Here is a 56,889-nt window from a genome sequence, read left to right on the forward strand (position 1 = left end):
GGCGCCCTCAAGTTCGCCCAATCACTCACGACCGTACCCGATCTATTGTGGGAGCCGGCCTGCCGGCGATGGTCGTTCAACGATAAAGCGTGTTAACTGGCTCACCCCGGCGCTCTTGCGTTTTTTGCTGGCAAGCCAGCACCTACACCTCCCAATCCGCCTTCGCAATCTGCAACCCATGCAACCCCTTGTACGCCGCACGCTCCGGCTGGCTCCACCCCTCGAGCAACGCATCATCCAGGCGATAGACCTCCACCCCCAGCGGCCGGCATACACTCAGCGGATCCTGCGCATCCGGCCCCCACATGGCCAGCGACAGATCGCCACCCGGACAGGTCGACAATGCACACAGCAAATCGATCTCGGCGAAAAACTCCAGGTAATCGCCCTTCTGCGCCGGGCAGGCCTTCATGAAGTACATGTCATCGTGGTTCAGCCCCGTGCACTGGAAGATGTTCAACACGTCATGCACGTCGAATTCAGTCAGGCCGTGGGGCAGTACCGCGCGGGTCAGGTTGGAATGACAGTGATGATGGAAGTCCTCGCCGGTGAGCATTTTGTTCACATAGGGATCACAGCGGGTACCCAGCAAGTCGTGCAGGCGGCCGCCATGTTCATCGATACCATAAGCGGCGAGGCTGTCATCGGTAATGGTCACCAGCGGCCGCAAAAAAGGCAGGTTCGACCAGAGCCTGTCGTGAGTGCTGACGTGCGCGCCCTGCAACTGCCGGGTCCGCGCCGCCCACAAGCGTTCGCGCGGATCGTTGGCGTTCCACACATTGAAGTCCCCCACTTGCGGCCCGACCGGCGTGGTGACACGAAACACATGCCCGGCCGGGACCGTCCAGGCACGACCGGTGCGAATCGGCACTTCGAACGACTCGATCAAGGTGCGCCCGTCCTTCGCGTCGCGAACCCGCTCGTAGAAGGCCTTGTCCACCTGCAAGGCCGAGCCTTTGCTGACTTGATAGGCCGCCGGATAGTCTTTGTACATGGCACAGATCCTCGATCAGTGATGGGAAGCAGGGGCAAGCATTTGCAACAGCAAGTGTTCGGAATCGTCGAGATACAGGTTCATGGCATCTGCGGCCCCTCGCTTGTCACCCTCGGCGAGCAGCTCATGGATCTGCCTATCGCGAGCCAGCCAGGGCGCCTGAAAACGTGATTCATCGGGGGCGGTGCAGAACACCAGGCGTAACTGCGCGACCACGTTGGTGAAAAACTCATCAAATAACGGACTGCGCAACAGCCCGACGATATGTTGGTGAAAGGCCAGGCCATGGGTCCCGACGGCGCGCCAGTCCTCGCGGTCCCGGGCCAGCTCGGTAGCCTCCAGGGCTTGGAGCATGCGATCGGACCGAGACTCGCACAGGGGCCGGATTGAACCGATTGCCTGCAATTCGAGCGTACGACGAACCTGGAACAGGTCCCGCACATCCTCGATCCCCAACCGGCGCACCATCACACCCTTGTTGCGCACATAGCGAGTCAGCCCCTCCTGCCCCAAGCGATGCAGGGCCTCGCGAATGGTATTGCGCGAAGCGTTGTAGGCTGCCACCAGATCGTTTTCCACCAAGGCCATGCCGGGCAGCAAGCGTCCACCAATGATGTCGGCGCGCAACTCCAGGGTGATGTGATCGGCCAATGACAGTCCGCTGCTCATACCCGTTACCTCGGATTGTTCAACAATCGATGAGGAAGAAATAATCACTATTCGTGCCATATTCCATTGGCGTTTCAATCAAGTTCGACGCATCTGCATGCTTTTTAGAAATAGAAGTACAGTCACCATCCAATTTTCATTGGTTAATATGGCGCATTGATGTGGAGATATCAGATGCGTTACTCGCAGGACCATAAAGCCCAGACCCACAAACGCATCATCAAGGAAGCTTCCGTACGCTTTCGCCGCGACGGCATCGGCGCCACCGGCCTGCAGCCCCTGATGAAAGCGCTGGGCTTAACCCACGGTGGCTTTTATTCACAATTCAAATCCAAGGACGAGCTGGTGGAAAAAGCCTTGCAGGCTGCCGGGGATGAAGTGGACGTCCGGTGCGCCGAGCTGTTCGCCCAGGACCGGCCCTTGGAGGCGTTCATCAACGCCTACCTCTCTGAATGGCACCAAACCTCGCCCCACGAAGGCTGCCCGCTGCCGACCATGTCTTCGGAACTCGGCATGCGCGGCCAGCCGAGCCCCACTTCAGACGTGGTGCTCCATGCACGACTACGCCAGATTGAAAGTACGCTGCAAGGCGAAAACACCGAGCACCGCAGCATCGTTATCATGTCCACGTTGATCGGCGCGCTGCTGCTTTCGCGCAGCGTCGAGAATCCCGAGCTGGCCGCCGAGATCCTCGAGGTGACTCGTAGCTATCTCAATCGATCCGGCACTAGCCAGCCCAGCGTTTGAACAGCACGCTGGCGTTGACCCCGCCAAAGCCGAAACCGTTGGACAGCGCGTACTCGATCGCCATCGGCCGAGCCTGGCCATGGACAATGTCCACGCCCTCGGAGGCCGGATCCGGGTTATCGAGATTGAGGGTCGCCGGCACGATCTGATCGCGGATCGCCAGCAGCGTGAAAATGGCTTCGATACCGCCGGCGGCACCGAGTAAATGCCCGGTGGCCGACTTAGTCGATGTCACCGCAATGCCGTGGTTCGAACCGAACAATGACTTGATGGCTGCCAACTCTCCCAAGTCGCCTACCGGCGTAGAGGTCGCGTGCGCATTCAGGTGCTGAACCTGCTCAGGCAAAATCCCCGCCTGTGCCAATGCCAGTGACATCGCCCGGCGTGCGCCACTGCCATCCTCAGGCCCCGCGGTCAGGTGATAGGCGTCAGCACTGGTGCCATAACCGACCACTTCTGCCAGGGGTTGAGCACCCCGGGCCAAGGCATGTTCCAGGGATTCGACTACCAGAAGGCCAGACCCCTCGCCCATGACAAAACCATCGCGATCGCTGTCGAACGGCCGCGAGGCGCGCTCCGGGGTGTCGTTGAACGCGCTGGACAAGGCACGCGCCGCCGCAAAACCTGCCAGGCTGACCCGATCGATCGCCGCCTCCGCGCCGCCACACACGGCAACATCCGCCTCACCGCAACGTATCAACCGCACCGCATCGCCAATCGCCTGGACTCCGGCTGCACAAGCCGTGACCGGCGCCCCCAACGGACCCTTGAACCCATGCTGGATCGACACATGACCCGCCGCCAGATTCACCAGGAACGAAGGAATGGTAAACGGCGACAAACGTCGCGGCCCACGGCTGTCCGTGGTGCGCACCGCATCGGCGATCGCCCCGAAACCACCAACACCGGAACCGATAATGGTTGCCGTGCGTTCCTGGGCCTCGCCTGTTTGCGCCTGCCAACCCGCCTGTTCGATGGCCTGGCGCGCCGCCTCCATGGCAAACAGAATGAACCGGTCCATCTTCTTCTGTTCCTTGGGCGGTGTTGCCCGATCCGGGTCAAAACCCGCCTCCGGATCCTCCGCCAGGGTCGGCACGGCCCCACCGACACTGGTCGGCAGATCGGCCACCACCTCGCCAGGCAAAGTGCGCAACCCCGAACGCCCGGCCAACAACCGCGCCCAGACCGCTTCGACACCGCTACCCAGCGGAGACACCAGCCCCATGCCTGTCACTACCACTCGACGATCACTCATACCACAACCACCTCATACCGGTTCGCCCGCGTCATTTGTAACGCGCGGCAGCCTTGCTTTTGGAAAGGTTAGGCGCCATGACGAGACGCGCCGCCACAAATGCATCCCAGTCGCCAGCATTCGGCAAGGACGGAATGGTCACCAACTCACCCTGATCCAGACCCGCCAGGGCTGCATCGACCATCTCGCCCGCCTCCATGACCATCTCCGCCGGAATCTGCGAAGCATCGATACCCGAACGCTCCCAGATCTCGGTACGCGTCACCCCTGGCAATACAGCCTGGACCTTGACGCCGGTGCCGTCGAGCTCTGCGTTCAACGACTGGGTCAGACTCAACACATAAGCCTTGCTCGCGCTGTATGTCGCATTGAAACGCTCAGGAAACAACGCCACCACCGATGCAATGTTGATGATCGTGCCCCGCCCCGCCTTGGCAAAACCCGCCGCCGCAGCCGACGCCAAACGCGTGACCGCCGTGATATTCAACTGAATCATGCGCTCCAGCTGGTCCAGATCAGCATTGGCCAACAACCCATCCGCCGCCACCCCCGCATTGTTCAACAACAAGCTGATACTCGAATCACTGCGCAGACGCTGCTCAAGCTTCAGCACGTCATCCTTCTGCGTCAAATCCGCCTTGAGCACCTCGACCTGCACACCATGGGCGTCGCGCAACGCATTCGCCGCCGCCTCAAGCCGCTCCTGATCACGGGCGACCAACAACAAATCAAAACCACGCGCCGCCAGGCGCTGCGCGTAGATAGCGCCGATACCGGAAGAGGCGCCGGTGACGAGGGCGGTGCCTTGGGACTGAAGGGAAGACATGAGGATGCTCCTGGGAGATGCCAGAGGAATGGACAGGCGTCAGATCTCAGCACGCCTGGGCGGAAAGCCTATTTATTATATGCATAATTTATTTGCAGTATGATAGTCGTAATTTTTTCAGCACTGACGAAAGGCAAAACCCTGCAGCTATCGCCAGAAAGCAAAAAGGCCGGTCAATGACCGGCCTCCAAGGCTGAGTGACAAGCTTAGTTCACCTGAAGCTTCTCGCGATTTTTATCCAGAAGGGCCTTGCCGATACCCTTGACTTCGAGCAACTCGTCGACGGATGCAAACGGACCATTACTTTCACGATACGCAACAATCGCCAGAGCCTTGGCCTCCCCCACACCGGACAACTCACGCTGCAAGGTCGGCGCATCGGCCTTGTTGAGGTCCACCTTTGCGGATTGCGCACCCGCCGAAGCCTCCATTGCCACCGGAGCCTTGGACGCCTCCGACTTGGCCGCAGGCGCAGCGTTAGCAGGGATAGATAGACTGGTGAGCAGGGCAAAAACCAGGGAATAGAAATAGCCTGTACGCATAAATGACGCTCCATGACATCGATTGAGGAAGCAGCTTTTCCGCAGCTGCTTCCTCAAGTTAGGCGATGTGGGGAGGGTGTCAAAAATGTGTCTGTTGCGGGATGTGAGACAATCAGGGTTCGAGGCGACGTTGCTGGTAGATCCAGTCGACGATTTCGCCGTCGGGGGTATAGCCACTGACTGTTTCTCTTAATAGTTGGCGAACTTGCGAATAATCATCACGTTCAACAGCCGCCAGTAATTCCCCCAGCTTGAGTTTAAGCACGTCCCAACTGAGATAGTCCTCAGTAGCAGTCATAATCATGGGGTGCGGTGTTGCGGCAACGTTATCGCCAATCAGCAACTCTTCGTAAAGCTTTTCACCTGGTCGCAACCCCGTGAACTCTATGGAAATATCGCCATGCTGGTTTTTTTCCGAACGCACACTGAAACCGGAAAGATGAATCATTTTCTCGGCAAGATCTACAATTTTGACCGGCTCCCCCATATCCAGAACAAATACATCCCCTCCCTGCCCCATCGAACCCGCTTGAATCACCAACTGCGCGGCTTCGGGAATCGTCATGAAGTAACGAGTGATTTTTGGATGGGTAACGGTCAACGGCCCACCCGATTTGATCTGTTTATGAAAAAGCGGAATGACTGATCCGGAAGAACCGAGCACGTTGCCAAAGCGGACCATGGTAAAGCGGGTTTTATTTACACGAGAAACATTGGTCTTGTCACCAAACATCACGGGGGCCACTTCCCGACTCAACGCCTGCAGCGTCAGTTCCGCCAGGCGCTTGGTACTACCCATGACATTTGTGGGTCGAACAGCTTTGTCGGTTGAGATCAGCACGAAGTTCGAAACGCCAGCCTGGAGCGCCGCCTGTGCGGTATTCAACGTACCGATCACATTGTTCCACACGCCTTCGGCGATATTGTGTTCGACCATCGGGACATGCTTGTAAGCAGCAGCATGATATACCGTGTCCACATGCCAAGTTTTCATTACGTCCAGCAACTTGTCCTGGTTACGCACCGAACCGAGGATCGGAATCAAGCGCACCGTTAGTGACTCACGTGCGACGCGGTGCTCCAGTTCTGACAGGATGCTGTACAGATTGAACTCGCTATGCTCATACAACAAAAGTGTAGTTGGTTTCAAAATCAGAATCTGGCGGCACAGTTCGGAGCCGATAGATCCCCCGGCCCCCGTCACAATAACCGACAGGTCTTTGATGCAATGCTCCAGCAGATCTCCCTGTGCCGGTACCGCATCCCGGCCAAGCAGATCTGCGATATCGACTTCCTGAATGTCATCAACCTTGACCCGACCACTGGCCAGATCCATGAAACCGGGAACGCTGCGGACATGCAGTGGAAATCTTTCCAGAAAGCCGAGAATCTCACGCCGACGCCCGCGATTCACGGATGGTACAGCGAGCAGTATCTCTTGCGCGCCCGTAACATCGATCATGCGTTGAATGTGCTTGGGCTTGTAAACCTGTAATCCGGAGATCACGCGGTCGGCGATACTTTTATCATCGTCGATAAAAGCGACAGGGCGCATGGCGCGGCCCATACGCAGAGCGGCGACCAGTTGGTTGCCGGCGGCACCTGCGCCATAAATAGCGACGCGCGGCAAGCCGTCGTCACGACTGGTGAAAGGAACGTGCTGCGCGGCTGTAAACCAGTCACCCAGAAAAAACTGGCGCATGGCAAGACGCAACCCGCCCACCATGATCAGACTGAGCCACCAGTAGTTGAAAATGACTGAGCGGGGCACTACAAACTGGTGATTGCTATACCAATACACAACCATCCCGAGAATCAACGCGGACAGACTGACGGCCTTGATTATCGCAATCAGGGCATCGTTACCAAAGTAACGCATCACAGCCCGATACATTCCAAAGCGAATGAAAAGTGGAATTGCGACTACGGGAGCGGCCGCGAACAACCAAAAATGCTGGGTAAACGGATTGATCATCTCGTCAATACCCAAGCGTACGATGAATGACATCCACAAGGCGGCCCAGACGAGCAAGCAGTCAGTGATGACTTGCAAGATACGCTTGCGTCTACGCGGAAGGCTTAACAAATATGCCCGAACATTATCCATAAAACCCCTTTCGCACTCCTGAAAAGCTTCAAGCGCTGGATACCTGAAAACAGAAATCCATTATTTAAACACCTGGACAGCTCTAATGACGTTGTCAATGAGGTGAAATACACCTCAAATCGCCTTTTCCAATTCGCCCGCGCGGTATCTGACAGCGAGTAGAACGAGCGGAACATAAGCGATCAGCAGGCCGAGCAGGCCATCCAAGCCCCATACTCCAACACACAGGGCTACCGGAAGCAGCCAAAACAGGTTGATCAGCAAAACACCCACTGTAACCGGCAAATGGCGGCCGACGCTTCTCGAAGCGAATTGGTAAGCATGGCTGCGATGCGCCTCATAAACCTTATCGCCACGCATTAAACGTCGCAACAAGGTGAATGTAGCATCGACAATAAATACGCCAAGCAGAATCAACCACACCCATAAAAATTGTGGTGCATTGGAGGATGCCTGGAGGGAGAAAATGCCCAGTATGATACCCAGGAAGCCACTGCCCGCGTCCCCCATGAAAATTCGGGCAGGCGGAAAATTCCAACAGAGGAACCCGAGCACCGCGGCGGCGAGCAGCAAGGGAGCCCAGACCAGAGCCTCGAAACCGGTAAGCCAGTAAATCAGGCAAGCACCAACGCTTGCGGTTACGGCCTCAACCCCCGCGATCCCGTCGATTCCGTCCATGAAGTTGTACAGGTTAAGCATCCAGACCAAATAGAAAGCGGCAATGACATGACCTATCCAACCGAAATCGATCGTCATTCCGAACATGCTGACCGGCGCTAGGCCTCCAAGCCAGAACAATGCCCAGATCGCGCCGATGAAATGAGCCAATAGCCGCCAGCGAGCTGCAATATGGCCATGATCGTCAAGAAAACCGATCACCGCAATCCAGGCGCCAGCGCCAATCAATCCCAACGCGTGTGACCAGCTCACCAGTCCGGCCAAGGCGAGAAACGGCATGACGAGCAAAAAACAAACGACGATTGCAACGCCGCCGCCACGAGGCGTAGGAATTGAATGTGAGCTGCGCCCATTTGGAACATCGATAAGACTGTTTTTCAATGCGTAAACACGCAAGGCTCCAGTCAAGCCGAGTGATAAAATAATCACTACAGGAAAAAAGAACCAGAAATATTCAGTTAGAAAATGTGCATTTATCATTATAAGAACACCGTACACAAAAAATTAGAGGGCCTTGAAATCCCGACCTGAATCTGTCAATGCCTGCTGAGGAGAGACGACAGGGACCCAACCCAATGTTGATTGTGCTTTCGAAGAGTCAATTACCAGCGAACAACAAAGCTGTGTATAGATCGCACGCCGCCCCAGTAGAGTAGCCCCGGCCAACAGCAAAAACTGGGGCACAGCTATGAGACGAGCTTTTTTATTCATACCCTTGGCTAGCAGCCTGACTATCTCGCCGGTGGAAAGATCAACACCATCGGAAACAAGAAACAGACCATTGGCGGCTTGTGGATGCGTCACGCAGACGCGGATGAAATCGACCAGGTTATCCAGGGCAATCATGCTACGTCGATTATTTATAGCCGCAAAAGGTAAAGGGAGCCCTGATGAGACTATCTTCAGTAATCGCCTGAAGTTACCAGGCGCTTGCCCCGCATACACCAGAGGAGGCCTTATTATCACCAGCTCCATTGAAGACCCCCGACACAACGCATCGAGTTTTTGCTCAGCCGTTAACTTTGATTCGGCATAATCTGCATGAGGTGCCGCCGGAGAAGATTCGTTGAATGCAGCCTCGGTCGTCGACGAACCATTGACACCAATTGAGCTGATAAAGATGAATCTTTTGACATTGCAGGCAAGTGCCTGCTCTGCCAGCCGCAGCGTCCCCTCCACATTCGTCCGCTTGAAACCCTCCAGGGCTACGTCCCTAGACTCCCCTAAATTGTGAGCTTTACCAGCCAAATGAATCACAACATCGACGTCGGTCAATAGTGGAACCCAGTCCGCGGTGGCACTTAAGGCAGGTGAGGTAACAAATTCAGCGCCAGACCCGGCGCTGCGCGAACAACAAATCAGCTGATCGTATTCAGAGCGAAGTACGCTCGCCAAGCGTCGCCCGACAAATCCATTGGCGCCAGTAATGAGAACTTTCATACCTTGTTCTTTCCAATGAGATTAGCGACATTTGCGTAGAACTTGTTCAACGCGATATCCTCAGCGTAACTCTCACGAAAGACAGCCAGCGAGCATCCGCTCAAGGCTGCAAGATCTGAGTTGCAGATTGTCGCTATCACGTCGGCCAAGGCACGCGGGTCTGCTGGCTTGCACTGCCACCCCACGCCGTTTTCACGAATCATTAGGGATATCTCGGCATCATCATCCATAACCGCCAAAAGAGGTTTGTCCGCGGCAAGAGAAAAATAGGCCTTGCTGGGTACACCCAAACCGAGCATTCCTTTCTCCAGGGTAATCAGAGCTACATCACCTGCGGCAAGCCCCTGATTTTTGTCCTTCAACGGAATAGAGCCCGCATAGGCAACATTTTTCTGAGGATTGCTTTTAACAAACTCTTTTACCTTCGCAACGAGCGCACCGTCCCCTATAAAGATGAACGCAGCGCGATCATCCTCGACGAGCGCAATGGAGTCGAGAATATTTTCAATGCCCTGCAGACGACCGATGTTTCCGAAGAACTGAAATACAACTTTTTCCTGCCATCCCAACTCTTTCAAAAAAGGGGCGCTGTGACGAGGTAGAGGATAGACCTCTTTTTCATCTGCCCAATTTGGCACAAATGCGACTTTTGCTGAATCCTTTACCTTAAGTCTGACCAATTCCTGCATATCGCGACCAATAACAATCAACAACTCTGCGGAGTTATAAATACTCGAAAACAGTCGATTGATGATGGGATAAATGGTACTGGTGGGTTTAATTATACCAGCAGGTACCAAATTTTCAGGAAACACATCATGAACCAGCACCCCCCATTTGAAGCCTTTGATGAACTTCAAAAGGGGGATAACCATCAAAAGCAGTGCCGGATTAGTCCCGGTCAGCACAACATCGTTTTTCCTGACATGCCGGAGAACATGCCAACAAAAACCTGCCACTTGGCAAAGTTGACCTACCAACCTGAACAAAAGTTTGTTTTTATTAAACTTCGGTGATGTGAATGCCACTTCTTTAATTTTGGGGCTCGAAAAAAATTCTGAGCACTTATCCGCGCGCGGATAAATGACTGTCACGCTCCCCAGTTCAGCCCCAATCTTATTTACGATTTTTGACCAAAAAAAACCGGTAGAATTTTGCTCAGCACCCACATATTCCGAAACAATAAAAACCTTTACCATTAATACGTCTCGCCCTGATCAGTATTTTTTCCAAACGACACGCATAACATAGTCACGATAACTATGAATGATCCGGACTACTTTTTCCGAAACGTTAGGCATGCTGTAGTCTTGCACAAGGCGGAAAGTTCGCTGATCGCCACGAGCCTGCGCCTGCAACAAGTGCAACCCCTGCATTACGCGATCAACCTCCAGCCCCACCATCATAACGGCCGCCTCCTCCATACCCTCAGGACGCTCATGGGCCTCCCTGATATTCAAGGCTGGGAAGTTCAGAATAGAGGATTCTTCGTTGATGGTGCCGCTATCGGAAAGAACAGCCTTTGATTCTAGTTGCAGCTTGTTGTAATCCTTGAAGCCCAACGGCTTGAGCAAGCGCACGTTTGCATGGAACTTCACGCCCATGGCATCTACACGTTTCTGTGTCCGGGGGTGAGTCGAAACAATAACCGGGAGCCCAAAAACCTCCGCCGTCTGATTAAGCACATCGACCAGCTTCAGGAAGTTCTTATCGGAATCAATATTCTCTTCGCGGTGAGCGCTCACCACGAAAAACTTTCCAGGCTCAAGATTCAAACGCTGCAAAACATCCGACGCATCTATGCCTTCCCGATAATGGTTAAGTACTTCAAACATCGGGCTGCCTGTTTTAATTACCATGTCCGGAGACAGGCCTTCACGCAACAAGTAATCGCGAGCAATCGTACTATACGTGAGGTTGATATCAGCCGTGTGATCGACAATACGACGGTTGATTTCTTCGGGGACACGCATATCGAAGCAGCGGTTGCCAGCTTCCATGTGGAACGTGGGGATTTTGCGGCGCTTGGCCGGAATGACCGCCATGCAGCTGTTGGTGTCCCCGAGCACCAGAAGCGCTTCAGGCTGGACCTCGCCAAGCACTCGATCGACACTGATAATCACGTTGCCGATGGTTTCCGCACCGGTAGAACCCGCAGCGTTAAGAAAGTGATCAGGCTTACGAATGCCGAGATCCTGAAAGAAAATTTCATTCAGTTCGTAATCGTAATTTTGCCCAGTGTGTACCAAAACATGATCGCAATCTCTGTCCAAGGCAGCCATGACACGGGATAGTCGAATGATTTCAGGACGGGTACCCACTACGGTTACGACTTTCAATTTCTTCATTTTTTAACGTCACATTTTAATTGGTGATGAAAACGACCGACAACTCTCGTTGGCGAAATCCTGCTTCTTATGCTTCAGAGACTATTGGTCGCGCATAAGTGTCTGGTGCTTCGCGGTCGAAAATCTCGTTGGCCCAAAGCATCACGATCATTTCCTCGGTCCCGACGTTGGTAATATCATGTGTCCATCCAGGAACCGTTTCCACGATCTCGGGTTGATCTCCAGTCGTAAACAGCTCGTAAAACTCATCGGAAATCACATTACGGAAACGAAAGCACGCAGATCCCTTGATCACCAAAAATTTTTCAGTTTTTGTGTGATGATAATGCCCACCACGAGTAATACCTGGGTGCGCAGTAAAGTAAGAAAACTGTCCGCTATCTCCCGTTTTCAGCATTTCTACAAACACGCCGCGGGCATCCCCGTACTTGGGCACCTGGTAGGTAAAGCGATCAGGGGTCAGATAACTGACATAGGTTGAGTAGAGCGCCCGAATCAGGCCAGTACCCACAGACTCAGTGATCAACGTATCGCGGCTGTCGCGAAACGCTTGCACCTGTCGCGCCAACTCTCCAACGGCAATACTGTATTGCGGCTGCACCTGCACAAATCGTTCGGAGGAGAACTTCCCGTCCATAACAGCAATGAAGGTGCGGATGACATCGTCGATGTAAACGAGATTAATGACAGCGCTCGGGTCATTAATCTGAATCGGCAAGCCGCGCGAAACATTGTGACAAAACGTGGCAACAGCAGAATTATAGTTTGGCTTCGCCCATTTACCAAACACGTTTGGCAACCTGAGTAAATACACGGACGAGCCGTGCTGCTTAGCCAACGCCTCCAACAACTCCTCAGCACCCCGCTTGCTATTACCGTAAGGGTTATCCAGTTCAGCCTGGCTGGAAGAGGTGTAGAGAACCGGAATACGCTTCCCGCTCGCAACGATCGCATCACATAGCGCGCGGGTCAGATCTGTATTGCCAGTCTTGAACTCCTCAGGGTCTTGCGGGCGATTCACACCTGCCAAGTGAAAAACAAAATCAATGTCCTTCACTAGTCCAGGGAGTTGCTCGATATCGTCCGCACGAGTAAAGCACCGGACTTCAATATCGTTACGCTCGCCAAGATGAACGATCAGATTCTTGCCTACAAAACCATTTGACCCTGTGATCAAGACTTTCATCACGTCACTCCTCTGGAGTCGCAAATTCACCACGCTGGATAGCGCGCATGAATTCAAGTTTCAGGAGGAGTTGCTTCATGCCTTCCACGTCCAGTCGCTGGGTATTGTGGGAGTTGTAATCTTCCATGCGAGAGATCTTCTCCTCACCCACCTCAACAAATTTTGCATAGTTCAAATCACGCAAGTCAGGCGGCACGCGGAAGTATTCACCGCGATCTTCTGCGCATGCCATTTCTTCTCGGCTAAGCAATGCCTCGTATAGCTTCTCACCATGGCGTGTGCCAATCACCTGAATCGGGTGTTCCGGCAGATTGAGCATTTGGGTCAATGCCTGGGCGAGCACTTCCACAGTCGCCGCCGGAGCCTTCTGCACGAACAAATCACCATTATTGCCATGCTCGAAGGCATACAACACCAGGTCAACCGCATCGGCCAGCGTCATCATGAAGCGGGTCATGTTCGGATCGGTAAGCGTCAGCGGCTTTCCGTCACGAATTTGCTGAATAAACAGGGGAATGACCGAACCTCGCGACGCCATCACGTTGCCATAACGCGTACCACAAATGACAGTTTTATCGTCATCTGCGCCGCGCGACTTGGCGACCATGACCTTTTCCATCATCGCCTTTGAAATACCCATGGCGTTGATTGGGTAAACAGCCTTGTCCGTGCTCAAACAAACAACGCGCTTAACGCCGTTCTGAATGGAGGCTTCGAGTACGTTTTCAGTACCCATGACATTGGTCTTGACTGCTTCCATTGGGTGGAATTCGCAAGAGGGAACTTGCTTTAGAGCGGCAGCGTGGAAAATATAATCAACACCGCGAGTGGCATTCAACACGCTTTGATAATCGCGTACATCGCCGATATAAAACTTGAGCTTGGAGTTTGCGTAATGCTTACGCATATCGTCCTGCTTTTTTTCATCTCGGCTGAAGATTCGAATCTCGGCAATATCGGTATCCAGGAAGCGTTTGAGTACAGCATTGCCGAAAGAGCCAGTACCGCCGGTGATTAACAGTTTTTTACCGCTGAAAATAGTCAATTATTTTTCTCCATAAAATCTACAATTTTTTGTCCGACGGCAACACTAGACTTGGTCTCTGAAACCCAAATTCTACCACAAGCAGCCTTCTCCAACAAAAATTGTTGATCAGCTGCAAAAAACCGCTTCAGTGCGGCGCCTACACCGCTAGAAGTGCTATCCTCGATAACATTGACGAATTTGAAATATTCATCAGGAATCCCCGCCAGACGCGTTGTTAGAATTGGAACGCCGCTGACAAGATACTCAAGTAACTTAGAGGGAAATGAGTACCGGGTATAAGCCTGTTCCGGACTTCGACTCAGAACCAGGCAGGAGGCTGAGGATTGAATACGCTCGACTTCTGCAGCACTCAAGAACCCAAGATATTTAACAGCCGGGTGCTTACTGGAAACTTCGGTAATATACCCCTCCAACTCCCCCCGCCCACAAAGCCAAAGCTCAGCATCAACCTCGGACGCAATAAACCCCTCAATCAATTGAACTATACCATATGCTTTATTCAGACCACCGGCATAAAAAATGACTTTTTTACGATCTGGTGAACTGTTTCCCTCCTCCGCAGTTAGCGCAGAGGAGTTCGATATACCCTCAATTACCAAATATTCTTTATCTGACCACACCAAATTATCTTTAACCATATGCTGGCTCGTCACAAAAACACCCGACGAAGCAGCTATCAATCGATCAATGATGTAGGCGTCTATCTTCTTCAAACCCCTAAGCACCGTCGACCTGTTCATTCCCATATCCATGTAAGACGGCAGATCAGGAATAAAGACAAAAAAAGGGATGCCGTACAACTTCCGAATTATGAATGCCGCCAGCAGGTTCGGCGTATGAGCCGCGTAGACACAAACAGCATCAAGCCCGTTTTTTTTGTGCTTGATCAAACCCACCAAAGAACCCAACAATCGAGTAAACACTTTAAGTATTGGCAGATTTACAATTGGTGTGACGATCCCGGTTCCCGACGCATCTGCAAAAGAACCACCAGGAAAATACCAGTTTTTATTACGCGGATAGGTTGATACCGCAATGCTCGCTATGGTTTGTACGCATGCACCAGCAAAACGCAGCGCTTCGAGAAATCGCTTTTCAAGCTTGTAAGCGGCTATCTGCGGGAAAGCGTCATCTTTTGAGTACTTATCAAAATATGAGTCGCCTACGTAGAACCCCAACAGCACAATTTTTTTGCCCATTCTCGCCTTCTCAACAACCAATTCGATGGATAGCACCTAACAGGATACTCACCATCTGAAAAGGCAACCCGCACACCTACTGTTTTAACCAGGGAGGTCGGGCTGCGCTCCTTTAGCAACTTCGTTTCCGGCTAACCGCAAGGAGAGACCGGCGATTTTCTATTTATTTTATGTCCAGCGTTTGGTTTCCGAACCCAAATCGCCGCCCTAGCGTGCGCCATCCCTTGAATACAACCAGACCCAGCACCACCCAAAAGACACCATGATCGTAAAAAATCGGACCTTCGCCCGGAATCTGGGAAAAATGGTAGCCCACAATTGCACCAGTTACTGCTAGCGAGCCAACGACTGCTCCAGCATTTAACGGAAGCGACGCAAACAAGCCGAGAACGACCGATGCACACAACAGTGCAAAAATAGCAATTGGCCATCCACCTAATGCGTAACCTGATATCTGTACCGCCGCAGGGGCAGTACCACGGCCATTGAAACTATCATTGAAAATGCGACTATAGATAAAGGTGCTTGGACGGCAGGCAGGGCCAATTCTAGCCTGAGCAATAATCCCGCCACAAACCTGGCCTTCCGTTGTGAAAACCTGATAATAATACGGATATATGATTGCCATTCGATTGACCACATTGAATAGCAGCATTGGCGCGTTGCTTGCCGCTGCCTGCCCAACGCTCAAAGTTTTATCGATAGCCCCAACTCCGGTTGCACCTTTAACCCCTTCAGAAACTTTTGGACTCTCCAGCTGCACTTGAGGTGTGGCAGAGGTAATGGGGCCCTGAGTAATCTCAGTGATCTGCGGAATATTTTCATCCGGTGCCTGCGCCGCAGGTATCAGACGAAAAACGAACGCTGAAATCATGAAGTACATTGTGATCAGTAAAACGCCGCCAACCACTGCCTTTAGATACGGGTAGCGCTTGGAGTAAACAAAAACGGCCAATACCAAACCTGCGTAGAATATGAGAATCGGCCATTTCATATTCAGAAGCACAAGAAACACCGACATCAGGATGGCATTAGCAATGGTCGCCACCACCCAAAATCGGCTGCTTGCCATTATCCATCTGACCAGTGAATATATGGAGAGATAATGTAGAAGTGACATCAGCACTACTAAAGGTATGAACCCGAGTTGATTCCTGATCTTGAATCTCGCCTCGACTGATGCAACCGGGTCAGTACCCGCCAAGAACAAGGAGAAGGCGTCGGCCTTGAACATTGCGTACAGCACGAACAAATAACTAGCAGTTATAATAAACAGATACTCGGACTTCGTGAACTCTGGAAATACCCTACTCCAACGCTCCAAGTACTGCCCGGCAAACTTTCGCACACATACAATTACAACTGGAGTTACTATAAATGGAAGCAACAACAACAACCAATAACCCGGACTAAACAACGTTTCAAACTGCAGAATATCAGCTGTATAGCGGTTCTTTTCGAGTTGCTCTCGCCCATAGGGTAGAGCATACAAGATATTCCCCAAAACCACTGTCACAAAATATGCTGATAAAAATATCAACGGTGCCAGGTTTTTTGAAATCCACACTCTTAGCTTGTCAAGGAGCATCATTACCGGAACACCTACCTATAAAATTATCAACGAACTCGATCCATCCAGATACAACAAGATAATCTAACTGCACATCAGCAATCCATTCCTGCACCAGACAGGCGGTCAAGCCCTCAACCTTACCCCTGATCAAATCAAGCAGACCCATTACACGGAGGCCTTCATAAATTCACTCCACCTCACCCCTTTCCATAGAGAGAATAGAGAAATTGCCGAAAATCCTACTAGCCAGTAAATGGATCTTTGCCACTCGATCATTGACCCGGCGATGACCTCCAAACCGACGCTTAGCGCATACCCTGCCAGCAAAGCCAGCGACGACACCATCGCGGGTGCGCCAAAGCTTCGATAGAAATCCAGACGCTTGAACAGACTCGCGGTGACGAGGCAAAAATACAGCATTTGCGCGAGTAACACACCTAGAGACGCACCGATCACACCCCAGTACCGGGCGCCGACCCATGCAAAAAGAACGGATATGAGCGAAGAAATAACCGAAAGATACGCTAGCAGTTTCATTTTACGATGCACTTCAAGTCTCTTTTGAAAATACACCGCAGCACTGTTCAAGAAGACGCCAATAAACGCAAAGAGAATAGCCAGCTTTGAAACAGTTATAAGTTTTCCGGTGACAACTTCAAAAAATCCAAACCCTACAAAATACAGCGCCCCCCAGAGAAGCGAGAATGTGACTATCAAAAACCCTGAGGAACTCTCTATCACATTAATCGCGAATACACCCTCTCTAAAGCGTTTAATAACGAAAGGATGGACCATCATCAACAAAGGCATACTCAACAACCCAGCTGCCCCCACAAACAGATCCTTCAATGACAAATACGCATCGCCAGACTCAACATTATAAAAACCAATTGCAAATCTATCAGCTCCAACCATCACCAGCATTCCTAATATCCATGGCGAAAGTGCAGCACCATACTGAAAAATAAGCCTTAGATTTTCTTTGAACAAACCGACATTAGAGAAAGGATTAAAAGCACTAAATATCTTGAGAAGTGTATACAACAAAAAAAATGCGCCAGCAAAATATCCTAAAGCCAGCGAAAACAAGGCATATCTGAAGTCAACTTCAAAGAACCTGAAGAAGATAACTATCAATGCAATTTGCGTGACAGCCTGCAAGATAACCGCTACCAATTGCTGCTTTACAAAAAAACCTGCCTGGCACGCAGAAGAGAGAAAGAAGAACAGAATTTGACCAAAGCACAACAACCAAACACACAAAAAAACGTAAGCCACCGATGAAAAATAAACCGCAACCGCCGCTGCCAGAACAGAGGCGACCGGAGCGATAAGAAATACAACCGAAATACAATTAGAAACAAATAGCCGCTTGTCTTCCAGACCTGAATAATAATAAATAAAAGAATTACCGACCCAACCCGCACATAACTGAGCAGTAATTAGCGAGCAAAACAAACTGACTGAGTAACTGACGTAGTGCCCTTCCGGGAACAACCTATACAGGTAAAATATCAAAAATATACCTGAAACGGCTGGCACCATCTTCACAGGCACATATAGCAGAAGCTTTCGAAGAAAAACATTCATTCTCATTATTATCGCCAAACTCTTTCTTCGCAAAAACAACTATTTAAATAATTCAAAAGCCAATATGAAAAATCTGATGAACAATTTCAATCCAGAAGCCGGACAGCGACAATCGAATCTATCACCCTAAAAAGACATGGAATAGCTCAGAAACAGCCAAGGATTGGGAACGGCAGCCCTATCTTTTCACCATACCTTCCACCAAAAATCACCCAAAAAACCAACGAGCAAAAATCAGGTAGCGTGACGCAAAGGCCTTCGCACCACACGCCGGCAAAGCCAGCCCACACATGGCCCAATTAGCATCCCAACCAACAACGCCGTTATGACCAGTAGTGAAATTGGCAATTGCGGCACTGACCAACCCAAAAACTGCAACGAAACGTTTTGTTGATTCTCCAAGACGAATGCCAGGATCAACAAAAGAAGCAACAAAAAAGACAATATGAAAGCTACGCGCCTGAGACTACGCATACATCACTCTCCAATCCAACTCATTCAAACTCACCCTCTTCCTCCTCATTCACCCGATCCCTAAGCTCTTTACCCGGCTTGAAATGCGGAACAAACTTGCCATCCAGGCTAACCGACTGACCGGTCTTCGGATTGCGCCCTACACGAGGTGCGCGGTAGTGCAGGGAGAAGCTGCCAAAACCACGGATCTCGATACGATCACCGGTGGCCAGGCATTGGGACATTTGCTCAAGCATGGTCTTGATGGCCAGCTCCACATCCTTGGATGAGAGCAGCCCTTGATGGGTGACAATTCGTTCGATCAACTCCGACTTCGTCATAATTTTCCCTTCTTTTTCAAGCAGCTAGATCAGCGCTTCAAAGGTTTTAGCATGCCCTGACAAATTTGAACAGCCCCCTCCTGTAGCCTGTTTTTTCTTCCGGGGCACTACACTCCCCTGCCCGCCCACTCACCTGCAGATAACCAGCATCGTCCGCGTAACTAAACCCGCGGGATTGAAGCCAAAGAGAAATTCTTCCTCTTCTTCCTTTGCATCATCGGACCTTGCCACGACTGTATAGCCTGCACCTTTGCATTCCTTGGCTGCGCGCTTCTGACACCTTTCCCAGTTCGATCCCAGCCCCGAGCAATCGATCTCGATACCACTGACCCCACGCACGGCATGCGTTTTCGCACTGGTGGCACACCCTGCCAATGCCAGCACCGCTATGACGACTACGAGCGTTTTCATTCACATCCTTATGCCAGGCACAGCGCCTGACCGTCGTTTACCCCAAGCTAAGACTAGCTGCAAATAAGCGATTGATCCTGCTAAAGAAACAGACAGTTTTGGTGAGGTAATGTTTCGGGTTTACCCGAAAAGATCGCAGCCTGCGGCAGCTCCTACAGGGCGTGAGCCAAATTGCAGGCACAAAAAAGGGCGACCGAAGTCGCCCTTTTTTACAGAAAGTCAGAACTTAGTTCTGTTTTTCCATTTGTGCACGCAGCAGGTCACCCAGAGTGGTGGCTACTGGAGCATCCGAACCAGCTTGCGGCTTGTCGCGCAGGCTCTGGATCGCTTCTTTCTCTTCTTCAACGTCTTTCGACTTGATCGAGAGCTGGATTACGCGGCTCTTGCGGTCAACGCTGATGATCTTGGCTTCTACTTCTTCGCCTTCTTTCAGAACGTTGCGCGCGTCTTCAACGCGGTCACGGCTGATTTCGGAGGCTTTCAGAGTCGCTTCGATATCGTCGGCCAGGGTGATGATGGCGCCTTTAGCGTCAACTTCTTTCACGATACCCTTAACGATTGCGCCTTTGTCGTTCTCTTGAACGTACTCGGAGAACGGATCGCTTTCCAGTTGCTTGATGCCCAGGGAGATGCGCTCGCGCTCTGGGTCAACCGACAGGATAACGGTGTCCAGCTCGTCGCCCTTCTTGAAACGACGAACAGCTTCTTCGCCAACTTCGTTCCAGGAGATGTCGGACAGGTGAACCAGGCCGTCGATGCCGCCGTCCAGACCAATGAAGATACCGAAATCGGTGATCGACTTGATGGTGCCGGAGATTTTATCGCCCTTGTTGAACTGGCCAGAGAAATCTTCCCATGGGTTAGATTTGCACTGCTTGATGCCCAGGGAGATACGACGACGCTCTTCGTCGATGTCCAGAACCATAACTTCCACTTCGTCGCCGACTTGTACGACTTTCGAAGGGTGGATGTTCTTGTTGGTCCAGTCCATTTCGGAAACGTGTACCAGACCTTCAACGCCTTCTTCCAGCTCAGCGAAGCAGCCGTAGTCGGTCAGGTTGGTTACACGAGCGGTAACGCGAGTGCTTTCTGGGTAACGGGCTTTGATAGCAACCCATGGATCTTCGCCCAGTTGCTTCAGGCCCAGGGAAACACGATTGCGCTCGCGATCGTACTTCAGAACCTTGACATCGATCTCGTCGCCAACGTTGACGATTTCGGAAGGATGCTTGATACGCTTCCAAGCCATGTCGGTAATGTGCAGCAGGCCATCGACGCCACCCAGATCGACGAATGCGCCGTAATCGGTGAGGTTCTTGACGATACCTTTGACTTGTTGGCCTTCCTGCAGGGATTCCAGCAGAGCTTCGCGCTCGGCGGAGTTCTCGGCTTCCAGGACGCTACGACGGGAAACGACAACGTTGTTGCGCTTCTGGTCCAGCTTGATGACCTTGAATTCCAGCTCTTTGCCTTCCAGGTGCGTGGTGTCGCGCACTGGACGGACGTCAACCAGAGAACCTGGCAGGAACGCACGGATGCCGTTAACGTCGACAGTGAAGCCGCCTTTAACCTTACCGTTGATAACGCCCTTGACCACTTCTTCGGCTGCGAAGGCAGCTTCCAGAACAATCCAGCATTCAGCGCGCTTGGCTTTTTCACGGGACAGCTTGGTTTCGCCAAAGCCGTCTTCTACCGAGTCCAGCGCAACGTGAACTTCGTCACCGACGTTGATAGTCAGGTCGCCAGCGTCGTTGTAGAACTGCTCAAGCGGGATGAGTGCTTCAGACTTCAGGCCAGCGTGAACGGTTACCCAGCGAGCTTGGTAATCGATATCAACGATAACACCGGTGATGATGGAGCCTGCCTGAAGGTTCAGGGTTTTTAGGCTTTCTTCAAAGAGTTCCGCAAAGCTTTCGCTCATTTTAATTCCTGTTGATGAGGGCGAAGAATACGCCCATCTCCACACCCCAGACGGTGTGGGTTAGTTTCATTTAGAAGAAGCGCCCCAGGACTATGACTGGTCCCCTGCGGCCTTCTTGGTCACCCGGCGATATCGCGAATGGCGATCTCGCTCATGATGCGTTCCAGCACCTGGTCGATGGACAATTCCGTGGAATCCAGCTGTATGGCGTCAGCCGCCGGCTTGAGCGGGGCTACCGCTCGCTGGGTGTCACGCTCATCGCGTGCACGTATCTCATCTAGCAGACTCGACAGACTAACACCCTCGACTTTGCCCTTCAACTGCAAATATCGACGGCGCGCCCTTTCCTCGGCGCTGGCGGTCAGGAAAATCTTCAGCGGCGCATCCGGAAATACCACGGTACCCATGTCGCGACCATCGGCCACCAGGCCCGGCGTTTCCTGGAAAGCGCGCTGGCGCTGCAGCAGCGCCTCGCGCACCGCGGGCAATGCAGCCACCTGGGAGGCACCCGAACCGACGCTTTCGGTACGGATCACATCACTGACTTCGTCACCTTCCAGGATGATGCGCTGCAGCTGACCTTCGGTCGCCGCGATGAATTGCACATCCAGATGAGCGGCGAGTTTTTTCAGCAACTCTTCATTGGTCAGGTCGACGCCGTGGTTATGCGCAGCGAATGCCAGCAGGCGGTACAGCGCACCGGAATCCAGCAGGTTCCAGCCCAGGCGCCTGGCCAGGATCCCGGCTATGGTGCCTTTGCCCGAGCCGCTTGGCCCATCGATGGTGATGACCGGTGCAATGCTCTTCACGACTGGGCCTCTTGCGCAACGCGGATACCGACCTGCGCGCACAGCGCCAGGAAGTTGGGGAACGAGGTCGCCACGTTGGCGCAGTCGTGGATGCGGATCGGCGCCGTGGCGCGCAGCGAGGCAACGCTGAAGGCCATGGCAATCCGGTGGTCGCCGTGACCATGGACTTCACCACCACCGATCGAACCGCCATCGATGATGATGCCATCCGGGGTCGGTTCACACTTGACGCCCAGCGCCAGCAAGCCATCGGCCATGACCTGGATCCGGTCCGACTCCTTGACCCGCAGCTCTTCGGCGCCGCGCAGCACGGTGCGCCCTTCGGCGCAGGCCGCAGCGACGAACAGCACCGGGAATTCGTCGATCGCCAACGGAACCAGCGCCTCGGGAATCTCGATACCCTTGAGTTTAGCTGCTCGCACGCGCAGGTCCGCCACTGGCTCGCCGCCGACTTCACGCTGGTTTTCCAGGGTAATGTCGGCGCCCATCAGGCGCAGGATGTCGATCACGCCGGTGCGGGTCGGGTTGATGCCGACGTGCTCCAGTACCAGCTCCGAACCCTCGGCGATCGACGCGGCCACCAGGAAGAACGCCGACGACGAGATGTCGCCCGGCACTTCGATGTGGGTCGCGGTCAGCTTGTGGCCGGACTCGACCGAAGCGGTGGCACCGTTGACGCTGACCGGGTAGCCGAAGCCGCGCAGCATGCGCTCGGTGTGGTCGCGAGTCGGTGCAGGCTCGGTGACGGTGGTCTTGCCTTCGGCGTACAGACCCGCCAGCAGCAGGCAGGATTTAACCTGGGCACTGGCCATTGGCATGGTGTAGGTCAGGCCCTTGAGCTTGTTCCCACCACGAATGGTCATCGGCGGACGGCCTTCAGCGGCGGTCTCGATTACGGCGCCCATTTCACGCAGCGGGTTGGCCACGCGATTCATCGGGCGCTTGGACAGCGAAGCGTCGCCGGTCAGGGTGCTGTCGAAGTCCTGTGCCGCCAGCAGGCCGGACAACAGGCGCATCGAGGTACCGGAGTTGCCCAGGTAGATCGGTCCCGGTGCTGGCTTGAGGCCATGCAGGCCGACACCGTGAATGGTCACACGACCATGGTGTGGGCCTTCGATGACCACGCCCATGTCGCGGAACGCCTGCAGGGTCGCCAGGGCGTCTTCGCCCTCGAGGAAGCCTTCGACTTCGGTCACGCCTTCGGCCAGGGAGCCCAGCATGATCGAACGGTGGGAAATCGACTTGTCACCTGGTACGCGAATCCGACCGGACAGGCGGCCACCAGGTTGAGCCAGGAAAATCAGATCGTTGGAATTCATAGCGTCCACATAGGCCCGACGGGCCAGGATTTTACTGAAATGCTCGCGGGCAACCCGGGCGCGAGTGAAAACGCCCAATAATTGGTGCCCATCCCCTGCATCGACCGCGTCGCGCAAGGCGTCGAGGTCGCTGCGAAATGTATCGAGTGTGCGCAGGACAGCTTCGCGGTTGGCGAGGAAGATGTCATGCCACATGACCGGGTCGCTTCCGGCGATTCTTGTGAAATCGCGGAAACCGCCCGCAGCGTAACGGAAGATCTCAAGGTTTTCATTGCGCTTGGCCAGCGAGTCGACCAGGCCGAATGCCAGCAAGTGCGGCAGATGACTGGTGGCCGCCAACACTTCGTCGTGGCGTTCGACCTGCATATGCTCGACATCGGCGCCCAACTCGCGCCACAGACGATCGACCACGGCCAGGGCCTGCGGATCGGTCTGCTCCAGCGGTGTCAGGATCACTTTATGGCGACGGAACAGTTCGGCATTCGAGGCTTCCACCCCGCTCTGCTCGGAACCGGCGATCGGGTGGCCCGGCACGAAACGCGCCGGCATGCCGCCGAAGGCCTCGCTCGCCGCGCGCACGACATTGCCCTTGGCGCTGCCGACGTCAGTCAGGATCGCTTGCCCCAGATCCATGCCCGCCAGACGGCCGAGCATTTTTTCCATGGCAAGGATCGGCACGGCCAACTGGATCACGTCGGCGCCCTGGCAAGCAACCGCCAGGTCATCTTCGCAGCGATCCACCACACCCAGCTCAACCGCGAGTTTGCGCGACTGCGGGTCGAGATCGACCCCGACCACTTCGCGGCACAGGCCACTTTCGCGCAAACCCTTGGCAAACGAACCGCCGATCAACCCCAGACCAACCACCACCAGGCGTCCGATCATGGGCTCAGCACATTGCAGTGCAGTGACATCAACCACGGGCCAGAACCTTGGCCAGCGCCTCGAGGAAGCGGCTGTTTTCCGCCGGCAGGCCAATGGTGATGCGCAAGTGGTTCGGCATGCCGTAGTTGGCCACCGGACGCACGATCACGCCTTCGCGCAGCAGCCCCTGGAACACCGGGGCCGCCACCTGACCGAGGTCAACGCAGATGAAGTTGCCTTTGGATGGAATCCAGCCCAGCCCCAGATCACGGAAACCCGCTTCCAGTTGCTGCATGCCCGACTCGTTCAGGCGACGGCTTTCAGCCAGGTATTCGGCGTCCTGAAGCGCAGCGCAGGCAGCGGCCAAGGCCAGGCTGTTGACGTTGAACGGCTGGCGCACGCGGTTCAGCACATCGGCGACCACGGCGGTAGACAAGCCATAACCTACGCGCAACGCCGCCAGGCCGTAGGCCTTGGAGAATGTGCGCGACACCAGCAGGTTCGGGTAAGCCGCGAGGAAGTCCAGGCCGTCCGGCAGGTCGCTGCCTTCGGCGTATTCGATGTAGGCCTCGTCCAGCACCACGAGCACGTGCTCTGGCACGTCCTGGAGGAATTCGTCCAGCGCCTCGGTATCGAACCAGGTCCCGGTCGGGTTGTTCGGGTTGGCGATGAAGACCACGCGGGTATTGGCGTCGATGGCCGCCAGCATCGCCGGCAGGTCATGACCCCAGTCCTTGGCCGGAATCACTTTGGCATGGGCGCCGACGGCCTGGGTCACGATCGGGTAGACCGCAAACGCATGCTCGCTGAACACCGCATTCAGGCCCGGCGCCAGGTAGGCGCGAGCGACCAACTCAAGGATGTCGTTGGAGCCATTGCCCAGCGTCACCTGGTTAAGTTCAACACGGCACTGCTCGGCCAGCAGGGTCTTGAGCGCAAAACCGTTGCCATCCGGATAACGGGTCAGTTCAGCCAACTCTTCACGGATGGCCGCCAGGGCCTTGGGGCTCGCGCCCAGCGGGTTTTCGTTGCTGGCCAGCTTGACGATGCTGGCCGGATCGAGATCCAGCTCACGCGCCAGTTCGTCCACGGGCTTGCCCGGAACGTATGGCGAAAGTTGTTGCACGCCCGGCTGTGCCAGAGCGAGGAAATTGCCACTCATTTGCTACCACCCCTTAGAGAACTGCTTTCGGGTAGGAACCCAGCACTTTGAGTGCTACTGCTTCCTGGCTGATCTTTTCCAGCACACCTTTTACCAGCGGATCGCGGTGGTGGCCGACGAAATCGATGAAGAACACGTAGGTCCATTTACCGCTGCGCGACGGACGGGTCTCGATTCGCGTCAGGTCGATGCCGTTATCGTGGAACGGCACCAGCAATTCGTGAAGCGCGCCCGGCTTGTTGCTCATCGAGACGATGATCGACGTTTTGTCGTCGCCGGTCGGCGGCACTTCCTGGTTACCGATCATGAGGAAGCGCGTGGAGTTGTCCGGACGGTCCTCGATTTTCTCGGCCAGGCGGGTCAGCCCGTAGAGGCCGGCCGCCATGTCGCCGGCGATCGCCGCCGAGTTCCACTCACCCTTGACCCGCTTGGCCGCTTCGGCGTTGCTGGACACCGCCACGCGCTCGACATTCGGGTAATGGGCGTCCAGCCACTTGCGGCACTGGGCCAGGGACTGGGCGTGGGAGTAGATGCGGCTGATGCTGTCGGTCTTGGTGTTTTCACCGACCAACAGGTGATGGTGAATCCGCAGCTCGACTTCGCCACAGATCACCATGTCGTGCTCGAGGAAGCTGTCGAGGGTGTGGTTGACCGCGCCTTCGGTGGAGTTTTCCACCGGGACCACGCCAAAGTTCACCGCACCGGCCGCCACTTCGCGGAACACTTCGTCGATGGCCGCCATCGGCTTGCTGATCACGGCGTGGCCGAAGTGCTTCATGGCCGCAGCCTGGGTGAAGGTGCCTTCAGGACCGAGGTACGCCACTTTCAACGGCTGCTCGAGAGCCAGGCACGAGGACATGATTTCGCGGAACAGCCGCGCCATTTCTTCGTTGCCCAGCGGCCCCTGGTTGCGCTCCATCACACGCTTGAGCACTTGAGCTTCGCGCTCGGGACGATAGAACACCGGCACTTCGCCTTCGGCCAGCGAGGCCATCTTTACTCGCGCGACTTCCTGGGCGCAACGCGCACGCTCACTGATCAGCTCAAGGACTTTAGTGTCCAGAGCATCAATGCGAACGCGCAGTGCCTTGAGTTCTTGCTCAGACATTAGCCGTGTTCCTTCTCGAACTCTGCCATGTACGCCACCAGCGCGTTGACCGCGTTGATGTCGACGGCGTTATAGATGGAGGCGCGCATGCCGCCCACGGAACGGTGGCCCTTGAGGTTCAGCAGGCCACGCTCGTCGGCACCGGCCAGGAACGGCTTGTCCAGACGGTCATCGGCCAGGCGGAACGGCACGTTCATCCACGAGCGGTCCGACTTGTTGATCGGGTTGCTGTAGAGGCCGCTGGCGTCGATGAAGTCGTACAGCGTGCGCTGCTTGACGTCATTGAGCTTGCCGATGGCTTCGACACCGCCCTGCTCCTTGAGCCACTCGAACACCAGGCCCGACAGGTACCAGGCCAGGGTCGGCGGGGTGTTGTACATCGAGCCGTTGTCGGCCGCGACCTTGTAGTCGAGCATGGTCGGGCACTGGGAACGGGCGCGACCCAGCAGGTCTTCACGCACGATGTTGACCACGATGCCGCTCGGGCCGATGTTCTTCTGGGCACCGGCGTAGATCATGCCGAAGCGCGAGACATCCACCGGACGCGAGAGGATGTCCGAGGACATGTCAGCGACCAACGGAACGTCACCGGTATCGGGAATCCACTGGAATTCCAGGCCGCCGATGGTTTCGTTCGGTGCGTAGTGCACGTAGGCCGCGTCTTTCGACAGCTTCCATTCGTTCTGGCCAGGAATGGCGAAGTAGTCGTACGGCTTGGCGGTGGCGGCAACATTGACGTGGCCGAAGCGCGACGCTTCTTCGATGGCTTTCTGCGACCAGATACCGGTGTCGATATAGTCGGCGGAGCCATTTTCCGGCAGCAGGTTCAGGGGAATCTGGGCAAATTGCTGGCTGGCGCCACCTTGCAGGAACAGCACTTTATAGTTCGAGGGGATATTCAGCAGATCACGCAGATCCTGCTCGGCCTTGGTGGCGATGGACACGAACTCATCGCTGCGATGGCTCATTTCCATGACCGACAGACCCTTGCCGTGCCAGTCGAGAAGTTCACCCTGGGCGCGCTGCAGGACAGCTTCGGGAAGCGCCGCAGGACCGGCACAGAAGTTATAGGCTCTCTTGCTCACATCCAATCTCGCTCTGATTTGGTGGTATCACGCAATAAATCATCAGCCGACACCAATCTAATGTGGGAGCGGGCTTGCTCGCGAAAGCGATTGGACTGGCGACATCTTTATTGGATGTCAGTCCGTCTTCGCGAGCAAGCCCGCTCCCACATTTGATCGTCGTGGGTGTCGATTTTTTTCATACAGGACAAACAACAAGGGGGCGAATTTTCATCCGCCCCCTGCTTACCCGCTTATTCCTGTGGTTCTTCGTCAGCGGCGGCGTCGAGTTGCTGGTCCTCGACGATGTCGTCGATCACGACATTGCCCTCGAACCCGGCACCTTCTTCACCTTCCAGCTCTTCACCTTCGACTTCCGATGGCTCCTGGACCCGCTCCAGACCGACCAGCGTTTCATCGCTGGCCAGCTTGATCAGGGTCACGCCCTGGGTGTTACGACCCAGGCTGGACACTTCGTCGACACGGGTACGTACCAGGGTGCCCTGGTCGGAAATCAGCATGATCTCCTCGCCATCGAGCACCTGGACCGCACCGACCAGACGGCCGTTACGATCGTTGCTGACCATGGCGATCACGCCCTGGCCGCCACGCTTGTACTCAGGGAACTCGGTGATCGCAGTGCGCTTGCCGTAACCACGCGCCGAAGCGGTGAGGATCTGGCTGCCTTCTTCCGGGATCAGCATGGAAATCAGCTTCTGCCCTTCCGGCAGGCGCATGCCGCGTACACCGCGGGCGGTACGGCCCATGGCGCGAACGTCGGATTCCTTGAAGCGAGTGACCTTGCCGCCGTCGGAGAACAGCATGACTTCGCGTTCGCCATCGGTGATGGCCGCGGAGATCAGCACGTCGCCTTCGTCCAGCTCCAGCGCGATCAGGCCGACGCTGCGTTGACGGCTGAAGGATTCCAGCGGGGTCTTCTTCACGGTGCCGTTGGCGGTGGCCATGAAGATGAAGTGACCCTCGGTGTATTCCTCGACCGGCAGCATGGTGGTGATGTATTCACCGTCATCCAGCGGCAGCAGGTTGACCAGCGGACGACCACGGGCGGCGCGGGACGCTTCCGGGATTTCGTAGGTTTTCAGCCAGTACACCTTGCCCTTGCTGGAGAACAGCAGCAGCGTGGTGTGGCTGTTAGCCACCAACAGGTGAGCGATGTAGTCCTCATCCTTGACGCCGGTGGCCGACTTGCCTTTACCGCCACGACGCTGGGCCTGGTACGCAGCCAATGGCTGGGTCTTGGCGTAGCCACCGTGGGAAATGGTCACGACGCGATCTTCTTCCGGGATCATGTCGCCCAGGGTCAGGTCGAGACGGGCATCGAGGATCTCGGTGCGACGTACGTCGCCGTATTCGGCACGGATCACTTCCAGCTCTTCGCGGATCACTTCCATCAGGCGCGTGGCGCTGTTGAGGATGCGGATCAGCTCGCCGATCTGGTTGAGGATCTCTTGATACTCGGCCAGCAGTTTTTCGTGTTCCAGGCCGGTCAGGCGGTGCAGACGCAATTCCAGGATGGCTTGCGCCTGCTCTGGCGACAGGAAGTACTTGCCGTCGCGCAGGCCGTATTGCGGATCGAGATTTTCCGGACGGCACGAATCGGCGCCGGCACGTTCCACCATCGCCACAACGGCGGAGGACTCCCAAGGGGTGCTGACCAGCGCTTCCTTGGCTTCCGACGGGGTTGGCGAGGCCTTGATCAGGGCGATGACCGGGTCGATGTTCGACAGGGCAACCGCTTGACCTTCCAGGATGTGACCACGTTCGCGCGCCTTGCGCAGTTCGAACACGGTACGGCGGGTAACGACTTCGCGACGGTGACGAACGAAGGCTTCCAGCAGGTCCTTGAGGTTCAGGATGCGTGGACGGCCGTCGATCAGCGCAACGATGTTGATGCCGAATACCGCTTGCAGCTGGGTCTGGGCGTAGAGGTTGTTGAGGATCACCTCAGGCACTTCGCCACGACGCAGCTCGATCACGACGCGCATGCCGTCCTTGTCGGACTCGTCGCGCAGTTCGGTGATGCCTTCGAGCTTCTTCTCTTTTACCAGCTCGGCGATCTTCTCGATCAGGCGAGCCTTGTTCAGCTGGTAAGGCAGTTCGGTGATGACGATCTGCTGGCGGCCACCGACCTTGTCGATGTCTTCGATCATCGAGCGGGCGCGCATGTAGATGCGGCCGCGACCGGTGCGGTAGGCTTCGATGATGCCGGCGCGACCGTTGATGATCGCGGCGGTCGGGAAGTCCGGACCCGGGATGTATTGCATCAGCTCGTCGACGGTCAGCTCGGGGTTGTCGATGAGCGCCAGGCAACCGTCGATGACTTCACCGAGGTTGTGCGGCGGAATGTTGGTCGCCATGCCCACGGCGATACCGCTGGAGCCGTTGACCAGCAGGTTGGGAATACGGGTCGGCATGACCGCCGGGATCATTTCGGTGCCGTCGTAGTTCGGCACCCAGTCCACGGTTTCCTTATGCAGGTCGGCCAGCAGCTCGTGCGCCAGCTTGGTCATGCGCACTTCGGTGTATCGCATGGCCGCGGCGTTGTCGCCGTCCACCGAACCGAAGTTGCCCTGGCCGTCTACCAGCAGGTAGCGCAGGGAGAATGGCTGCGCCATCCGAACGATGGTGTCGTACACCGCGGTATCACCGTGCGGGTGATACTTACCGATCACGTCACCGACAACACGGGCAGATTTCTTGTACGGCTTGTTGAAGTCGTTGCCCAGCTCGCTCATCGCGAACAGCACGCGCCGGTGCACGGGCTTCAAGCCATCGCGCGCATCCGGCAGTGCCCGCCCGACAATTACGCTCATCGCGTAGTCGAGATAGGACTGCTTCAGCTCGTCTTCGATATTGACCGGGAGGATTTCTTTGGCCAGTTCGCCCATGAGAAGCCTGATTCCTTTTTCTGGTGAAACTTCGTCACATCCATATGGGACGAACGAAGCTCGCCGCTGCAGGCTGAGTGCCGTGCACCGACTTACGACAAATCAACGAGTTATGCCATGGATCTGCGCAGTAAAGGTCGCCCCGCAGGACAACCTTGGAAACCGCCGGATGTTATCACAAGAGCCGCCACGCACCTATCCCCCTGATGCGCATGGAGCATAGTTAGTTGACCGATGACAGGCTTGAAGGGGATCAGAGAGGCTTAGAGCCGAGTTGAATGCTGAATTGGGGGGTTGATTCAGGCTGATTCACTGTCTTTCAGGGCCTCTTCGCGGGCAAGCCCGCTCCTACAGGGATCTGTGTCGATCACAAACCCTGTGGGAGCCAGCCTGCTGGCGATGGCGTCCTTTCAAACGCCACGGCAATCAATGGAGGCGCTTGCGGCACATCAACTGGGTCATTTTCGCCGTATCCGGCCGCTCGACGATGCCTTTTTCGGTGACGATCGCATCGATCAGGTCCGCCGGGGTTACGTCGAACACCGGGTTGAACGCATCGACATCGGCGCCGAGCCGCTGGCCACCCACCTCCAGCAGCTCGCGCCCATCGCGCTCCTCGAGCACGATGTCGTCGCCACTGGCCAGGTTCATGTCGATGGTCGAACTCGGCGCCACCACCATGAAGCGCACGCCGTGGTGCATGGCATTGACCGCCATCTGATAGGTGCCGATCTTGTTGGCCACGTCGCCATTGGCGGTGATTCGATCTGCGCCGACGACGACCCAGGTGACGCCCTTTATCTTCATGATATGCGCCGCGGCGGAGTCGGCATGCAGGGTCACCGGAATGCCTTCGTTGGCCAGCTCCCAGGCCGTCAGTCGGGAGCCTTGCAACCATGGACGGGTTTCGCTGGCATACACGCGCTCGACCATGCCCTCGATAAAGGCACCGCGAATGACCCCCAGCGCCGTGCCGAACCCACCGGTGGCCAGTGCGCCGGTGTTGCAATGGGTCATGATCGCCTGGGCGTTGCCCTGGTGCTTGCGGATCAGGTCGACGCCCAGTTGCGCCATGGTCAGGTTGGCTTCGCGGTCGCTTTCATGAATGGCCAGGGCCTCGGCTTCCAGCACGGACAGCGGATCTGCGTGTTTTTTCAGGCGATCCAGACGCTCGCGCATGCGCCCAAGGGCCCAGAACAGGTTGACCGCGGTCGGACGGGAATCGGCGAGCAGCGCAAAATCTTCCTCCAGCGCCGCCTGCCAGTGCCCGCCCTCGGCAAACCGGGCGCGCGCCGCCAGCACAACGCCATAGGCGGAACTGATGCCAATGGCCGGCGCGCCGCGCACTACCATCGAGCGAATGGCTTCGGCCACTGCCGCCGCGCTGGTGCAGGCGATCCAGGTTTCCTCGAACGGCAAAACTCGCTGATCCAGCAGGTACAAGGTGCCATCACGCCAATCGATGGCCTTCACTTTCTCAGCAGCCAACAGTCGATCGCGCATCAAACACCCCGCAGTCAGAAACAAAAGCCGCCGATTATAGCGATCCCCCGGCGAAGACGCTCGGGTATACTTCGCCATCCTTTACAAAAGCACTGGAACCGATCCTCGATGCCGAACACTGCCCCTGCGCTCGATCTGTTGTTGCTGCCGACCTGGCTGGTACCCGTCGAACCCGCTGGCGTCGTGCTCAAGGATCATGCCCTGGGCATCCGCGACGGGCGCATCGCCTTCATCGGTCCACGCAGCGCTGCGCTGCAGCTTAACGCAACCGAAGTGCGCGAATTGCCGGACATCCTGCTCAGCCCCGGCCTGATCAACGCCCACGGGCATGCGGCAATGACCCTGTTCCGTGGCCTGGCCGACGATCTGCCGCTGATGACCTGGCTGGAAAACCATATCTGGCCGGCCGAAGCCAAGTGGGTCGACGAGGATTTCGTCCGCGACGGCACGGACCTGGCCATCGCCGAGCAACTCAAGGGTGGCATCACCTGTTTCTCTGACATGTATTTCTTCCCGAAGGTTGCCAGCGAGCGCGTACATAACAGCGGCATCCGCGGACAAATCGCCATTCCGATCCTCGACTTCCCGATCCCGGGCGCCAGCACCGCGGACGAGGCGATCCGCCAGGGCGTCGAGCTGTTTGGCGACCTCAAGCATCACGAACGCATCAAAATCACCTTCGGCCCCCATGCACCCTACACCGTGGGCGATGAAAACCTGGAAAAAATCCGGGTGATCGCCGAAGAACTGGACGCGTCGATCCACATGCATGTGCATGAAACCGCCTTCGAAGTGCAGCAAACGCTCGAACAGCGCGGTGAACGCCCGCTGGCCCGCCTGGCGCGCCTGGGCTTGCTGGGGCCGCGCTTCCAGGCGGTTCACATGACCCAGATCAGCGAGGAAGACCTGGCGTTGCTGGTAGAAAGCAACACCCATGTCATTCACTGCCCCGAGTCGAACCTGAAGCTGGCCAGCGGTTTCTGCCCGGTGGAGCGCTTGTGGCAGGCCGGGGTCAACGTCGCCATCGGCACCGACGGCGCCGCCAGCAACAATGACCTGGACCTGCTGGGCGAAACCCGCACCGCCGCCCTGCTGGCCAAGGCCGTCGCGGGCTCGGCCACGGCTCTCAGCGCCCACAGCGCCCTGCGCATGGCCACCCTCAACGGTGCCCGCGCACTGGGGATCGAAGCCGAGGTCGGCTCGCTGGAAGTCGGCAAGGCCGCCGACATCGTCGCCTTCGACCTCTCGAGCCTGGCCCAGCAGCCAGTCTACGACCCGGTTTCGCAGCTTATATATGCATCCGGCCGCGATTGCGTGAAACACCTTTGGGTCGCGGGCAAGCAACTGCTCGACGACCGCCGCCTGACACGGATGGACGAACAGCAACTCGTCGCCACCGCCAAGGCCTGGGGCCAGCGCATCAGCGGCCGCAAAGAATCGTAAGTCCCCCGGACTCAACCCCGGGGCTACAGGATTTTTCAAGTTTTAGAGGACTTAAACCATGAGCAACGTCGACTACGCCGAAATCGCCAAATTCGAAGCCCTGGCCCATCGCTGGTGGGACCGCGAGAGCGAATTCAAACCGCTGCACGACATCAACCCGCTGCGGGTCAACTGGATTGACGAACGCGTCAGCCTGGCCGGCAAGAAAGTCCTCGACGTCGGTTGCGGCGGCGGCATCCTCAGTGAAGCCATGGCCCAGCGCGGCGCGACCGTGACCGGCATCGACATGGGCGAAGCGCCACTGGCGGTCGCTCAACTGCATCAGCTGGAATCGGGCGTGAACGTCGAATACCGGCAGATCACCGCCGAAGCCCTGGCCGAGGAAATGCCGGAACAGTTCGACGTGGTCACCTGCCTGGAAATGCTCGAGCACGTGCCGGACCCGTCCTCGGTGATCCGCGCCTGTTTCCGTATGGTCAAGCCGGGCGGCCAGGTGTTCTTCTCCACCATCAACCGCAACCCCAAGGCGTACCTGTTCGCCATCGTCGGCGCCGAATACATCATGAAGCTGTTGCCGCGCGGCACCCACGACTTCAAGAAGTTCATCCGCCCTTCCGAACTCGGTGCCTGGAGCCGCATGGCCGGCCTGACCGTCAAGGACATCATCGGCCTGACCTACAACCCGTTGACCAAGCATTACAAACTGGCGTCCGACGTGGACGTCAACTACATGATCCAGACCCTGCGCGAGGAGTAAGCCGATGCGTATCAGAGCAGTTCTTTTCGACATGGACGGCACCCTGCTCGACACCGCGCCGGACTTCATTGCGATTTGCCAGGCGATGCGTGCCGACCGGGGTTTGCCACCGATCAACGACAAGCACATCCGCGACGAAATCTCCGGCGGTGCCAAGGCAATGGTCGCTGTGACCTTCGCCATGGACCCGGAGTCGCCGGGCTTCGAGGCATTGCGCTTGGAGTTCCTCGAGCGCTACCTGGTGGGTTGCGCGGTGCACAGCAAGCTGTTCGACGGCATGGGCGAACTGCTGGCCGACATCGAGAAGGCCAACCTGATCTGGGGCGTGGTCACCAACAAGCCGCTGCGTTTCGCCGAGCCGATCATGCAGCAGCTGGGGCTGGCCGAGCGCTCGGCGCTGCTGATCTGCCCGGATCATGTGAAGAACAGCAAGCCTGACCCGGAGCCGCTGATCCTCGCCTGCAAGATGCTCGACCTCGACCCGGCCAGCGTGCTGTTCGTGGGCGATGACCTGCGCGATATCGAATCGGGGCGCGATGCCGGCACGAAGACGGCCGCCGTGACGTTCGGTTATATCCACCCGGACGACAATCCGCGGCATTGGGGTGCGGATGTGGTGGTCGATCATCCGCTGGAGTTGCGCAAGGTGCTCGATAGCGCCCTCTGTGGCTGCTGAAGTTTTTTTGTAGGAGCTGGCTTGCCAGCGAAGAGGCCCCTGAAATTTGCATCGATCTTTTGGCCGCCTTCGCTGGCAAGCCAGCTCCTACAAGGGACCGCGTAACGGACGCTCGTATTCTGATTGGTTGAGGTTTTTATGTTTGATTATTCCGCCCGCCCCGATCTGCTCAAGGACCGGGTCATCCTGGTCACCGGCGCTGGCCGTGGCATTGGTGCCGCCGCCGCCAAAACCTATGCCGCCCATGGCGCCACCGTCCTGTTGCTGGGCAAGACCGAAGCCAACCTGACCCAGGTCTACGACGAGATCGAAGCCGCCGGCCATCCGCAACCGGCGGTGATCCCGTTCAACCTGGAAACCGCCCTGCCCCATCAATACGATGAGCTGGCCGCGATGATCGAGGGCGAATTCGGCCACCTCGACGGTTTGCTGCACAACGCGTCGATCATCGGTCCGCGCACCCCGATCGAACAGTTGTCCGGCGAAAACTTCATGCGCGTCATGCAGGTCAACGTCAACGCCATGTTCATGTTGACCAGCACCCTGCTGCCCCTGCTCAAGCTGTCCCAGGATGCCTCGGTGGTGTTCACTTCCAGCAGCGTCGGCCGCAAGGGTCGCGCGTATTGGGGTGCTTACGGCGTCTCGAAATTCGCCACCGAAGGCCTTATGCAAACCCTGGCCGACGAAGTCGACACCGTGGCGCCTGTGCGCTCCAACAGCATCAACCCGGGGGCCACCCGCACCAGCATGCGCGCCCAGGCGTATCCGGGTGAAAATCCGCTGAACAACCCAACCCCCGAGGAGATCATGCCGGTCTACCTCTACCTGATGGGCCCGGACAGCACCGGTATCAACGGCCAGGCATTCAACGCCCAGTAATACCGTACGTCGCATTTGTGCCGCGTCGGCTTCCCGACGCGGCACTCCAGCGACAGCGCCACTTCAGTCAAACAACCGTCGCACATTGTCCTTCGCCAACTTAACAAACATTCAAGTTGTTGATTCATAACGTTTTTTTATCAAAATCGGTAAATGGCACGACTTTCGCTCTGAATTTGTCCCGACTAGCTGCGAAAAAGCAGAGGGGGCGATGCCAAATCGCAGATTACTAATCTGCGATAAAGCAGATTAAGCTTGTACGAAATGTCCTACGGGACTGACGGACCAGTATGACGCGCAGCCTGAGACTGCTCGCCCCCAGCTTGTAAGACAGCCTTACTGCTCAAGGGCGCACGCCATATGAAACCACCTTCCCAGACCAACGCAATTGACTTCGACAGCGCCAAATTGCAACGCCTGGGTTTTGGTCAGCAGCCGCCGATTCTGGAGAGGCCCGTCAGCCTTGCGCAGTTGCGCCAGCAATTGAACCTGCAGCTGCAAACCAGCCTTGAGCCGCAACGCATACTCGGGCTGTTCTACCGCGAAATCCAACGACTGGTACCCCTTGATGCCTTGAGCTATCAGCACAAGAGCAGTGACTTGCGCCTGGAATTCGGCCTGCGGGGCCACCACTCGATCAGCTACAGCCTGAGCCACGAAGGCGAGCACCTGGGCGAACTGGTCTTTCGCCGCAACCAGCGTTTCAGTGAGCAGGAACAGGGCCATCTGGAATCCCTGCTGGCCGCCCTGCTGTTCCCGATGCGCAACGCCTTGCTGTACCGCGCCGCCACCCAAAGTGCGTTGCGTGACCCGCTGACGGACACCGGCAATCGCATCGCCATGGACCAGACGCTGCAGCGGGAAATCGAGCTGGCACGACGGCATATGCAACCCTTGTCCTTGTTGATGCTGGACATCGATCACTTCAAGCAGATCAACGACACCCATGGGCATGGCGCTGGTGATGACGTGCTCAAGGCCGTGGCCGCCTCGATCAAGAATCAGTTGCGCAACGTCGACATGGTGTTTCGCTACGGCGGCGAAGAGTTCCTGATTTTGCTGTCCAACACCAGCCGGGAAGCGGCGGCCCTGGTCGGCGAACGCCTGCGATGCGCAGCGCAGACCGAGGATTATCCGGCCGATGGCTGCACGGTCGAGCTGACGGTCAGCCTCGGCTGCTCGACCCTGCTGCCGGGAGAATCCGCCGAGAGCCTGTTACGCAGGGCCGACAGTGCGCTGTACGTCGCCAAGCGCGAGGGGCGGAATCGCTTGACGATGGCGGGGTGACTCGAGGCGACCTTGTGTTGGTCTTGCGGGCGCCATCGCCGGCAGGCCAGCTCCCACAGTAGATCGGGTATAGCCGTGAGCGATGGGTCGCCTATGAGGTCGCCATCGCGACGACCTCCTACCTCTTCGGACCTACCGCACCGCGCCACGCAACTCACCCACCATGGCCTGCAGCCTCGCCGGCTGCGCCGCCTCAACGGCCACCTCCGGCCCCGCCACCAACGTCACCCGCGACCACAATCGGCGAAACAGCCCCTTGCCCGGATCGCGACTGAAGAAGCTCCCCCACAAGCCCTGCAATGCCAGGGGAATGACCGGCACCGGGGTTTCTTCGAGAATGCGCGTAAGCCCGCCCTTGAACTCGTCGATCTCGCCATCGGCGGTCAATTTGCCCTCGGGAAAGATGCACACCAACTCGCCGTTCTTCAGATATTGCGCAATGCGCGTGAAGGCCTTTTCGTAGATCTGGATGTCTTCCTGACGGCCCGCGATGGGAATGGTCCCCGCGGTGCGGAAGATGAAATTCAGTACCGGCAGGTTATAGATCTTGTAGTACATCACGAAGCGGATCGGCCGGCGTACCGCACCGCCAATCAGCAAGGCATCGACGAACGACACGTGATTGCACACCAGCAACGCCGCCCCCTCATCGGGAATCAGGTCCAGGTTGCGATGCTCCACGCGGTACATGGAATGGCTGAGCAGCCAGATCATGAAACGCATGGTGAACTCGGGCACGATCCTGAAGATGTAGGCGTTGACCCCGATATTGAGCAACGACACCACCAGGAACAACTGCGGGATCGACAGCTTGACCATGCTCAGCAGGATGATCGAGACAATCGCCGACACCACCATGAACAGCGCGTTGAGAATGTTGTTGGCGGCGATCACCCGAGCCCGTTCGTGCTCGGCAGTACGCGACTGGATCAGGGCATACAGCGGTACGATGTAGAAACCGCCGAAAACCCCGAGGCCGAGGATGTCGAGCAACACCAGCCAGGTGTGGCCGAAACCGAGGATCTCGATCCAGCCATGGCCCAGGGCACTGTCGGGAATCCCGCCGGAATGCCACCACAGCAACAGGCCAAACACGGTCAGCCCAAATGAGCCGAACGGCACCAGGCCGATTTCGACTTTGCGCCCGGAAAGCTTTTCACAAAGCATCGACCCCACGGCGATACCGACCGAGAACACCGTGAGGATCAAGGTCACCACGGTTTCGTCGCCGTGCATCCACTCCTTGGCATAGGCCGGGATCTGCGTCAGGTAGATCGCACCGACAAACCAGAACCATGAGTTGCCGACAATCGACCGCGACACCGCCGGGGTCTGTCCCAGGCCCAGTTTCAGCGTGGCCCAGGACTGGCTGAAGATGTTCCAGTTCAGCCGCATGTTCGGCGTGGCCGCTGCCGCCCGGGGAATACCGCGGCTGGCCAGGTAGCCGAGGACAGCGATGGCGATGATCGCGGTGGACACGATTGGCGCGTAGTGACTGGACGACATCATGATGCCGGCGCCGATGGTCCCGGCCAGGATCGCCAGGAAGGTGCCCATTTCCACCAGGCCGTTGCCACCCACCAGTTCGTCTTCATGCAGGGCCTGGGGCAGGATCGAATACTTCACCGGCCCGAACAGCGCCGAGTGCGTGCCCATGGCGAACAGCGCCACCAGCATCAACGACAGGTGGTCGAACAGGAAGCCCACCGCGCCCACCGCCATGATGACGATTTCTCCAAGCTTGATCAGGCGGATCAGCGCGTCCTTGGCGAACTTCTCGCCGAACTGCCCGGCCAGCGCCGAGAACAGGAAAAACGGCAGGATGAACAGCAGCGCACACAGATTGACCCAGATCGAACGGTCACCTTCGATCGACAGCTTGTACAGGATGGCGAGGATCAAGGACTGCTTGAAGATGTTGTCGTTGAACGCCCCGAGGGACTGGGTCACGAAGAACGGCAGGAAACGCCGGGTGCGCAGCAAGGTGAACTGTGAAGGGTGACTCATCTTCCATGTGTCCCTGAAGCTTAAGAGTGGGTAGCGAGTGGCGTGGATACAGTGATTGGAATGTCGCACGTCGATCCAGGCCACACATTACCTAATCTTTGCCGGTTATTTCTTCAATCCTGCAATGCACGGCGAGACAAACAGCTCGCCGCGCCAGGCACCTTGCACCGTACGCTTGGCGACGATCAGCCACATCACGATCAGCAGGCTCACCAGCACACACCCGAAAACACTGAAAAACGTCAGGTGCAGCGTGCTGGCCAGTTTCAACGTTGCCAGAGAATAGACGCCCAACGGAAAGGTGAAACCCCACCAGCCAAGATTGAAAGGGATACCCGCGCGCAGATATCGCAGGGTGATCAGCACGGCCATCAGCATCCACCACAGGCCAAAGCCCCACAGCGTGATCCCGGCGACCAGGCCCAGCCCCGCCGCAATTTCACCGACGCCCGACAGACCGTTGGCGGCGAAGATTGCCGGCGCATCGGCGCCCAACAGCAACATGCCCAAGGCACCGGTGCCAATCGGCCCGAGCGCCAGCCAGCTCGAAGCGGCCATGTTTTCGTGGGGCAGTTTATGCAGCGCCATGCGCAGCAGCAGAATCGTCAGGATGCTGAACGCCACCGGCAGGGAAAATGCCCAGAGCACGTAGCTGGTCACCAGCATCACCAGTTGCGAATGGGCATCGACCAGATGCGGCGCCAACAGGCCACCGCTGGCCGCCGCCACTTCCGCCGCGACCACCGGCAACAGCCAAACGGCTGTCATCTGGTCAATGCTGTGCTCCTGGCGGGTGAACATCAGGTAGGGAATCAGTACGCCGCACGCCAGCGACATCGCCACATCCAGCCACCACAACGTCTCGGCCAGGGCAATCACGCCGTCGCCCCAGCGCGGCAAGCCGAACACCAGGAAGCCGTTGATGATGGTCGCCAGGCCCATGGGGATGGTGCCGAAAAACATCGAAACCGTGGAGTGGCCAAAAATCCGCCGCGCCTCATCGAAAAACAGCGCCCAGCGCGCCGCGTACAGCAGGGTAAACAACAGGAACAAAAAAATATTGAACAGCCAAAGCCCTTCGGCAATGACGTGCAGAACGGGATTGGCAACGGGCAATTGCGCCAGCGCCAAGGCCAGCACGCCGGTGCCCATGGTGGCGGCGAACCAGTTAGGGGTGAACTGGCGAATGACCTCGCGCGGGTGCTGCAAATGACTGAACGGCTTGATACCGGGCTTGATGGTGTTGGGGCATGTCATGGCGAACTCCTCTCCTCGGGTGAGGTGGAGCCCATCATAGATCCGGATAGAATATCGATATAACGGGTAATATCTCTAACTGTTATCTATTTTGCAGATAAACAATCATTCCCCGTACGCTGACGCCACGCCATCAACATCGCGCCGACGGACAAGACGATCAGCCCCGCACCATAACCATCGGCAGTCGCCACCAGGCCGAACGTATGCGTCAGGTTCCCGGCCAGGAACGACGGCAGGCAGAACGCCAGGTAACTGAGCACATAAAACGCCGACATCAATCCGGCCCGTTCATGGGGCAAGGCCAGCGGCACCAGGCTGCGCACGGCACCGAGAAATCCCGCACCGAAGCCGCAGCCGGCGACGAGTGTGCCAAGGAAAAACAGGGGCAAACTGGCATTGTGCACGCCCAGCAGGATCAGCACGATCCCGGTCGGCAGCAAGCCTGTGCCGAGTTGCAGCGCCTTGCTGGCGGGTTGATTGCGCAGGGTGAAAATCATCGCAGCACCGGTCAAGGTCAAGGCTGCCACCGTTGCCCCGCCAATCAGGTTCGAGGTCGAACCCGTGGCCGTACGCACCAGCGACGGCGCCAGCGATGCGTAAAAACCGCCGAGCGCCCAAGTCGCTACATTGAGCGGCAAGACCCGCCACAGGGTCCCGCGCGCTTGCACGGGGACATGCAGTGTCGGGCGCAACGATGCCCATGCCCCGGCCTGGGGCGATACGCTCTCTGGCAAACGCCAGACATACACGGCCTGCAACACAAACAGGGCCAGCAACAGCCAGTAGGTCAACTGCAGGGGCGCGGGCGCAAACTCCGCCAGCAGGCCGCAACCCATGCCGCCCATGGCCATGCCGAGCAACGGTGCAACACTGTTGATCAGCGGACCCTGCTCGCGATCGACGTCGAGCAAGGTGGCACTGAGCACGGCGGTCGCCATGCCGGTGGCGAAACCTTGCAGCACCCGGGCACCGATCAGCCAGGCGACGCTATCGGCGTAAATGAACAACAGCATCGCCACGCTGTTGAGCACGACAGCCGTGAAAATCACCGGCTTGCGCCCCAGGTAATCCGAGAGCGAACCCACCGTCAGCAGCGCGGCCAGCAGGCTGAGGGCATACACGCCGAAAATCAGGGTAAGCATGGCGGCAGAAAACTGCAGCTGCTCCTGATACAAGTGATACAAGGGCGTTGGCGCCGTGGAGGCAGCCAGGAAACCGAGCAGGGTGATTGCCAGGAACCACAGGCTTGCACGGTTTGAATGAGAACTGGACATGGGCACACTCCGCAAAAGCTAATTTTTTGCTTTTGCGGAGTGTGCTACCGAGTGCCGCTTAAAGCAAATTCTTTGTGTTAAGGTCCGCTGCATGGCCCTACAGGGCCCGCGAAACAGGAAACATGCGATGACAGCACCCACTTTACGCCCCGGCGGCCGCAGCGCCCGGGTTCAGGAGTCGATCCATACCGCCGTGCGCGAACTGCTCGAAGAGCAGGATCGCGCCAGCGTCACCGTGCCGCAAATTGCCGCGCGCGCAGGCGTCACGCCCTCGACAATTTATCGGCGCTGGGGCGATCTGTCGGCGCTACTGGCGGACGTCGCCCTGGCCCGTATGCAACCGGAAACCGAGTCGGCCAACACCGGCAGCCTGGCGGGCGATGTGCGAGCCTGGGCGGATCAGTACCTGGACGAGATGAGTTCCGCGCCTGGTCGCAACATGCTGCGCGATGTGCAAGCGAGCCTGAAGCCGAGCTATTGCGCGACCATCATTGGTGGGCAATTACAGGTGATTCTGGATCGCTATCCGGATCAGCCGAAGCCCGGTGTCGATCGGTTGATCAACATGGTGGCGGCCCCCATTGTGTTTCGCATCCTGTTTTCCGAGGCGCCGCTGGAGAGTGAGGAGTTGCATCGGTTGATCGACATTGCGTTGGGTCAATAAAGCCGCCTTCGCGAGCAAGCTCGCTCCTACAAGGGATCGCGGCCCCCTGTAGGAGCGAGCTTGCTCGCGAAGAGGCCCGGTCAGACACCCGAGATCCAAAGGCCTTTATCCCTGCGACACCCCGCAACGCCGCGACCTTGGGCCACGACCTTGGTCGACACTGACTAACCCCTGCCATCGTGCGAGACTGTCTGTCCGGGCGGGAGGCTCGGGTGTCTTTGGTTGCCTGGAGTTCCCATGTCGCTGTCCAGCGGGCTGATTGCCGTCGTCGCCCTGGCCTATATGGCCATCATGTTCGCCATCGCCTTCTACGGCGACCGTCGCAGCGCGCCCCTGCCGCCGCGGGTGCGAGCCTGGGTGTACAGCCTGTCGCTGGCGGTCTACTGCACCAGCTGGACCTTCTTCGGCGCGGTGGGTCAGGCCGCCGAGCAGCTCTGGTCCTTCCTGCCGATCTACCTCGGGCCGATCCTGCTGTTGATCGGCGCGCCGTGGGTCCTGCAGAAAATGGTGATGATCAGCAAGCAGGAGAACATCACCTCGATTGCCGACTTCATTGCCGCCCGCTATGGCAAATCGCAGTCCCTGGCGGTGGTAGTGGCCCTGATCTGCCTGGTCGGCGTGCTGCCCTACATCGCGCTGCAGCTCAAGGGCATCGTGCTCGGGGTAAACCTGTTGATCGGTGCCGGCGCCGACGCCATGGGGGTTCGCGCGCAGGACACCGCGCTGGTGGTGTCCCTGGTCCTGGCGCTGTTCACCATTGTCTTCGGCACACGCAACCTCGACGCCACGGAACACCACCGCGGCATGGTGCTGGCGATTGCGTTCGAGTCGCTGGTCAAGCTGTTCGCGTTCCTGGCGGTGGGCGCCTACGTGACCTTCGGCCTGTACGACGGCTTCGACGATCTGTTCGACCAGGCCATGCTCGCCCCGCGCCTCGAAGAATACTGGAAGGAAACCATCAACTGGCCATCCATGGTGGTGCAGACCGGCGTGGCGATGATGGCGATCATCTGCCTGCCGCGGCAGTTCCACGTCACCGTGGTCGAGAACATCGACCCGCAGGATCTGCGCCTGGCCAAATGGGTGTTCCCGGCCTACCTGGCCCTGGCGGCTTTGTTCGTGGTGCCGATCGCGCTGGCGGGGCAGATGTTGCTGCCCAGTTCGGTGCTGCCCGACTCCTTCGTGATCAGCCTGCCCTTGGCCCAGGCGCATCCTGCCCTGGCGCTACTGGCCTTCATCGGCGGCGCATCGGCGGCCACCGGCATGGTGATCGTGGCCAGCGTGGCGCTGTCGACCATGGTCTCCAACGACATGCTGCTGCCCTGGCTGCTGCGCCGCAACAATGCCGAGCGCCCGTTCGAGGTGTTCCGCCAGTGGATGCTGTCGGTGCGCCGGGTGAGCATCGTGGTCATCCTGCTCCTGGCCTACGTCAGTTATCGCCTGCTGGGATCGACCGCCAGCCTGGCGACCATCGGCCAGATCGCCTTCGCTGCCGTGACGCAACTGGCGCCGGCGATGCTCGGCGCTCTGTACTGGAAACAGGCCAACCGCCGCGGCGTATTCGCCGGCCTCGCCGCCGGTACATTCCTGTGGTTCTACACGCTGATCCTGCCGATCGCCGCCCACAGCCTCGGCTTGTCCCTGAACAGCTTCCCGGGCCTGGCTTGGCTGCACAGCAACCCGCTGAACCTGCCGATCACCCCGCTGACCCAGGGCGTGGTGCTGTCCCTGGCCGGTAACTTCACGCTGTTCGCCTGGGTCTCGGTGCTGTCTCGCACCCGCGTGTCGGAGCACTGGCAGGCCGGCCGCTTCATCGGCCAGGAAATCAGCGCCCGGCCCAGCGCCCGCTCGATGCTCGCGGTACAGATCAACGATCTGCTGCAACTGGCCGCACGCTTCGTCGGCGAAGAACGCGCCCGGCAGAGCTTCATCCGTTTTGCCTACCGCCAGGGCAAAGGCTTCAATCCGAACCAGAACGCCGACGGTGAATGGATCGCCCACACCGAACGCCTGCTCGCCGGTGTGCTGGGGGCCTCATCGACTCGCGCGGTGGTAAAAGCCGCCATTGAAGGCCGGGAAATGCAGCTTGAGGACGTGGTGCGCATCGCCGACGAAGCCTCGGAAGTGCTGCAGTTCAACCGCGCGCTGCTGCAAGGGGCGATCGAGAACATCACCCAGGGCATCAGCGTGGTCGACCAGTCGCTGAAACTGGTGGCCTGGAACCGTCGCTACCTGGAGCTGTTCAACTACCCGGATGGCCTGATCAGCGTCGGCCGGCCGATTGCCGACATCATCCGCCACAACGCCGAGCGCGGTTTGTGTGGCCCCGGTGAAGCGGAAGTGCACGTCGCCCGCCGCCTGCACTGGATGCGCCAGGGCCGCGCCCACACCTCCGAACGGCTGTTCCCCAACGGCCGGGTGATCGAGCTGATCGGCAACCCGATGCCCGGTGGCGGCTTCGTCATGAGTTTCACCGACATTACCGCGTTCCGCGAAGCCGAGCAGGCGCTGACCGAAGCCAACGAGGGCCTGGAACAGCGCGTCACCGAGCGCACCCACGAGCTGTCGCAACTCAACGTGGCACTGACCGAGGCCAAGGGCACCGCCGAGGCCGCGAACCAGTCGAAAACCCGGTTCCTTGCGGCCGTGAGCCATGACCTCATGCAACCGTTGAACGCCGCGCGCCTGTTCTCCGCCGCCCTTTCCCACCAGGACGACGGCCTGTCCACCGAGGCGCAAAAACTGGTCCAGCACCTGGACAGTTCGCTGCGTTCGGCCGAAGACCTGATCAGCGATCTGCTGGATATTTCCCGCCTGGAAAACGGCAAGATCAATCCGGATGCCAAGCCGTTCGCGCTCAATGAGCTGTTCGACACTCTCGGAGCCGAATTCAAGGCGCTGGCGCGGGACCAGGGGCTGGAGTTTCGCGTCAGGAGCAGTACGTTGCGCATCGACAGCGACATCAAGCTGTTGCGGCGCATCCTGCAGAACTTCCTGACCAACGCTTTCCGCTATGCCAAAGGGCCGATACTGCTGGGCGTGCGCCGTCGCCAGGGTGAGTTGTGCCTGGAAGTCTGGGACCGTGGGCCCGGCATTCCGGAAGACAAGCAACAGGTGATCTTCGAAGAATTCAAACGCCTGGACAGCCACCAGACCCGCGCCGAGAAAGGTCTTGGGCTGGGGCTGGCGATCGCCGACGGACTCTGTCGCGTATTGGGGCACAAGTTGCGCGTGCGCTCGTGGCCGGGGCGCGGCAGCGTGTTCAGCGTCAGCGTGCCCCTGGCCCGCGCGCAAGCTGCGCTGCCGGCCAAGGCGGCCGAACTCAATGGCAAGTTGCCCAGCGGCGCCCACGTGCTGTGCGTCGACAATGAAGACAGCATCCTGATCGGCATGAACAGCCTGCTCACCCGCTGGGGGTGCCAGGTGTGGACCGCGCGTAACCGCCAGGAGTGCATGGCGCTGCTCGGCGATGGGTTGCGCCCGCAACTGGCGCTGGTGGATTACCACCTGGACGATGGCGAAACCGGCACCGAGTTGATGGCCTGGCTGCGCACCCGCCTGGGCGAGCCGGTGCCCGGCGTGGTGATCAGCGCCGACGGCCGACCCGAGACCATGGCCCAGGTACACGCGGCGGGGCTCGACTACCTGGCCAAACCGGTGAAACCGGCGGCGTTGCGGGCGTTGTTGAGTCGGCATTTGCCGTTGTAACAACAGAGATCTCTGCCCTGTAGGAGCTGCCGAAGGCTGCGATCTTTTGATGTTTTATTCCGGCAACTCGACCAAGCCATCCACATCGGTCATTGCCCGCTCCAGCAAATCCGCCGGCAGGCTCTTGCTCGCCCGCGCACCCAGCAACTTGAGCTGTTCGCTGCGGCTGACCAGATTGCCGCGGCCTTCTGTCAGCTTGTTGCGCGCCGAGCTGTAGGCCTTGTCCAGTTGCTGCAGGCGATTGCCGACTTCGTCCAGGTCCTGGATGAACAGCACGAACTTGTCGTACAGCCACCCGGCCCGCTCGGCGATTTCCCGGGCGTTCTGGCTTTGCCGCTCCTGCTTCCACAGGCTGTCGATGACCCGCAGGGTCGCCAGCAGCGTGGTCGGGCTGACGATCACGATGTTGCGGTCGAAGGCTTCCTGGAACAGCGTCGGCTCGGCCTGCAACGCGGCGGAAAACGCCGCTTCGATCGGCACGAACAGCAAGACGAAATCCAGGCTGTGCAAGCCGTCGAGACGCTTGTAGTCCTTGCCGGCCAGGCCTTTGACGTGATTACGCAAGGACAGCACGTGCTGCTTGATGGCGATCTGGCCGATGGCGTCGTCTTCGGCCGCTACGTATTGCTGATAGGCCGTCAGGCTGACCTTGGAGTCGACCACCACCTGTTTGTCGCCCGGCAGGTAGATGATCACGTCGGGCTGGAAACGCTCGCCGTCAGGGCCCTTGAGATTGACCTGGGTCTGGTACTCGCGGCCCTTCTCGAGCCCGGCATGCTCGAGCACGCGCTCGAGGATCAACTCGCCCCAGTTGCCTTGGGTTTTCTGCCCTTTCAGGGCCCGGGTCAAGTTGGTGGCTTCGTCGCTCAGGCGCAGATTGAGTTGTTGCAGGCGCTCCAGCTCCTTGGCCAGGGAGAAACGCTCCCGGGCTTCGGCCTGATAACTTTCCTCGACGCGCTTTTCAAAAGACTGGATGCGCTCCTTCAACGGATCGAGCAATTGTCCCAGGCGCTGCTGACTGGTTTCGGCAAACCGCTGCTCGCGCTCATCGAAGATTTTCCCCGCCAGCTCGGCGAACTGCGCACGCAGCTCGTCTCGCGAGCCCTGCAGGTCGTTGAGGCGCTGCTGATGGCTTTCCTGCTGCTCACGCAGCTCGGCCTTGAGGGACGCCGCCTGGGCGTCGAGGCGGCGCAATTCGACGTCTTTGCCTGCGCGTTCGATGTTCCAGGCATGGGCCGCATCGCGGGCATCGTCACGCTCGATCTGCAGCAGCTCGACCTCACGCCGCACGGCGGCGAGATCCGCCTGTTTGGCAGCGTTGGCCTGGCCGAGATCGGCGACTTCATCGCGACTGGCCTCGAGCTGCGCATTCAGGCCATCCTGCGCCAGATTCGCCATGGCCAGGCGCTCTTCCAGCAGCGCCGCCTGGGCCTGGGCGGTGCTCGCCCGGCGCTGCAGTTGCCAGGCCAACACCAGCAACGGCAGCGCCGCACCCGCCAGCCCCAGCAATGCGCTGGTCAAGTCCATAGCCATAGCCACTCCTGCCATTGAAATAAAGCCTGAAGGTTAACCAAGGCGTCAGGTCTTGGACAGCTCAGTCTTCGATCAGGCCCAGTTCCTGTTGTGCGCGCAAGTCCCCTGCCCGCGCGGCCTGGCGCAAGAGATCCTGGCCAATCCGGCGATCCCGGGCATTGCCGCACTCACGGCACATCAGCTGCCCCAAACGGCTCTGTGCGGCGACGACGCCTTCACGGGCCGGTTGCTTGAGCAAGCGGCCGGCGATGTGTTTGACGTTCGGGCTTTCGCCCAGGCGCGGGCTGTCCAGCAGCCACTCGGCCACCCGCATCGAAAAGCGCTTGGGTGAGGCAACCGTGGACGATTTGTCGGAGGAGGAAGTAGGTGGTGTACGAAACTTCATAAAGCACTGTGGGCAGATCGGAAGGCGCGCCACTCTACTCTCTTTTTCTTACAGGTAAAGCCGAAAAAAAACCCGGCACGCCCGTCCTAGAGCAAGCGCTCGGGACAATCCACAGAAGCTGTGGATAACTCAGTGGACAACCGCCATTGAACTCGCGCAAAGGCTTATGGAACGGGGCCTGCAGTCAAACTGACGATTTTTTCACCAGTTAAAAAAAGCGATGTTTTTCATTGACTTAAATTTTGGTTACAGGCACCCACTGCGCTTGAAGGCTGGATGACAGCGCCGTGACAGTCCGCGCAACTAATGTGCACAACTACCTTCGCGACGGTTATATCGCTGTGCATTTTCGGCGCATTTTTCATCGAATGTTGGGGATAACCCCCGGTAAACCCGCGTCCCAGGCCGCTTGCGACGGGTCGAATGAGGATGACCGCCGGTCGTTTTCCGGGCGATGACAGGGCAGCTTCCCGGTATCGTCAAGCCGTCGGCGGACCATGAAGATGAGCCGGCATCAGAGTTTTTTTGCCAACACCCTTCCCTTTGCCTGTTCGATCCGTTAGTATCCGCGGCGTTAGTACCAAGCTGAAAGTCAATTCTGGTCGAACAAATCCCCCCGGAACAGCCTTCCAACAGGAAGCTGCCACCGAACAAGCGGGATCGACCACCTCGATGGTTTCCAGGTAAATCTTGCGCCAACACAGCCTTTGAATCGAATGCAAAGGGTGTTACCAGGCTCACTTACTCTGACCGAACCAGCCTGCAAATTGATCAGGATCTTCACCCCGGGCCCAGAACCTTTGCCCTCGATGTGCTGCCTGCCCTCCTAAGTACCTACCTGCCAGCCCAAGCGCGCCAATTTTTAGCGCTTCAAACTGGCTGCTTTGTTCCAGTCGGGTTCTTCGTTCGACCAACGGTGGTCGTCGTCACTGGAACGTTTTAATTTTGCACGGCTCTTATCCGTGTCGCTTGTAGGAACACCCAATGACTATGTCTACTCAAATCCACACCCAGGATGCCATCCGCACCCTCACCAACGCTTTTGCACCAATGAACTGCCTGATCATGGCCGCTCGCAAAGGCTGTTTCAGCTTCACCCTGGTCAACGAACACGGCATCGCCCGTCACAGCGAACGCCTGTACCCCGACCAGTACTCCAGCGCCGAGCCGCTGCAGGCGGTGATCGAGCGTACGCGCCAGGCCCTGGTGGCCTGAAACGCCAGCACGACTGAAACACCAGAAGCCCCGCCCCGAAAAGCGGGGCTTTTTGTTGCCCGACGTTTCATGGCGACTAAGCACGGATAGATATAAGGTTTATAACTCGCCAGCGGAAATATTTTAAAAACAGTCCTTTACGCGGTGAATATGACACTAGACTTCAACTCAAGCGGCCTGTTCCGCTTCCGACGAGCCTGAGTCGATTCACCGCTGCCAAAGCCTTTCAGGTTCGTCGCCATATTGATGTATCGAGGGTTTTATGGGTATCGCTGCCAGCGAACTGTGCCGTTATGTGATCCGTCCGACCTTGATCTACCTTGGACGCCATAGCGCAACCGCCGAATCCCTGCTGCTAGGCATCGCCGCCAGCCAGTCAGCCCTTGGTTCCGCCCTGCATGACCGCCGTGGACACGGCCTGTACCGAATCGCCGAACCCCGCCACCAGGCACTTTGGGACCACTACCTGGCACTCGATCCGGAACGCGCGAGCCTGGTTCGTGGCCTGGCCAGCCAGCATGCCTTCCTCAGCGGCCCGCACCTGGAATTGACCGTCAACCTGCGTTACGCCACTGCCATCGCCTGGCTGCTGGTCGAAGAACAGAACACCCCCCTCCCCGAAGCCGACGACCTGCTGGGCATGGCGCGAATCTGGCGCCAGACCTTCCAGCCCCAGGGACGCCTGAGAGACTTCACCTGCGCCTGGCAAACCTGTGTATCACCGCTGAATCAGGTCGCCTGCTGAAACCTCTGGATCCAAAATCGCTCAACTGGTAGCGAATTTGGTCGGATTGTCCTACAAAACCGCTCTAAATCAAGCATTACAGCCTATGGCGCTGGGACGAAAATGTTGGTAATTTTCGCCCCGGTGATCACCAGGAGTTCTAATAATGAAAAAAGTAATGCTCAAAACCACCATTAGCCTCGCCGTTGCCTTGGCATCCACCCAGATCTTCGCAAGTGGCTTTGCCCTCAACGAACAAAGCATCAGCGGGATGGGGACAGGTTTTGCCGGGCGATCTTCTTCTGCCGATGACGCATCCACAGTTGTTGGCAACCCTGCCGGCATGTCTCGCCTCAAGCGCGAGCAAGTAACCGGCGGCGTTGCATTCATCGACGCGCACACTGACATCAGTGATGCCAGCGCCCGCAATGGCGGCACCAACAAAGGTGACATGGTCCCTTTCATGGGCGTGCCGATGGGCTATTACGTCAAGCCAATCGATGACCAGTGGGCGGTCGGTTTCGGCGTCTACGCTCCATTCGGCCTGGTGACCGACTACGAGAACGGCTTTGCCGGCCGTTACTTCGGCAGCAAGAGCGAAGTGCAAATCATCACCCTCCAGCCAACCGTCAGCTATGCCTTCAACGACAAGGTGTCGATCGGTTTCGGCCCGACCATCAACCGTATCGACGGCAAGCTGGAATCGAACCTGTCGCTGAGCCCGAATCCGGCCGCACCGGACGGTGAAGTCAAAATCAAGGGTGACGACACTGCGCTGGGCTACAACATCGGTATCCTGGTTCAAGCCACCGACTCCACTCGCGTCGGCTTGACCTATCACTCGAAAGTGAAATACAAGCTCGACGGTGACACCAAGCTCAGCTACAGCCCGCTCGGCCCACTGGGTCAACAGAAGTTTGATGCTTCGCTGGACATTACCACCCCTGAGTCCGTGGACTTTTCGGTCACTCATCAGCTGGACGACCAGTGGACCCTGTACGCAGGCAGCACCTGGACTCGCTGGAGCCGCCTGAAAGAAATCTCCGTCGAGAACAGTGGCGTGCCTGCTCCTTTGAACCCAGCGTTCGGCACCATCACTGAAGAGCAGAACTGGCATGACACCTGGGCTCACGCAATCGGTGCTTCGTACCAGCTGAACAAGCAGTGGGTACTGCGTACCGGTCTGTCGGTTGACCAGTCGCCAACCAACAACGAAAACCGCTCCCCACGCATCCCGACTGGCGATCGCACGATTTTCAGCCTGGGCGCCGGCTGGAGCCCGACCGACGACCTGACCATCGACTTGGCGTACTCGTATCTGCGTGAAGAGTCGGTCAAGGTCAACGACAACAATGGCCGTCAGAACTACAGCGCCAAGTATGAAAACTGGGCGAACGGTTTCGGTGTCGGTGCGACTTACCGCTTCTGATGACGTGCGGCGAGCCTGAACCCCTCGCCCGAAGCAAAAAAGCCCCGCTCTCTGGCACAGAGGCGGGGCTTTTTCATTTCACCCGATAACGCAATACCTGTAGGAGCTGCCGCAGGCTGCGATCTTTTGATCTTGTTTGTAAAAATCAAAGTCAAAAGATTGCAGCCTGTGGCAGCTCCTACAGGGTTGCGTCAGGTTCGGTAATGGGTGTCGATCAGGGCGTGGCAGCCAGAGGCGGCGAAGCCAGTGCCTTCTCCACCGCTTCAATAAATTCAGGATCATCGGGCTTGGTCAGGCTGGAGAAGCTGGCGATCACCTTGCCCTGGCGATCGACCACGTACTTGTAGAAATTCCACTTCGGCGCACTGCTCTGATCGGCGAGCACCTTGAACAGGTTGGTTGCATCGTCGCCACGGACTTTCTGCGGTTCGGTCATGGTGAAGGTCACGCCGTAGTTCACGTAGCAGACCTTGGCCGTCTCGGCGCCGTCCTTGGACTCCTGCTTGAAGTCATTGGACGGCACACCAATCACCTCCAGCCCCTGCGCCTTGTAACGCTGATTGAGCGCCTCAAGGCTTTTGAACTGCGGGGCAAAACCACAGAAGCTGGCGGTATTGACCACCACCAGCGGCTTGCCGGCGAAGCGCTGGCACAAGTCGATGGATTCGTTGGCGCGCAACTTGGGCAACGAGCCTTGCAGCAGCGCCGGGCACTCGTCCGCCTGAGCCAACCCGGTAAATGCTACCAGTAACGCGGGAACCGCCAGCCAGCGCATCAGCATATCGGTACTTCCTTGAGGATTCTTGTTAGGTCGACGTTACTCGCCCTCACTTCCTTCTAGCAAGTCTCTAGCAAGCCGCCTTCTAGCATGCCCCGCCCAACTGCATCAGCGCCAGGCCTCCCTGGTGCCAGCCCCACCACGCCAGCGCCAGCAGCAAGGCGCAGACAGCGCCGAGCACGATCCGCGGCCAGAGGCTGTTCATGTCGCACTCATCTGGCTTTGCAGGCGCGCCACCGGCCGCTCACGCACAGGCCAGTTCAGGGCCGCGGCCATCAGGCTCAAGAGAATCGCCACCTGCCAGATCAAGTCGTAGCTCCCGGTCCGGTCATACACCACCCCGCCCAGCCAGCCACCGAGAAATGACCCGAGCTGGTGAAACAGGAAAACAATCCCACCGAGCATGGACAGGTTTCGTACGCCGAACAAGGTGGCCACGGTGCCGTTGGTCAAGGGCACGGTCGACAACCACAGCAATCCCATGCCCATCCCGAACAGGTACGCGCTGGTGGTCGTCACCGGCGCCCACAGGAACAGCGCGATCACCACCGCTCGCAACAGGTACAGGGCGGTGAGCAAACGCGGCTTGGACATGCGCCCGCCGAGCCAGCCGGCGGTATAGGTGCCGAAGATGTTGAACAGGCCGATCAGCGCCAGCACCGTGGTGCCCACGGTCGCCGGCAGATGTTGATCCACCAGGTACGCCGGCAGGTGCACGCCAATGAACACCACCTGGAACCCACAGACAAAAAAGCCGAATGCCAGCAGCCAGAATCCCGAATGGGAACAGGCCTCGTGCAGCGCTTCAGAGAGGGTTTGCTCGTGGCCGAGTACCGGCAGCGGTTTGTCCTTGAGCATGCCCACCAGCGGCACGATCAGCGCCACCAGCAGCCCCAGCGCCAGCAATGCCGCGGACCAGCCGAGCCAGCCGATCAACCCGAGCGTGCCGGGCAGCATGGCGAACTGGCCGAACGAACCGGCGGCGCTGGCGATGCCCATGCCCATGCTGCGTTTTTCCGGCGGCACCGCGCGCCCGACCACGCCGAGGATCACCGAGAAGGAGGTGCCCGACAGACCGATCCCGATCAGCAGGCCGGCGCTCAGGGACAAGGTCACCGCCGAGTCAGAGAGCCCCATGCACACCAGCCCCGCCGCGTACAGGACACCGCCGACCAGCACCACTTTCGCCGCGCCAAAACGGTCGGCCAGGGCGCCGGTGAACGGTTGCGCCAGGCCCCAGATCAGGTTCTGCAGGGCGATGGCGAAGGCGAAGACTTCACGCCCCCAGCCGAATTCGGCGCTCATCGGCGCCAGGAACAGCCCGAAACCGTGTCGCACCCCCAGGGATAACGCCAGGATCAGCGCACTGCCCACCAACACCCAACCGCACGTACGCCACATCGAGGTCATTCTTGTTCTCCTGTCGCGGGTATATACCCGCTTATAATCGTACAAACCGGCTTCATGCCAGTTCGTCCAGCAACTTGAGTAACGTTTCGCGCTTTTCGGCGCCCAGGCGATCTACCAATCGCTGTTGCGCCGCCTCCCACGCCGGCAAGGCTGCTTCCAGGCGCTGGGCGCCCGCTTCGGTCAGCCGGACGATGCGGTTGCGCATGTCCTCGCCCTCCACCAGCGTTACCAGGCCTTCACCTTCCAGCACGCGCAAATTGCGCCCCAGGGTGCTGCGGTCCAGCCCCATGGCCTCGGCGAGCGTAGAAATACTCGGTTGATCCAGGCGCTGCAGATTGCACAGCAAAGAATACTGGGCAACGTTGATCCCGAAGCCATCGAGAGCGCCGTCGTAATGCCTGCTGACGCCACGGGCGGCGCGACGCAGGTTGATACATAAACATTGGGAGTCGAGCATGATGCGTGTATATACCCGTGGTTAGATAAGTGCAAGTCCTGCGAGGATCGCAACTTCCAGCAATTCCAGCAACGCCCCCGCCGTGTCTCCCGTCGTGCCACCCAATCGACGCAGCATCACCTGCCTCAGCCAGACGAAAATCAACGCTGCCAGCAACAGCGCCCATACGGCGCTGAGACCGGCGATCAGCACACACAACAGGCTACTTGCCGCCAACACCTGCTTGCCCGCCAAGCGCGGAAGATGATCGGCCAGCGCCTGACCCAAGCCACCGGGACGCACATAGGACGTGGTGAGGAATAATCCCAGCAGCGCGCTGCGACTGATCAAGGGAACGATGATCAGGGCCAGTGCATGCTGCTGTTCGATCAGCGCCACCAGTGCGGCAAATTTCAACAGCAACACCAACACCAGTGTGACCACTGCGATCGGCCCGCTGCGTGGATCCTTCATGATCGTCAATGTACGCTCACGATCGCCGAATCCGCCCAGCCAGGCATCGGCGCTGTCGGCCAGGCCGTCCAGGTGCAGCGCGCCGCTGAGCAGCACCCACACCGCCAGCAACAATGCCGCATGAAGCAACAATGGCGTGCCCAGCAACAGCCAGTTCAGCGCCCATAGAATCGCGCCGAACAGCAAACCCACCAGCGGATAAAACAGCAGCGAGCGCCCCAGTTCCTCAGGCGTCGGCATGCCCGGCAGGCGAATCGGCAGGCTGCTGAGAAATTGCAGGGCGATCCAGAACGGCAACATGGTCAGCGCACTTCCTTCAATACACCACCGGGCTCGACCACCAGCGAGAACAGCGCCCCATGCGCCACTTCGACATTCAGCAGTTGCTCGCGTGGCAGGCCCCGGGCATGGGCCAGCAATAATCGCATGACCCCGCCATGACTGATCAGCAGCACACGTTCCCCGGCGTACCGCTCACGCAAACTCGCCACCGCCGCCAGCACCCGCGCGGAAAAGTCCGTGACCGGTTCGCCCTCAGGCGGGGTAAAGGCATAAGGATCCGCCCAGAACAAACCCAGGGCCTGGGCGTCGGTTTCCATCAACGCCGCGGCACTCTGCCCCTCCCAGGCACCGAAGTGCAGTTCTTGCAGGTTGCTGTCCAGCTCGATCGGCAGCCCTGATTGCACCGCCAGTTCTTCGGCGAATCGTGCACAACGCTGCAACGGCGAACTGACCAGGCGATCCCAGGGCCCCTGCTGCGCCACCGCTTCGCGCATCTGCGCCCAGCCCTTGTCCGTCAGCGCGTCGTCGAGGCTGCCGCGCAAGCCGCCGCCGAGTTCGGTTTCACCGTGACGCAACAGATCCAGATGCAAAATCATGCCGGACGATCCGCTACCGCCGCTTCGGCGAACGTCGCCATCTGCCCGTGCAGGTCGCAGGCCAGGCGCAGCAATGGCACGGCCAACGCGGCGCCACTGCCTTCGCCCAGGCGAAGCCCGAGGTCCAGCAAGGGTTGGGCATGCAGGGTTTCGAGCACATGGCGATGGCCCGGCTCGGCTCCGCGATGACCGAACAACAACCATGGCCGGCACGACGGATTCAAACGCACCGCCACCAACGCCGCGACGCTGCAGATGAACCCGTCCACCAATACCGCGATGCCGTGCTGGGCGCTAGCCAGGTAGGCGCCGACCAGTGCCGCGATTTCAAAACCACCGAGGTTGAACAGGGTCTGCAGCGCATCGCCCCGATGGGCGTCGTGCAAGGCCAGCGCGCGCTCGATCACTTGAGCTTTGTGACTGACACCCGTCGCATCCAGCCCGGTACCGGGCCCGGTCATATGAACCACAGGACAATCCAGCAAGGCACAGGCCAGGGCGCTGGCCGCCGTGGTGTTGCCGATGCCCATTTCGCCACCGATGAACAGTTGCGCGCCCATCGCGATGGCACGCTGCACACTGTCGCGACCGGCCAGCAAGGCGCGTTCGCCCTGAGCCTGGGTCATCGCCGGACCCCGGGCGAAATTCGCCGTGCCCGGACCAATGTTCAGGTGACGCACACCCGTCAGGTTCAACGACGGGGTGATGGTGCCGAGGTCGACCACTTCCAGGGAGGCGCCCAACTGCCGCGCCAGCACGCTGATCGCCGCACCGCCGCTGACGAAGTTGTGCAGCATCTGCCCGGTGACTTCCTGGGGATAGGCCGACACCCCCTCGGCCACCACACCATGGTCACCGGCAAAAATCGCGATCCACAACCGCTCCAGACTCGGCTTGACCTGCCCCTGGAGCCCGGCCAGCTGCACCGCTACCGCCTCAAGCTGGCCGAGGGAGCCGGCCGGTTTGGTCAGTTGCTGTTGACGGGCTTGCGCCTGTTCGACCGCCTGGGCGTCGATCGGTTGGCACGGGGTCAGCCACCACGATGGGCTCATAACGCAGTTCCTTTCAAAGTCAGGGGCAGGCCGGCGACGCTCAGGATGACACGCTGACAACGCTCGGCCAGGGCTTGATGCAGCCAACCGGCTTCATCGACATAACGACGAGTCAATTCGCCCAGCGGCACGACACCCATTCCGGTCTCGTTGCTGACAAAAATGATTTCACCCGGCAATGAGGCCAGGCATTCGAGCAAGGCTTCGCGCTCGGCGTTCAGGCGTTCGGCATCGTCCAGCATCAGCAGGTTGGTCAGCCACAGCGTCAGGCAATCCACCAGGAGGCAGCGATCGGTGCTGGCGTTCTCGCGCAGGACGCGGGCCAGTTCCAGCGGCTCTTCGATCAACGCCCATTCGGCGGGACGGCGGGCGCGGTGATGGGCGACGCGCTCGTTCATTTCGCCGTCCAGGGGTTGGCTGGTGGCGATGTAGGTCACTTGGAGTTGGCTGTCGGTTGCCAGTTTTTCAGCCAGGCGACTCTTGCCGGAGCGGGCGCCGCCGAGGATCAGTTGGAGCATGGTTTATTCCATAAATTGTGCGGTGTCATGACGGGC

49 protein-coding genes are annotated in these 56,889 nt (G+C 58.2%); 11 read left to right on the forward strand and 38 right to left on the reverse strand.

Annotated features, from left to right (window positions below):
* Window positions 1-142: 142 nt before the first annotated feature.
* On the reverse strand, window positions 143-994 hold the full coding sequence (locus ACM6I6_RS12765; RefSeq protein WP_274074973.1) for an urea carboxylase-associated family protein: 852 nt from the start codon (window positions 992-994) through the stop codon (window positions 143-145).
* A gap of 15 nt (window positions 995-1,009) precedes the next feature.
* Entirely contained in the window at window positions 1,010-1,663 is a 654-nt protein-coding gene (locus tag ACM6I6_RS12770; protein WP_414919984.1) for a GntR family transcriptional regulator, read from the reverse strand.
* A 174-nt stretch (window positions 1,664-1,837) separates the two neighbouring features.
* Here ACM6I6_RS12770 and ACM6I6_RS12775 point away from each other — a divergent pair, with 174 nt between their 5' ends.
* Window positions 1,838-2,410, forward strand: a complete 573-nt coding sequence (locus ACM6I6_RS12775; RefSeq protein ID WP_414919985.1) for a TetR/AcrR family transcriptional regulator — start codon at window positions 1,838-1,840, stop codon at window positions 2,408-2,410.
* Here ACM6I6_RS12775 and fabF read toward each other — a convergent pair.
* The 24 genes from fabF to mtnA form a co-directional block, all read right to left on the reverse strand.
* A complete protein-coding gene (fabF, locus tag ACM6I6_RS12780; RefSeq protein WP_414919986.1) occupies window positions 2,391-3,665 on the reverse strand; it encodes a beta-ketoacyl-ACP synthase II in 1,275 nt (424 codons plus the stop codon). The two genes, ACM6I6_RS12775 and fabF, sit on opposite strands and share 20 nt — an antisense overlap.
* 31 nt (window positions 3,666-3,696) lie before the next feature.
* Window positions 3,697-4,491: an SDR family NAD(P)-dependent oxidoreductase gene (locus ACM6I6_RS12785; RefSeq protein ID WP_274074969.1), complete on the reverse strand. Its 795-nt coding sequence runs from the start codon at window positions 4,489-4,491 to the stop codon at window positions 3,697-3,699.
* Between the two features lie 206 nt (window positions 4,492-4,697).
* Window positions 4,698-5,033 carry a ComEA family DNA-binding protein gene (locus tag ACM6I6_RS12790; RefSeq protein ID WP_274074968.1) on the reverse strand — a complete coding sequence of 112 codons (336 nt, stop codon included), beginning with the start codon at window positions 5,031-5,033 and terminating at the stop codon, window positions 4,698-4,700.
* Between the two features lie 112 nt (window positions 5,034-5,145).
* Window positions 5,146-7,140: a nucleoside-diphosphate sugar epimerase/dehydratase gene (locus ACM6I6_RS12795; RefSeq protein ID WP_323627790.1), complete on the reverse strand. Its 1,995-nt coding sequence runs from the start codon at window positions 7,138-7,140 to the stop codon at window positions 5,146-5,148.
* A 114-nt stretch (window positions 7,141-7,254) separates the two neighbouring features.
* Window positions 7,255-8,298 (reverse strand): MraY family glycosyltransferase, encoded by a 1,044-nt coding sequence (locus ACM6I6_RS12800; protein WP_406591358.1) that lies wholly within the window; start codon window positions 8,296-8,298, stop codon window positions 7,255-7,257.
* Between the two features lie 24 nt (window positions 8,299-8,322).
* Window positions 8,323-9,258 (reverse strand): NAD-dependent epimerase/dehydratase family protein, encoded by a 936-nt coding sequence (locus ACM6I6_RS12805; RefSeq protein WP_406591357.1) that lies wholly within the window; start codon window positions 9,256-9,258, stop codon window positions 8,323-8,325.
* Complete coding sequence (locus ACM6I6_RS12810) at window positions 9,255-10,457, reverse strand: glycosyltransferase family 4 protein (RefSeq protein WP_406591356.1); 1,203 nt, start codon at window positions 10,455-10,457, stop codon at window positions 9,255-9,257. Before ACM6I6_RS12810 ends, ACM6I6_RS12805 begins: the two co-directional genes overlap by 4 nt.
* Before the next feature lie 18 nt (window positions 10,458-10,475).
* Window positions 10,476-11,606 carry a non-hydrolyzing UDP-N-acetylglucosamine 2-epimerase gene (gene wecB / locus ACM6I6_RS12815; RefSeq protein WP_406591355.1) on the reverse strand — a complete coding sequence of 377 codons (1,131 nt, stop codon included), beginning with the start codon at window positions 11,604-11,606 and terminating at the stop codon, window positions 10,476-10,478.
* Between the two features lie 67 nt (window positions 11,607-11,673).
* The gene (gene wbjC / locus ACM6I6_RS12820) at window positions 11,674-12,792 is read right to left on the reverse strand and encodes a UDP-2-acetamido-2,6-beta-L-arabino-hexul-4-ose reductase (protein ID WP_323627796.1); all 1,119 of its coding nucleotides are present in this window, start codon (window positions 12,790-12,792) and stop codon (window positions 11,674-11,676) included.
* Window positions 12,793-12,796: 4 nt separating this feature from the next.
* Window positions 12,797-13,831 (reverse strand): polysaccharide biosynthesis protein, encoded by a 1,035-nt coding sequence (locus tag ACM6I6_RS12825; RefSeq protein WP_323627813.1) that lies wholly within the window; start codon window positions 13,829-13,831, stop codon window positions 12,797-12,799.
* A 2-nt stretch (window positions 13,832-13,833) separates the two neighbouring features.
* Window positions 13,834-15,039: a glycosyltransferase gene (locus ACM6I6_RS12830; protein WP_414919987.1), complete on the reverse strand. Its 1,206-nt coding sequence runs from the start codon at window positions 15,037-15,039 to the stop codon at window positions 13,834-13,836.
* A gap of 163 nt (window positions 15,040-15,202) precedes the next feature.
* The gene (locus ACM6I6_RS12835) at window positions 15,203-16,630 is read right to left on the reverse strand and encodes a hypothetical protein (RefSeq protein ID WP_323627798.1); all 1,428 of its coding nucleotides are present in this window, start codon (window positions 16,628-16,630) and stop codon (window positions 15,203-15,205) included.
* Between the two features lie 147 nt (window positions 16,631-16,777).
* The gene (locus ACM6I6_RS12840) at window positions 16,778-18,208 is read right to left on the reverse strand and encodes a sugar transporter (protein ID WP_406591353.1); all 1,431 of its coding nucleotides are present in this window, start codon (window positions 18,206-18,208) and stop codon (window positions 16,778-16,780) included.
* 228 nt (window positions 18,209-18,436) lie between these two features.
* Window positions 18,437-18,676 (reverse strand): LapA family protein, encoded by a 240-nt coding sequence (locus ACM6I6_RS12845; RefSeq protein WP_323627800.1) that lies wholly within the window; start codon window positions 18,674-18,676, stop codon window positions 18,437-18,439.
* Window positions 18,677-18,696: 20 nt separating this feature from the next.
* Window positions 18,697-18,996: an integration host factor subunit beta gene (gene ihfB, locus ACM6I6_RS12850; RefSeq protein WP_046819433.1), complete on the reverse strand. Its 300-nt coding sequence runs from the start codon at window positions 18,994-18,996 to the stop codon at window positions 18,697-18,699.
* 129 nt (window positions 18,997-19,125) lie between these two features.
* A complete protein-coding gene (locus tag ACM6I6_RS12855) occupies window positions 19,126-19,407 on the reverse strand; it encodes a hypothetical protein (RefSeq protein ID WP_323608461.1) in 282 nt (93 codons plus the stop codon).
* Window positions 19,408-19,633: 226 nt separating this feature from the next.
* On the reverse strand, window positions 19,634-21,328 hold the full coding sequence (rpsA, locus tag ACM6I6_RS12860) for a 30S ribosomal protein S1 (RefSeq protein ID WP_274074946.1): 1,695 nt from the start codon (window positions 21,326-21,328) through the stop codon (window positions 19,634-19,636).
* A gap of 119 nt (window positions 21,329-21,447) precedes the next feature.
* Window positions 21,448-22,137, reverse strand: coding sequence for a (d)CMP kinase (gene cmk, locus ACM6I6_RS12865; protein ID WP_323627801.1), 690 nt, complete (start codon window positions 22,135-22,137; stop codon window positions 21,448-21,450).
* Complete coding sequence (locus tag ACM6I6_RS12870) at window positions 22,134-24,341, reverse strand: bifunctional prephenate dehydrogenase/3-phosphoshikimate 1-carboxyvinyltransferase (RefSeq protein WP_406591375.1); 2,208 nt, start codon at window positions 24,339-24,341, stop codon at window positions 22,134-22,136. Before ACM6I6_RS12870 ends, cmk begins: the two co-directional genes overlap by 4 nt.
* A gap of 28 nt (window positions 24,342-24,369) precedes the next feature.
* Complete coding sequence (gene hisC / locus ACM6I6_RS12875; RefSeq protein WP_414919988.1) at window positions 24,370-25,482, reverse strand: histidinol-phosphate transaminase; 1,113 nt, start codon at window positions 25,480-25,482, stop codon at window positions 24,370-24,372.
* A 13-nt stretch (window positions 25,483-25,495) separates the two neighbouring features.
* On the reverse strand, window positions 25,496-26,590 hold the full coding sequence (gene pheA, locus ACM6I6_RS12880) for a prephenate dehydratase (protein ID WP_027620100.1): 1,095 nt from the start codon (window positions 26,588-26,590) through the stop codon (window positions 25,496-25,498).
* Window positions 26,590-27,675: a 3-phosphoserine/phosphohydroxythreonine transaminase gene (gene serC, locus ACM6I6_RS12885; protein WP_414919989.1), complete on the reverse strand. Its 1,086-nt coding sequence runs from the start codon at window positions 27,673-27,675 to the stop codon at window positions 26,590-26,592. The genes pheA and serC overlap by 1 nt, the downstream gene beginning before the upstream one ends.
* A 233-nt stretch (window positions 27,676-27,908) precedes the next feature.
* Window positions 27,909-30,563 (reverse strand): DNA gyrase subunit A, encoded by a 2,655-nt coding sequence (gene gyrA, locus ACM6I6_RS12890; protein WP_274074942.1) that lies wholly within the window; start codon window positions 30,561-30,563, stop codon window positions 27,909-27,911.
* 426 nt (window positions 30,564-30,989) lie between these two features.
* Window positions 30,990-32,066, reverse strand: coding sequence for an S-methyl-5-thioribose-1-phosphate isomerase (gene mtnA, locus ACM6I6_RS12895; protein ID WP_274074941.1), 1,077 nt, complete (start codon window positions 32,064-32,066; stop codon window positions 30,990-30,992).
* A gap of 108 nt (window positions 32,067-32,174) precedes the next feature.
* On the opposite strand from mtnA, the gene ACM6I6_RS12900 reads away from it, so the two are divergent.
* From ACM6I6_RS12900 to ACM6I6_RS12920, 5 genes are all read left to right on the forward strand, one after another.
* Window positions 32,175-33,509, forward strand: coding sequence for a TRZ/ATZ family hydrolase (locus ACM6I6_RS12900; RefSeq protein WP_408600116.1), 1,335 nt, complete (start codon window positions 32,175-32,177; stop codon window positions 33,507-33,509).
* 58 nt (window positions 33,510-33,567) lie between these two features.
* Window positions 33,568-34,266 (forward strand): bifunctional 2-polyprenyl-6-hydroxyphenol methylase/3-demethylubiquinol 3-O-methyltransferase UbiG, encoded by a 699-nt coding sequence (ubiG, locus tag ACM6I6_RS12905; RefSeq protein ID WP_274074939.1) that lies wholly within the window; start codon window positions 33,568-33,570, stop codon window positions 34,264-34,266.
* Between the two features lie 4 nt (window positions 34,267-34,270).
* Window positions 34,271-34,942: an N-acetylmuramic acid 6-phosphate phosphatase MupP gene (gene mupP / locus ACM6I6_RS12910; protein ID WP_323608465.1), complete on the forward strand. Its 672-nt coding sequence runs from the start codon at window positions 34,271-34,273 to the stop codon at window positions 34,940-34,942.
* Between the two features lie 138 nt (window positions 34,943-35,080).
* The gene (locus ACM6I6_RS12915) at window positions 35,081-35,821 is read left to right on the forward strand and encodes a YciK family oxidoreductase (protein ID WP_414919990.1); all 741 of its coding nucleotides are present in this window, start codon (window positions 35,081-35,083) and stop codon (window positions 35,819-35,821) included.
* Between the two features lie 360 nt (window positions 35,822-36,181).
* Window positions 36,182-37,108: a GGDEF domain-containing protein gene (locus ACM6I6_RS12920; protein ID WP_274074936.1), complete on the forward strand. Its 927-nt coding sequence runs from the start codon at window positions 36,182-36,184 to the stop codon at window positions 37,106-37,108.
* 132 nt (window positions 37,109-37,240) lie between these two features.
* Here ACM6I6_RS12920 and ACM6I6_RS12925 read toward each other — a convergent pair whose 3' ends face one another.
* The 3 genes from ACM6I6_RS12925 to ACM6I6_RS12935 form a co-directional block, all read right to left on the reverse strand.
* Window positions 37,241-39,115: an MFS transporter gene (locus ACM6I6_RS12925; protein WP_414919991.1), complete on the reverse strand. Its 1,875-nt coding sequence runs from the start codon at window positions 39,113-39,115 to the stop codon at window positions 37,241-37,243.
* 105 nt (window positions 39,116-39,220) lie between these two features.
* On the reverse strand, window positions 39,221-40,372 hold the full coding sequence (locus ACM6I6_RS12930; RefSeq protein ID WP_323627809.1) for a TDT family transporter: 1,152 nt from the start codon (window positions 40,370-40,372) through the stop codon (window positions 39,221-39,223).
* A gap of 86 nt (window positions 40,373-40,458) precedes the next feature.
* Window positions 40,459-41,649, reverse strand: coding sequence for an MFS transporter (locus tag ACM6I6_RS12935; protein WP_414919992.1), 1,191 nt, complete (start codon window positions 41,647-41,649; stop codon window positions 40,459-40,461).
* A gap of 127 nt (window positions 41,650-41,776) precedes the next feature.
* On the opposite strand from ACM6I6_RS12935, the gene ACM6I6_RS12940 reads away from it, so the two are divergent.
* Window positions 41,777-42,313 carry a TetR/AcrR family transcriptional regulator gene (locus ACM6I6_RS12940; RefSeq protein ID WP_414919993.1) on the forward strand — a complete coding sequence of 179 codons (537 nt, stop codon included), beginning with the start codon at window positions 41,777-41,779 and terminating at the stop codon, window positions 42,311-42,313.
* 237 nt (window positions 42,314-42,550) lie between these two features.
* Window positions 42,551-46,021 carry a NahK/ErcS family hybrid sensor histidine kinase/response regulator gene (locus ACM6I6_RS12945; protein WP_414919994.1) on the forward strand — a complete coding sequence of 1,157 codons (3,471 nt, stop codon included), beginning with the start codon at window positions 42,551-42,553 and terminating at the stop codon, window positions 46,019-46,021.
* A gap of 54 nt (window positions 46,022-46,075) precedes the next feature.
* Here ACM6I6_RS12945 and rmuC read toward each other — a convergent pair whose 3' ends face one another.
* A complete protein-coding gene (rmuC, locus tag ACM6I6_RS12950) occupies window positions 46,076-47,440 on the reverse strand; it encodes a DNA recombination protein RmuC (RefSeq protein ID WP_274074991.1) in 1,365 nt (454 codons plus the stop codon).
* 175 nt (window positions 47,441-47,615) lie between these two features.
* Window positions 47,616-47,939, reverse strand: a complete 324-nt coding sequence (locus ACM6I6_RS12955) for a sel1 repeat family protein (protein ID WP_323609143.1) — start codon at window positions 47,937-47,939, stop codon at window positions 47,616-47,618.
* A gap of 990 nt (window positions 47,940-48,929) precedes the next feature.
* Between ACM6I6_RS12955 and ACM6I6_RS12960 the strand changes: the two genes are divergently transcribed.
* From ACM6I6_RS12960 to ACM6I6_RS12970, 3 genes are all read left to right on the forward strand, one after another.
* Window positions 48,930-49,154: a hypothetical protein gene (locus ACM6I6_RS12960; protein ID WP_007898912.1), complete on the forward strand. Its 225-nt coding sequence runs from the start codon at window positions 48,930-48,932 to the stop codon at window positions 49,152-49,154.
* A gap of 262 nt (window positions 49,155-49,416) precedes the next feature.
* Window positions 49,417-49,899: a hypothetical protein gene (locus tag ACM6I6_RS12965; RefSeq protein WP_046819412.1), complete on the forward strand. Its 483-nt coding sequence runs from the start codon at window positions 49,417-49,419 to the stop codon at window positions 49,897-49,899.
* A gap of 145 nt (window positions 49,900-50,044) precedes the next feature.
* Window positions 50,045-51,307: an OmpP1/FadL family transporter gene (locus ACM6I6_RS12970; RefSeq protein ID WP_274074930.1), complete on the forward strand. Its 1,263-nt coding sequence runs from the start codon at window positions 50,045-50,047 to the stop codon at window positions 51,305-51,307.
* A 214-nt stretch (window positions 51,308-51,521) separates the two neighbouring features.
* On the opposite strand, the gene ACM6I6_RS12975 is transcribed toward ACM6I6_RS12970, so the two are convergent.
* The 7 genes from ACM6I6_RS12975 to cobU form a co-directional block, all read right to left on the reverse strand.
* Window positions 51,522-52,088: a glutathione peroxidase gene (locus tag ACM6I6_RS12975; protein WP_414919995.1), complete on the reverse strand. Its 567-nt coding sequence runs from the start codon at window positions 52,086-52,088 to the stop codon at window positions 51,522-51,524.
* A 198-nt stretch (window positions 52,089-52,286) separates the two neighbouring features.
* Window positions 52,287-53,495: an MFS transporter gene (locus ACM6I6_RS12980; protein WP_274074928.1), complete on the reverse strand. Its 1,209-nt coding sequence runs from the start codon at window positions 53,493-53,495 to the stop codon at window positions 52,287-52,289.
* 52 nt (window positions 53,496-53,547) lie between these two features.
* Window positions 53,548-53,952: a MarR family winged helix-turn-helix transcriptional regulator gene (locus ACM6I6_RS12985; protein WP_274074927.1), complete on the reverse strand. Its 405-nt coding sequence runs from the start codon at window positions 53,950-53,952 to the stop codon at window positions 53,548-53,550.
* 21 nt (window positions 53,953-53,973) lie between these two features.
* Complete coding sequence (locus ACM6I6_RS12990; RefSeq protein WP_274074926.1) at window positions 53,974-54,705, reverse strand: adenosylcobinamide-GDP ribazoletransferase; 732 nt, start codon at window positions 54,703-54,705, stop codon at window positions 53,974-53,976.
* Between the two features lie 2 nt (window positions 54,706-54,707).
* Window positions 54,708-55,283, reverse strand: a complete 576-nt coding sequence (gene cobC / locus ACM6I6_RS12995) for an alpha-ribazole phosphatase family protein (RefSeq protein WP_414919996.1) — start codon at window positions 55,281-55,283, stop codon at window positions 54,708-54,710.
* Window positions 55,280-56,335 carry a nicotinate-nucleotide--dimethylbenzimidazole phosphoribosyltransferase gene (cobT, locus tag ACM6I6_RS13000; protein WP_414919997.1) on the reverse strand — a complete coding sequence of 352 codons (1,056 nt, stop codon included), beginning with the start codon at window positions 56,333-56,335 and terminating at the stop codon, window positions 55,280-55,282. Before cobT ends, cobC begins: the two co-directional genes overlap by 4 nt.
* Window positions 56,332-56,853 carry a bifunctional adenosylcobinamide kinase/adenosylcobinamide-phosphate guanylyltransferase gene (cobU, locus tag ACM6I6_RS13005; RefSeq protein ID WP_414919998.1) on the reverse strand — a complete coding sequence of 174 codons (522 nt, stop codon included), beginning with the start codon at window positions 56,851-56,853 and terminating at the stop codon, window positions 56,332-56,334. The genes cobT and cobU overlap by 4 nt, the downstream gene beginning before the upstream one ends.
* Window positions 56,854-56,889 lie beyond the last annotated feature (36 nt).

The sequence above is a fragment of the Pseudomonas sp. IT-P218 genome (genome assembly GCF_949767605.1).
Taxonomy (GTDB): Bacteria; Pseudomonadota; Gammaproteobacteria; order Pseudomonadales; family Pseudomonadaceae; genus Aquipseudomonas; species Aquipseudomonas putida_AE.

Coding starts and splice junctions, on each gene's coding strand:
- ACM6I6_RS12765 (WP_274074973.1), bottom strand. CDS start 994: ATGTACAAAGACTATCCGGCGGCCTATCAAGTCAGCAAAGGCTCGGCC.
- ACM6I6_RS12985 (WP_274074927.1), bottom strand. CDS start 53,952: ATGCTCGACTCCCAATGTTTATGTATCAACCTGCGTCGCGCCGCCCGT.
- ACM6I6_RS12810 (WP_406591356.1), bottom strand. CDS start 10,457: ATGGTAAAGGTTTTTATTGTTTCGGAATATGTGGGTGCTGAGCAAAAT.
- ACM6I6_RS12790 (WP_274074968.1), bottom strand. CDS start 5,033: ATGCGTACAGGCTATTTCTATTCCCTGGTTTTTGCCCTGCTCACCAGT.
- ACM6I6_RS12795 (WP_323627790.1), bottom strand. CDS start 7,140: ATGGATAATGTTCGGGCATATTTGTTAAGCCTTCCGCGTAGACGCAAG.
- hisC (WP_414919988.1), bottom strand. CDS start 25,482: ATGAGTGGCAATTTCCTCGCTCTGGCACAGCCGGGCGTGCAACAACTT.
- ACM6I6_RS12960 (WP_007898912.1), top strand. CDS start 48,930: ATGTCTACTCAAATCCACACCCAGGATGCCATCCGCACCCTCACCAAC.
- ACM6I6_RS12935 (WP_414919992.1), bottom strand. CDS start 41,649: ATGTCCAGTTCTCATTCAAACCGTGCAAGCCTGTGGTTCCTGGCAATC.
- ACM6I6_RS12855 (WP_323608461.1), bottom strand. CDS start 19,407: ATGAAAACGCTCGTAGTCGTCATAGCGGTGCTGGCATTGGCAGGGTGT.
- ACM6I6_RS12800 (WP_406591358.1), bottom strand. CDS start 8,298: ATGATAAATGCACATTTTCTAACTGAATATTTCTGGTTCTTTTTTCCT.
- mtnA (WP_274074941.1), bottom strand. CDS start 32,066: ATGCGCGATCGACTGTTGGCTGCTGAGAAAGTGAAGGCCATCGATTGG.
- ACM6I6_RS12770 (WP_414919984.1), bottom strand. CDS start 1,663: ATGAGCAGCGGACTGTCATTGGCCGATCACATCACCCTGGAGTTGCGC.
- cobT (WP_414919997.1), bottom strand. CDS start 56,335: ATGAGCCCATCGTGGTGGCTGACCCCGTGCCAACCGATCGACGCCCAG.
- ACM6I6_RS12970 (WP_274074930.1), top strand. CDS start 50,045: ATGAAAAAAGTAATGCTCAAAACCACCATTAGCCTCGCCGTTGCCTTG.
- ACM6I6_RS12955 (WP_323609143.1), bottom strand. CDS start 47,939: ATGAAGTTTCGTACACCACCTACTTCCTCCTCCGACAAATCGTCCACG.
- fabF (WP_414919986.1), bottom strand. CDS start 3,665: ATGAGTGATCGTCGAGTGGTAGTGACAGGCATGGGGCTGGTGTCTCCG.
- ACM6I6_RS12775 (WP_414919985.1), top strand. CDS start 1,838: ATGCGTTACTCGCAGGACCATAAAGCCCAGACCCACAAACGCATCATC.
- ubiG (WP_274074939.1), top strand. CDS start 33,568: ATGAGCAACGTCGACTACGCCGAAATCGCCAAATTCGAAGCCCTGGCC.
- ACM6I6_RS12785 (WP_274074969.1), bottom strand. CDS start 4,491: ATGTCTTCCCTTCAGTCCCAAGGCACCGCCCTCGTCACCGGCGCCTCT.
- ACM6I6_RS12830 (WP_414919987.1), bottom strand. CDS start 15,039: ATGGGCAAAAAAATTGTGCTGTTGGGGTTCTACGTAGGCGACTCATAT.
- ACM6I6_RS12845 (WP_323627800.1), bottom strand. CDS start 18,676: ATGCGTAGTCTCAGGCGCGTAGCTTTCATATTGTCTTTTTTGTTGCTT.
- ACM6I6_RS12805 (WP_406591357.1), bottom strand. CDS start 9,258: ATGAAAGTTCTCATTACTGGCGCCAATGGATTTGTCGGGCGACGCTTG.
- ACM6I6_RS12965 (WP_046819412.1), top strand. CDS start 49,417: ATGGGTATCGCTGCCAGCGAACTGTGCCGTTATGTGATCCGTCCGACC.
- ACM6I6_RS12900 (WP_408600116.1), top strand. CDS start 32,175: ATGCCGAACACTGCCCCTGCGCTCGATCTGTTGTTGCTGCCGACCTGG.
- ACM6I6_RS12940 (WP_414919993.1), top strand. CDS start 41,777: ATGACAGCACCCACTTTACGCCCCGGCGGCCGCAGCGCCCGGGTTCAG.
- cobU (WP_414919998.1), bottom strand. CDS start 56,853: ATGCTCCAACTGATCCTCGGCGGCGCCCGCTCCGGCAAGAGTCGCCTG.
- ACM6I6_RS12945 (WP_414919994.1), top strand. CDS start 42,551: ATGTCGCTGTCCAGCGGGCTGATTGCCGTCGTCGCCCTGGCCTATATG.
- ACM6I6_RS12990 (WP_274074926.1), bottom strand. CDS start 54,705: ATGTTGCCGTTCTGGATCGCCCTGCAATTTCTCAGCAGCCTGCCGATT.
- ACM6I6_RS12920 (WP_274074936.1), top strand. CDS start 36,182: ATGAAACCACCTTCCCAGACCAACGCAATTGACTTCGACAGCGCCAAA.
- wbjC (WP_323627796.1), bottom strand. CDS start 12,792: ATGAAAGTCTTGATCACAGGGTCAAATGGTTTTGTAGGCAAGAATCTG.
- gyrA (WP_274074942.1), bottom strand. CDS start 30,563: ATGGGCGAACTGGCCAAAGAAATCCTCCCGGTCAATATCGAAGACGAG.
- ACM6I6_RS12915 (WP_414919990.1), top strand. CDS start 35,081: ATGTTTGATTATTCCGCCCGCCCCGATCTGCTCAAGGACCGGGTCATC.
- mupP (WP_323608465.1), top strand. CDS start 34,271: ATGCGTATCAGAGCAGTTCTTTTCGACATGGACGGCACCCTGCTCGAC.
- ACM6I6_RS12975 (WP_414919995.1), bottom strand. CDS start 52,088: ATGCTGATGCGCTGGCTGGCGGTTCCCGCGTTACTGGTAGCATTTACC.
- ihfB (WP_046819433.1), bottom strand. CDS start 18,996: ATGACGAAGTCGGAGTTGATCGAACGAATTGTCACCCATCAAGGGCTG.
- rpsA (WP_274074946.1), bottom strand. CDS start 21,328: ATGAGCGAAAGCTTTGCGGAACTCTTTGAAGAAAGCCTAAAAACCCTG.
- wecB (WP_406591355.1), bottom strand. CDS start 11,606: ATGAAGAAATTGAAAGTCGTAACCGTAGTGGGTACCCGTCCTGAAATC.
- ACM6I6_RS12835 (WP_323627798.1), bottom strand. CDS start 16,630: ATGATGCTCCTTGACAAGCTAAGAGTGTGGATTTCAAAAAACCTGGCA.
- ACM6I6_RS12925 (WP_414919991.1), bottom strand. CDS start 39,115: ATGAGTCACCCTTCACAGTTCACCTTGCTGCGCACCCGGCGTTTCCTG.
- pheA (WP_027620100.1), bottom strand. CDS start 26,590: ATGTCTGAGCAAGAACTCAAGGCACTGCGCGTTCGCATTGATGCTCTG.
- cobC (WP_414919996.1), bottom strand. CDS start 55,283: ATGATTTTGCATCTGGATCTGTTGCGTCACGGTGAAACCGAACTCGGC.
- ACM6I6_RS12980 (WP_274074928.1), bottom strand. CDS start 53,495: ATGACCTCGATGTGGCGTACGTGCGGTTGGGTGTTGGTGGGCAGTGCG.
- ACM6I6_RS12840 (WP_406591353.1), bottom strand. CDS start 18,208: ATGAGAATGAATGTTTTTCTTCGAAAGCTTCTGCTATATGTGCCTGTG.
- ACM6I6_RS12870 (WP_406591375.1), bottom strand. CDS start 24,341: ATGATCGGACGCCTGGTGGTGGTTGGTCTGGGGTTGATCGGCGGTTCG.
- ACM6I6_RS12930 (WP_323627809.1), bottom strand. CDS start 40,372: ATGACATGCCCCAACACCATCAAGCCCGGTATCAAGCCGTTCAGTCAT.